This window comes from Kiloniellales bacterium, from assembly GCA_030066685.1.
In the GTDB taxonomy this organism is placed as follows: domain Bacteria; phylum Pseudomonadota; class Alphaproteobacteria; order Kiloniellales; family JAKSBE01; genus JAKSBE01.
The window spans coordinates 1-54797 of record JASJBF010000008.1; the positions used below are offsets into that span (position 1 = coordinate 1).

The 54797-nt window shown below is 67.8% G+C and carries 53 protein-coding genes (1 of these 53 running past the window's edge); 15 read left to right on the top strand and 38 right to left on the bottom strand.

From position 1 onward, the window contains the following. Positions 1-221 precede the first annotated feature (221 nt). Positions 222-1457, bottom strand: a complete 1236-nt coding sequence (locus tag QNJ30_06935; GenBank protein MDJ0943179.1) for an MFS transporter — start codon at positions 1455-1457, stop codon at positions 222-224. A gap of 172 nt (positions 1458-1629) precedes the next feature. After that, positions 1630-2844: a CaiB/BaiF CoA-transferase family protein gene (locus QNJ30_06940; protein MDJ0943180.1), complete on the bottom strand. Its 1215-nt coding sequence runs from the start codon at positions 2842-2844 to the stop codon at positions 1630-1632. A 168-nt stretch (positions 2845-3012) separates the two neighbouring features. Here QNJ30_06940 and QNJ30_06945 point away from each other — a divergent pair, with 168 nt between their 5' ends. Together QNJ30_06945 and QNJ30_06950 are read left to right on the top strand one after the other, a co-directional pair. Continuing rightward, positions 3013-3999 (top strand): zinc-dependent alcohol dehydrogenase family protein, encoded by a 987-nt coding sequence (locus tag QNJ30_06945; protein ID MDJ0943181.1) that lies wholly within the window; start codon positions 3013-3015, stop codon positions 3997-3999. A gap of 20 nt (positions 4000-4019) precedes the next feature. Then, entirely contained in the window at positions 4020-4268 is a 249-nt protein-coding gene (locus QNJ30_06950) for a ParB N-terminal domain-containing protein (protein ID MDJ0943182.1), read from the top strand. Here QNJ30_06950 and QNJ30_06955 read toward each other — a convergent pair. Together QNJ30_06955 and ruvX are read right to left on the bottom strand one after the other, a co-directional pair. Further along, positions 4243-4989 carry a DUF1194 domain-containing protein gene (locus QNJ30_06955; GenBank protein MDJ0943183.1) on the bottom strand — a complete coding sequence of 249 codons (747 nt, stop codon included), beginning with the start codon at positions 4987-4989 and terminating at the stop codon, positions 4243-4245. The genes QNJ30_06950 and QNJ30_06955 overlap by 26 nt on opposite strands. 95 nt (positions 4990-5084) lie before the next feature. After that, a complete protein-coding gene (ruvX, locus tag QNJ30_06960) occupies positions 5085-5576 on the bottom strand; it encodes a Holliday junction resolvase RuvX (protein MDJ0943184.1) in 492 nt (163 codons plus the stop codon). A gap of 176 nt (positions 5577-5752) precedes the next feature. Here ruvX and gatC point away from each other — a divergent pair, with 176 nt between their 5' ends. Both gatC and gatA read left to right on the top strand, forming a co-directional pair. After that, positions 5753-6040, top strand: coding sequence for an Asp-tRNA(Asn)/Glu-tRNA(Gln) amidotransferase subunit GatC (gene gatC, locus QNJ30_06965; GenBank protein MDJ0943185.1), 288 nt, complete (start codon positions 5753-5755; stop codon positions 6038-6040). Positions 6041-6050: 10 nt separating this feature from the next. Next, positions 6051-7523 (top strand): Asp-tRNA(Asn)/Glu-tRNA(Gln) amidotransferase subunit GatA, encoded by a 1473-nt coding sequence (gene gatA / locus QNJ30_06970; protein ID MDJ0943186.1) that lies wholly within the window; start codon positions 6051-6053, stop codon positions 7521-7523. Between the two features lie 3 nt (positions 7524-7526). Here the strand turns inward: gatA and QNJ30_06975 are convergent, their stop codons facing one another. After that, positions 7527-8510 (bottom strand): DMT family transporter, encoded by a 984-nt coding sequence (locus QNJ30_06975; protein ID MDJ0943187.1) that lies wholly within the window; start codon positions 8508-8510, stop codon positions 7527-7529. A gap of 143 nt (positions 8511-8653) precedes the next feature. Continuing rightward, positions 8654-9247: a LysE family translocator gene (locus QNJ30_06980; GenBank protein ID MDJ0943188.1), complete on the bottom strand. Its 594-nt coding sequence runs from the start codon at positions 9245-9247 to the stop codon at positions 8654-8656. A gap of 285 nt (positions 9248-9532) precedes the next feature. Between QNJ30_06980 and gatB the strand changes: the two genes are divergently transcribed. Next, positions 9533-10984: an Asp-tRNA(Asn)/Glu-tRNA(Gln) amidotransferase subunit GatB gene (gene gatB / locus QNJ30_06985; GenBank protein ID MDJ0943189.1), complete on the top strand. Its 1452-nt coding sequence runs from the start codon at positions 9533-9535 to the stop codon at positions 10982-10984. On the opposite strand, the gene QNJ30_06990 is transcribed toward gatB, so the two are convergent. The 4 genes from QNJ30_06990 to QNJ30_07005 form a co-directional block, all read right to left on the bottom strand. Further along, positions 10981-12156 carry an aminotransferase class V-fold PLP-dependent enzyme gene (locus QNJ30_06990; GenBank protein MDJ0943190.1) on the bottom strand — a complete coding sequence of 392 codons (1176 nt, stop codon included), beginning with the start codon at positions 12154-12156 and terminating at the stop codon, positions 10981-10983. The genes gatB and QNJ30_06990 overlap by 4 nt on opposite strands. Continuing rightward, positions 12153-13253, bottom strand: coding sequence for a tryptophan 2,3-dioxygenase family protein (locus QNJ30_06995; GenBank protein MDJ0943191.1), 1101 nt, complete (start codon positions 13251-13253; stop codon positions 12153-12155). Before QNJ30_06995 ends, QNJ30_06990 begins: the two co-directional genes overlap by 4 nt. 133 nt (positions 13254-13386) lie before the next feature. Further along, positions 13387-14016 carry an ABC transporter substrate-binding protein gene (locus QNJ30_07000; protein MDJ0943192.1) on the bottom strand — a complete coding sequence of 210 codons (630 nt, stop codon included), beginning with the start codon at positions 14014-14016 and terminating at the stop codon, positions 13387-13389. Positions 14017-14317: 301 nt separating this feature from the next. Further along, positions 14318-14617, bottom strand: a complete 300-nt coding sequence (locus tag QNJ30_07005) for a hypothetical protein (GenBank protein MDJ0943193.1) — start codon at positions 14615-14617, stop codon at positions 14318-14320. Between the two features lie 462 nt (positions 14618-15079). On the opposite strand from QNJ30_07005, the gene QNJ30_07010 reads away from it, so the two are divergent. From QNJ30_07010 to QNJ30_07035, 6 genes are all read left to right on the top strand, one after another. After that, a complete protein-coding gene (locus tag QNJ30_07010) occupies positions 15080-15277 on the top strand; it encodes a hypothetical protein (GenBank protein ID MDJ0943194.1) in 198 nt (65 codons plus the stop codon). Positions 15278-15470: 193 nt separating this feature from the next. Then, positions 15471-16577, top strand: a complete 1107-nt coding sequence (locus QNJ30_07015; GenBank protein MDJ0943195.1) for an extracellular solute-binding protein — start codon at positions 15471-15473, stop codon at positions 16575-16577. A gap of 82 nt (positions 16578-16659) precedes the next feature. Continuing rightward, a complete protein-coding gene (locus tag QNJ30_07020; protein ID MDJ0943196.1) occupies positions 16660-17712 on the top strand; it encodes an ABC transporter ATP-binding protein in 1053 nt (350 codons plus the stop codon). Next, complete coding sequence (locus QNJ30_07025; GenBank protein MDJ0943197.1) at positions 17709-18563, top strand: ABC transporter permease; 855 nt, start codon at positions 17709-17711, stop codon at positions 18561-18563. The genes QNJ30_07020 and QNJ30_07025 overlap by 4 nt, the downstream gene beginning before the upstream one ends. Next, positions 18560-19360, top strand: a complete 801-nt coding sequence (locus QNJ30_07030) for an ABC transporter permease (protein ID MDJ0943198.1) — start codon at positions 18560-18562, stop codon at positions 19358-19360. The genes QNJ30_07025 and QNJ30_07030 overlap by 4 nt, the downstream gene beginning before the upstream one ends. A gap of 1 nt (position 19361) precedes the next feature. Continuing rightward, on the top strand, positions 19362-20156 hold the full coding sequence (locus QNJ30_07035) for a carbon-nitrogen hydrolase family protein (GenBank protein ID MDJ0943199.1): 795 nt from the start codon (positions 19362-19364) through the stop codon (positions 20154-20156). On the opposite strand, the gene speB is transcribed toward QNJ30_07035, so the two are convergent. After that, positions 20153-21127: an agmatinase gene (gene speB / locus QNJ30_07040; GenBank protein MDJ0943200.1), complete on the bottom strand. Its 975-nt coding sequence runs from the start codon at positions 21125-21127 to the stop codon at positions 20153-20155. The two genes, QNJ30_07035 and speB, sit on opposite strands and share 4 nt — an antisense overlap. A gap of 602 nt (positions 21128-21729) precedes the next feature. Here speB and QNJ30_07045 point away from each other — a divergent pair. Beyond that, a complete protein-coding gene (locus QNJ30_07045) occupies positions 21730-22035 on the top strand; it encodes a hypothetical protein (GenBank protein MDJ0943201.1) in 306 nt (101 codons plus the stop codon). 24 nt (positions 22036-22059) lie between these two features. On the opposite strand, the gene sucD is transcribed toward QNJ30_07045, so the two are convergent. From sucD to QNJ30_07100, 11 genes are all read right to left on the bottom strand, one after another. After that, a complete protein-coding gene (gene sucD / locus QNJ30_07050) occupies positions 22060-22941 on the bottom strand; it encodes a succinate--CoA ligase subunit alpha (GenBank protein MDJ0943202.1) in 882 nt (293 codons plus the stop codon). Then, positions 22941-24113, bottom strand: coding sequence for an ADP-forming succinate--CoA ligase subunit beta (sucC, locus tag QNJ30_07055; GenBank protein ID MDJ0943203.1), 1173 nt, complete (start codon positions 24111-24113; stop codon positions 22941-22943). The genes sucD and sucC overlap by 1 nt, the downstream gene beginning before the upstream one ends. A gap of 186 nt (positions 24114-24299) precedes the next feature. After that, positions 24300-25805 carry a tripartite tricarboxylate transporter permease gene (locus QNJ30_07060; GenBank protein ID MDJ0943204.1) on the bottom strand — a complete coding sequence of 502 codons (1506 nt, stop codon included), beginning with the start codon at positions 25803-25805 and terminating at the stop codon, positions 24300-24302. Between the two features lie 89 nt (positions 25806-25894). After that, a complete protein-coding gene (locus QNJ30_07065; GenBank protein MDJ0943205.1) occupies positions 25895-26392 on the bottom strand; it encodes a tripartite tricarboxylate transporter TctB family protein in 498 nt (165 codons plus the stop codon). A gap of 48 nt (positions 26393-26440) precedes the next feature. Beyond that, positions 26441-27433, bottom strand: a complete 993-nt coding sequence (locus QNJ30_07070; GenBank protein ID MDJ0943206.1) for a tripartite tricarboxylate transporter substrate-binding protein — start codon at positions 27431-27433, stop codon at positions 26441-26443. A 366-nt stretch (positions 27434-27799) separates the two neighbouring features. Further along, complete coding sequence (locus QNJ30_07075) at positions 27800-28666, bottom strand: universal stress protein (protein ID MDJ0943207.1); 867 nt, start codon at positions 28664-28666, stop codon at positions 27800-27802. 90 nt (positions 28667-28756) lie between these two features. After that, a complete protein-coding gene (locus QNJ30_07080; GenBank protein MDJ0943208.1) occupies positions 28757-30430 on the bottom strand; it encodes a formate--tetrahydrofolate ligase in 1674 nt (557 codons plus the stop codon). An 81-nt stretch (positions 30431-30511) separates the two neighbouring features. Then, positions 30512-31426 (bottom strand): methionyl-tRNA formyltransferase, encoded by a 915-nt coding sequence (locus QNJ30_07085; GenBank protein MDJ0943209.1) that lies wholly within the window; start codon positions 31424-31426, stop codon positions 30512-30514. Positions 31427-31474: 48 nt separating this feature from the next. Continuing rightward, entirely contained in the window at positions 31475-32749 is a 1275-nt protein-coding gene (frc, locus tag QNJ30_07090; protein MDJ0943210.1) for a formyl-CoA transferase, read from the bottom strand. 43 nt (positions 32750-32792) lie between these two features. After that, a complete protein-coding gene (gene oxc / locus QNJ30_07095; GenBank protein MDJ0943211.1) occupies positions 32793-34538 on the bottom strand; it encodes an oxalyl-CoA decarboxylase in 1746 nt (581 codons plus the stop codon). A gap of 108 nt (positions 34539-34646) precedes the next feature. Continuing rightward, positions 34647-35336, bottom strand: a complete 690-nt coding sequence (locus QNJ30_07100; protein ID MDJ0943212.1) for a GntR family transcriptional regulator — start codon at positions 35334-35336, stop codon at positions 34647-34649. Positions 35337-35509: 173 nt separating this feature from the next. On the opposite strand from QNJ30_07100, the gene QNJ30_07105 reads away from it, so the two are divergent. After that, complete coding sequence (locus QNJ30_07105; protein ID MDJ0943213.1) at positions 35510-36169, top strand: tetratricopeptide repeat protein; 660 nt, start codon at positions 35510-35512, stop codon at positions 36167-36169. On the opposite strand, the gene QNJ30_07110 is transcribed toward QNJ30_07105, so the two are convergent. From QNJ30_07110 to QNJ30_07140, 7 genes are all read right to left on the bottom strand, one after another. Beyond that, complete coding sequence (locus QNJ30_07110; protein ID MDJ0943214.1) at positions 36154-36849, bottom strand: hypothetical protein; 696 nt, start codon at positions 36847-36849, stop codon at positions 36154-36156. The genes QNJ30_07105 and QNJ30_07110 overlap by 16 nt on opposite strands. After that, on the bottom strand, positions 36815-37729 hold the full coding sequence (locus tag QNJ30_07115; protein ID MDJ0943215.1) for an ABC transporter permease: 915 nt from the start codon (positions 37727-37729) through the stop codon (positions 36815-36817). Before QNJ30_07115 ends, QNJ30_07110 begins: the two co-directional genes overlap by 35 nt. A 40-nt stretch (positions 37730-37769) precedes the next feature. Then, entirely contained in the window at positions 37770-38807 is a 1038-nt protein-coding gene (locus QNJ30_07120) for an ABC transporter permease subunit (protein MDJ0943216.1), read from the bottom strand. Continuing rightward, the gene (locus QNJ30_07125) at positions 38800-39858 is read right to left on the bottom strand and encodes an ABC transporter ATP-binding protein (protein MDJ0943217.1); all 1059 of its coding nucleotides are present in this window, start codon (positions 39856-39858) and stop codon (positions 38800-38802) included. The genes QNJ30_07120 and QNJ30_07125 overlap by 8 nt, the downstream gene beginning before the upstream one ends. A 193-nt stretch (positions 39859-40051) precedes the next feature. Next, positions 40052-41191, bottom strand: a complete 1140-nt coding sequence (locus QNJ30_07130; protein MDJ0943218.1) for an extracellular solute-binding protein — start codon at positions 41189-41191, stop codon at positions 40052-40054. Between the two features lie 189 nt (positions 41192-41380). Further along, positions 41381-42871 carry an FGGY-family carbohydrate kinase gene (locus tag QNJ30_07135; protein ID MDJ0943219.1) on the bottom strand — a complete coding sequence of 497 codons (1491 nt, stop codon included), beginning with the start codon at positions 42869-42871 and terminating at the stop codon, positions 41381-41383. A gap of 37 nt (positions 42872-42908) precedes the next feature. Then, positions 42909-43679 carry a class II aldolase/adducin family protein gene (locus QNJ30_07140; protein MDJ0943220.1) on the bottom strand — a complete coding sequence of 257 codons (771 nt, stop codon included), beginning with the start codon at positions 43677-43679 and terminating at the stop codon, positions 42909-42911. Positions 43680-43750: 71 nt separating this feature from the next. Between QNJ30_07140 and QNJ30_07145 the strand changes: the two genes are divergently transcribed. Next, complete coding sequence (locus QNJ30_07145; protein ID MDJ0943221.1) at positions 43751-45148, top strand: hypothetical protein; 1398 nt, start codon at positions 43751-43753, stop codon at positions 45146-45148. Here the strand turns inward: QNJ30_07145 and QNJ30_07150 are convergent. The 9 genes from QNJ30_07150 to QNJ30_07190 all read right to left on the bottom strand — a co-directional run bounded on the left by QNJ30_07150 (position 45135) and on the right by QNJ30_07190 (position 54306). Continuing rightward, positions 45135-45581: an RbsD/FucU domain-containing protein gene (locus tag QNJ30_07150; GenBank protein MDJ0943222.1), complete on the bottom strand. Its 447-nt coding sequence runs from the start codon at positions 45579-45581 to the stop codon at positions 45135-45137. The two genes, QNJ30_07145 and QNJ30_07150, sit on opposite strands and share 14 nt — an antisense overlap. A 15-nt stretch (positions 45582-45596) precedes the next feature. Next, positions 45597-46211 (bottom strand): dihydroxyacetone kinase subunit L, encoded by a 615-nt coding sequence (locus tag QNJ30_07155; protein ID MDJ0943223.1) that lies wholly within the window; start codon positions 46209-46211, stop codon positions 45597-45599. Positions 46212-46222: 11 nt separating this feature from the next. Continuing rightward, the gene (locus tag QNJ30_07160) at positions 46223-47221 is read right to left on the bottom strand and encodes a dihydroxyacetone kinase subunit DhaK (protein ID MDJ0943224.1); all 999 of its coding nucleotides are present in this window, start codon (positions 47219-47221) and stop codon (positions 46223-46225) included. 255 nt (positions 47222-47476) lie between these two features. Then, positions 47477-49021, bottom strand: a complete 1545-nt coding sequence (locus QNJ30_07165; GenBank protein ID MDJ0943225.1) for an extracellular solute-binding protein — start codon at positions 49019-49021, stop codon at positions 47477-47479. Between the two features lie 72 nt (positions 49022-49093). Further along, positions 49094-50194, bottom strand: a complete 1101-nt coding sequence (locus QNJ30_07170) for an ABC transporter ATP-binding protein (protein MDJ0943226.1) — start codon at positions 50192-50194, stop codon at positions 49094-49096. 5 nt (positions 50195-50199) lie between these two features. Further along, positions 50200-51300 (bottom strand): ABC transporter ATP-binding protein, encoded by a 1101-nt coding sequence (locus tag QNJ30_07175; protein ID MDJ0943227.1) that lies wholly within the window; start codon positions 51298-51300, stop codon positions 50200-50202. Positions 51301-51305: 5 nt separating this feature from the next. Further along, positions 51306-52181: a carbohydrate ABC transporter permease gene (locus tag QNJ30_07180; protein ID MDJ0943228.1), complete on the bottom strand. Its 876-nt coding sequence runs from the start codon at positions 52179-52181 to the stop codon at positions 51306-51308. Positions 52182-52189: 8 nt separating this feature from the next. Beyond that, positions 52190-53179, bottom strand: a complete 990-nt coding sequence (locus QNJ30_07185) for a sugar ABC transporter permease (GenBank protein ID MDJ0943229.1) — start codon at positions 53177-53179, stop codon at positions 52190-52192. Next, a complete protein-coding gene (locus QNJ30_07190) occupies positions 53176-54306 on the bottom strand; it encodes a LacI family DNA-binding transcriptional regulator (protein MDJ0943230.1) in 1131 nt (376 codons plus the stop codon). Before QNJ30_07190 ends, QNJ30_07185 begins: the two co-directional genes overlap by 4 nt. 205 nt (positions 54307-54511) lie before the next feature. On the opposite strand from QNJ30_07190, the gene mtnK reads away from it, so the two are divergent. Then, positions 54512-54797: the 5' portion of an S-methyl-5-thioribose kinase gene (mtnK, locus tag QNJ30_07195; protein MDJ0943231.1), read on the top strand. 1010 nt of this gene lie beyond the right edge of the window; only the first 286 of its 1296 coding nucleotides appear in the window; the start codon lies at positions 54512-54514; its stop codon lies beyond the right edge, outside the window.

Here is a 54797-nt window from a genome sequence, read left to right on the forward strand (position 1 = left end):
ACGGCCAGCATTATCCCGGTCCGACCCCGCCACCGCCGGCGAGTGGCCACTCTCCGGCGGTGGCCCATCTTCGCCCGATGGGCCGAACCTGTCATAAGACAGGCATTATCCGATCAGATGGAATCGCTTTGCGATCCATCTGGCCGGATGTAATGACCTGACTTCAAGGCATTAGCGCACTACTTCCGGCCAGACGCGAACGCGTCTGATCGGGAATTGCGCTAGCCACCGGCGCCTGCCCTCGCCAGCCTTGGTGCTCTGTAGGCTAGGGCCAGGAAAAATCCGGCGGCGGCCAGCGTGTAGAGGGCCAGTGCCAGCACCTGCGCCTCCAGCCCGACGCCGAGGTCCAGCAGGCCGCCCATGAGGCCGGGCGCGAGACCGGTTGCGAAGACCATGGCGGCGACCGCCAGGGCGCGAATGGCGCCGAGGTGCCCGGTGCCGTAGATCTCCGCCCAGAGGGCGCCGATCAGGGTGGTCGCGGCGCCGGCCGTAGCGCCGCCCAGGGCCATGAAGGCGAGCGCGACCCAGGGCGCGTCGCCGAGTCCCAGCAGGAACAGGCCGGCGGCCATGGGCAGCAGATAGGCGGGCAAGAGGCGCGCGGCGTTCCAGCGGTCGACGGCCCAGCCGAAGGCGAGCGAAGTGCCGACCGCCGCCAGGGAATACCCGGGATAGGCGGCGGCGAAGAGCGCCAGGCTCCAGCCCTTGGTCTCGACCAGGTGGACCTGGTGGAAGAACACGCCGGTCAGGATGAAGGACGGCGCCAGGACCCCGGGCATCAGGGCGTAGAACAGCGGATCGCGCAGGACCTCGCCGCGGGTCCAGTCGCGCGGCAGCACTTTCCCGTTGCCGCCTTCGAGTGGCACCGGATTGCGCGGCGTGCGGCCGTGCCGCAGGAGCGCAAAGGCGAGCGGCAGGGCGACCAGGAGCAGGGCGCCGGCGGTCACGACCCAGGTCTCGCGCCAGCCGATCCAGAGCGCCAGGCCGACCGCCACGATGGGGAAGAGCGCCTCGCCGGCCGGAAAGCCCATGGCGGCGATGGCGATGGCCCGGCCGCGCTGGGCGTTGTACCAGCGGCCCATGGCAGTGAAGCAGAGGTGGCTCAGTAGGCCCTGGCCGAAAAGCCGCAGGCCGAAGAGGACCAGGACCAGCATGACCGGGGAGGCGACCGCGGCCATGGCCAGCGCGGTCAGGGCCAGGCCGAGGATTGTCGCCGCGGAGAGCCGGGCGAGCGGCTGGGTGTCGGCCAGCTTGCCGAGCCAGACCAGGGTCGCCGCGCTGGCCAGGGTGGCCAGGGTGTAGAGCCCGCCGAAGCCGCCGTGGCTCAGGTCGAAGGCTTCACGCAGATCGCCGGAGAAGAGCGAAATGAAGTAGGTCTGCCCGAAGCTCGAAGAGAGGCTCAGCAGAAACCCGGCCCCGAGCCAGCGCAGGTTGCTCCGCAGGAAGGAGAAGCTCAGCATGCGGTGCGCAACTCAGCGGCTCGACGCGGTTCGTGAAGAGGCGGCGTCATCGGCACTCAAACCCGTTGTCATGCCCGGACTCGATCCGGGCATCCATGGAAACGCCGCCACCATGGATCGCCGGATCAAGTCCGGCGATGACAGCGGTGTCGGGGATCCATGGGGAGCGACATTAGATCACGCCGCCGTCCTTGAGCCCTGCGATCTCGTCGGGGCTGAGTCCGAACTCCTGCAGGACCTCGTCGGTTTGCTGGCCGCAGGTCGGCGGGGCGTGGCGGTAGTCGACCGGCGTCTCGGAGAACTTGATCGGGTTGCCGATCAGGTCGACCTCGCCGCTTCGGCTGCCGAGGTAGGGCATCTTGAGGTGCATGCCGCGGTGGACGACCTGCGGATCGGCGAAGACCTGGTCCAGGGTGTTGACCGCGCCGCAGGGCACGTGCAGGCCGGCCAGGCCGTCGACCCATTCGGCCTGGGTCTTCTTGATCGTCACCTCGGGCAAGAGGGCGTAGAGCGCTTCGCGGTTGCGCACCCGGTCGGCATTGGTCGTGAAGCGCGGGTCGGTGGCCAGGTCGGGCGCCTCGGCGAAGGCGCAGAAGCTCTGGAACTGCCGGTCGTTGCCGACCGCCAGGATGAAGTAGCCGTCGGCGCAGGGCAGGACCTTGTAGGGCACGATGTTGGGATGCTCGTTGCCCTGGCGCTTGGAGACCTTGCCCGAGGTCAGGTAGTTCAGCCCCTCGTTGACCAGCCAGGCGACCTGGGTATCGAGCAGCGCCAGGTCGACGTGCTGGCCCTTGCCGGTCTGGTGGCGGTGGTGCAGGGCGGCCAGGATCGCGCTGACCGCGTACATGCCGCACATGACGTCGGCGATGCCGACCCCGACCTTGTAGGGCTCGCCCTCGACCGGTCCGGTCAGGCTCATGATGCCGCCCAGGCCCTGGGCCAGGTAGTCGTAGCCGGCGCGCGGCGCGTAGGGGCCGGTCTGGCCGAAGCCGGTGATCGAGCAGTAGATCAGGCCCGGGTTGGCGTCCCTCAGGTCGGCGTAGGCGAGGCCGTACTTGGCCAGGCCGCCGACCTTGAAGTTCTCCACCAGGATGTCGCAGCCGGCGATCAGCCGTCGTGCCAGTTCCTGACCTTCGGGCTTTGCGATATCAAGGGTCAAGGAGCGTTTGTTGCGGTTTGAGCTGAGGTAGTAGGCGGCCTCCGTCGAGTCCTCGCCGCCCGCGTTCTGGAGGAAGGGCGGGCCCCACTTGCGGGTGTCGTCGCCTTCGCCCGGGCGCTCGATCTTGATCACGTCGCAGCCCAGGTCGCCAAGCAGCTGCGTACAGGTCGGCCCGGCGAGGATACGGGTCAGGTCGAAGACGCGGAGGCCGGCGAGCGGTGCGGTCATGGCGGCGAGATCCTCGGATGACGAACTGCCCCGGGTGTTCCACGGCCGCCGCGGGGCGTCAAGCCGAAGCTGGCCGCCCTGCGGCGGGCCCCGGTCGGGCGCAACGTCTTTCGGAGGACGGCCGCTTCGCCTAGTCTGAGCCACCATGAGTTGCGAGGCGAGATCCAGATGAAACAGATCCAGTTGCTGCGCCATGCCCGGCCGGACGAGGCCTGCGCCTGCATGGAGGTCGAGGACGTCGGGGCGCCGGGCGCCGGCGAGGTCGTGGTCGCGATCGAGGCCGCGGCGATCAACCCGGCCGACCTCTTGAGCTTCGAGGGCCGCTACCCCGGGCCCGAGACCCTGCCGGCCCCGGTCGGGATCGAAGGCGCCGGCCGCGTTGTCGAGGCCGGGCCGGGTGTCGAGGGCCTGGCGCCGGGCGACAAGGTGATGAGCCTGTCGCGGGCCAACTGGTCCGAGCGGCTGCGCCTGCCGGCGGCCCAGGTGGTCAAGCTGCCCGAGGCCCTGGACATCCGGCAGGCCGCGATGCTCAAGGCTAACCCACCCTCGGCGCACCTCATGCTCAAGGACTACGTCGAGCTGCAAGAGGGCGACTGGGTGATCCAGAACGCCGCCAACTCGGCGGTCGGCCGCCATGTGATCCGCCTCGCCCGGGCCCGCGGCGTCAAGACGGTCAACGTCGTGCGCCGGGACTCCCTGATCCCCGAGCTCACCGGCTTCGGCGCCGATCTCGTGGTGGTGGAAGGCGCCGACCTTGCCGAGCGCGTGCGCGCCGAGACCGGCGCCGAGGCGCCGATCCGCCTGGCGATCGACGCGGTCGGCGGCAGCGCCTGCGAGCATCTGGCGGACTGCCTCTCCGAGGGCGGGATGGTGGTCAACTACGGCTTCCTCTCCGGCGAGGCCTGCCGGATCACGCCCGCGCACCTGATCATCAAGGGCCTCACATTAACCGGCTTCTGGCTGTATGGCTTCATGCGCGCCGCCGACCGTTCGGAGATCCAGGCGCTCTACGACGAGATGTCCCAGCGCTTCATCGACGGCACCCTGGACGTGCCGATCGAAGCCCAGTACGGCCTGGACGAGATCGCCAAGGCCCTGGCCCACGCCCACAGCGAAGGCCGCGGCGGCAAGATCCTCCTGCGCCCCAGCGGCTGATCCGGCCGGAGAGGCGGTCCATGCTGAAGGAGGTCCCCGTGCCGATCGCCGAGATCTACGTCCCCGCCCGGCTGCGCGGGACCCTGGATGCGGCCAAGGTCGAGACCCTGGCCGAGGACATTTTGGAGCACGGCCAGCAGACCGCGATCTCGGTGCGCAAGGGGGATAACCGCTACGTCCTGGTGTCCGGTCTGCACCGCCTCGAGGCTTGCAAGGCCCTCGGCGAGGCCACGATCAAGGCGATCATCGTCCGCGCCCGGCAGTTCTGACCTTTGGGGTCGGGCCGCCGGGCCCTGCGACCTCCAGCAGCAGCTTCTTGCGCACGGCCTCGGCGAAGCTCTCGCGGTTGTCGGCGGTAACCACGAAAGCGCCGGGGCCGCCGATGATCAGCCGCTCGAAGGCTTCCTCCAAGTCGTAGCTGATCGGCCGGCCGCTGCTGCAGTGGCGGCAGAGGATCGCCAGGCCGTTGATCACGATGCCGGCAGCGACCGCTGAGTCCCGCGCCACGGTGATCGGGATGCCGCCCCAGTTGTTGGCGCTGTCGCCGGAGAAGTCGATGACCCTGCGGAAGCCCTTTATGTCGTTGCCGTCGATCAGGGCCTGGCCGGCGGCGAGGGCATTGCCGATGGCGTTGCGCCCGAAGGCCAGGCGCGGCGTCGCCATCAGCTTCTCCGCGAAGGCCGCCGCGCTCTCGGCGCCGTCGATAATGGCCCAGGGCACCACGACCTCCTGCGAGTCCACGGCACCCCACTCGACATAGGTCACCGCGATCCGCTGCTCGTAGCCCTGGGCGATCGCGGCGATTACCTGGGGATGAGTGATGGCGTCGGCGTAGCCCTGGCGCTGGAAGAGGATCTCGGCGTCGTCGATCGAGCCCGAGGCGTCCGCCAGGAGAACCAGCTCGACGTCCACCGCCTCGGCCCCCACCGCCGGCCGGACGAGGAAGGTGCCGAGCAGCACCAACGCAAAGAGTTTTCTGAACAGCTCCATCGGCCCGCTACCTTCGCCTCTTTCCTGTGTGAAAGCGCAGACTAGCCGATCGGTAGCGGCCGGATAAGCGAGGATCTGCGACCTGGCACCCCGCCTCAACCGTCCGGCTGCTGCCGGTTCTCGGCGAGCGCGTCCAGAGCGCCCTGCAGGATGTAGGCCGCGGCCAGCTTGTCGACCACCTCGGCCCGGCGTGCCCGGGTCATGTCGGCCTCCTCGACCAGCAAGCGTTCGACCGCCGCGGTCGAGAGCCGTTCGTCCCAGAGCGCAACCGGCAGGGTCATCCCGGCCTCCGCCTCCAGGTTGCGTGCGAACTGCCGGGTCGACTGGCAGCGCGGGCCCTCGCTGCCGTCCATGTTGACCGGCAGGCCGAGCACCAGACCCGCGACCTCCCGCTCGGCGACGATCGCAGCCAGGGCAGCGGCGTCCACGCGGAACTTGCCGCGGCGCAGGGTCTTCAGGGGTGAGGCCAGGCTGCGGTCGCGGTCCGAGATCGCCAGCCCGATGGTCTTCTCGCCGAGGTCGAGGCCGAGCAGCCGGCCCCGGGCGGGCAGGGCGTCCGCGAAGTCGGCAAGGGCGAGGATGGTCACGGCGGTCTGGCCTCCGGCTGGACTTATAGGCTTGCGCGCGCCCGGGCGGCAAGTCGGCGGGCGGACGGCTTGCCCCCGGCCCGGCGCGGGTGATAGGTTCCGCGCGCTTCGGGCCGCCGGAGGTCGCCTTGGCTGGGGCGCCCGGTGGCCGCCTTCGCCGCTCTGGAGTCAAGGCCATGTCCGTCGACAGGGACACCGTCGCGCAGATCGCCAAGCTCGCCCGGATCCGCATCGAGGCCGAGCAGATGGAGCCCCTGGCGGCCGAGCTCTCCAACATCCTGGGCTGGATCGAACAGCTGAACGAGCTCGACACCGAAGGCGTCGCGCCCATGACCTCGGTGGTCGAGGTCGAGGCGCCGCTGCGCAAAGACGCGGTCACCGACGGCGATTGCCGCGACCAGGTCCTGGCCAACGCGCCGGAGGCGGCCGAGGGCTTCTTCCTGGTGCCCAAGGTCGTGGAATAGGGCAGCCGGCATGAGCGAGCTCACCAAGCTGACCATCGCCGAGGCCCGCGACGCGGTCGCCAGCGGCGAGCTGACCGCCGCCGAGCTGACCGAAGCGCACATCGCGGCGGTCGAGAAGGTGCGGCCCCTCAACGCCTTCCTGGTAGAGACCCCGGACAAGGCCCTGGAGATGGCCAAGGCCGCCGATGCCAGGCGCGGCAGCGCCGAGGCCGGCGTGCTCAACGGCATCCCCCTGGCGATCAAGGACCTCTTCTGCACCGAGGGAATCCAGACAACCGCCGGCTCGCGCATCCTCGAGGGCTTCACGCCGACCTACGAATCGACCGTCTCCGCCAAGCTCTGGCGGGAAGGTGCGGTGATGCTCGGCAAGGCCAACATGGACGAGTTCGCCATGGGCTCTTCCAACATGACCAGCGCCTTCGGTCCGGTCGAAAGCCCCTGGCGCCGGCCCGGCGACAACCGGGCGCTCGTTCCGGGGGGGTCCTCCGGCGGCTCGGCGGCGGCGGTGGCGGCGCGCTGCGCCCTGGGCGCGACCGGCACCGACACCGGCGGCTCGATCCGCCAGCCGGCCGCCTTCGTCGGGATCGTCGGCTTCAAGCCGACCTATGGCCGCTGCTCGCGCTGGGGCCTGGTCGCCTTCGCGTCCTCGCTCGATCAGGCCGGGCCGATGACCCGGACGGTGCGGGACTCGGCGATCATGCTGCGCGCCATGGCCGGCCATGACCCCAAGGACTCGACCAGCGTGGACCGCCCCGTGCCCGACTACGAGGCGGCGCTGACCGGGGACGTGCGCGGCCTCAAGGTCGGCGTCCCCAAGGAGTACCGGATGGAGGGCATGCCGGAGGAGATCGAGACCCTGTGGCGCCAGGGCATCGACTGGCTGAAGGCGGCCGGGGCCGAGACCGTCGACATCTCCCTGCCGCACACCAAGTACGCCCTGCCGACCTACTACATCGTCGCGCCCGCCGAAGCCTCGTCCAACCTGGCGCGCTACGACGGCGTGCGCTACGGCCTGCGCGAGCCGGGCGAGAGCCTGGACGAGATGTACGAGGCGACCCGCGGCACCGGCTTCGGCGCCGAGGTCAAGCGCCGGGTCCTGATCGGGACCTACGTGCTCTCGGCCGGCTACTACGACGCCTACTACAACAAGGCCCGGCGGGTGCGGACCTTGATCCTCAACGACTTCCGGCAAGCCTATGAAAAGGTGGACGTCATTCTGACGCCGACCGCCCCGAGCGAGGCCTTCGCCGTGGGCGAGAAGATGGACGATCCCATCGCCATGTACCTCAACGACGTCTTCACCGTGCCCTCCAGCCTGGCCGGCCTGCCGGCCGTCTCGGTGCCCGCCGGCCTGGGCGCCGAGGGCCTGCCGCTGGGCCTGCAGCTGATCGGCCGCGCCTTCGACGAGGAGACCGTGCTGCGGGTCGCCGACGTGCTGGAACAAGCCGCCGGCTTCGACGCCGAGCCGGCCTTCCTAGCTTAAACCCTATCGGTTCGGGGGCAGGGGGCGGCGGGCGGCGAGGAGGCGGCCGAGCGAGGCCTCGCGGGCGAAGACCATCAGGCCGGCGCCGACGATCAGCGCGATGCCGAGGACGGCGGTGAGGTCCGGCCAGTCACCCCAAAGGACGATCCCCCAGGTCGCGGAGAGCGGGACGGCGACGTACTCGAAGGGGGCCACGACGGTGGCCTCGGCGATCCTATAGGCCTGTGAGAGCAGGTAGGCGGCGGCGGCGATCAGGACGCCGCAGAGCAGGATCAGCAGGGCGTCCTCCCGACCCGGCCAGACCCAGGCCCGGAACAGGAACTCGAGGCTCGGCTCGCCCGAGCCGGCGAAGCGGCCGTCACCGATCGCCAGGCCGGTCGCGCCGCTGACCACCACGAAGGTCAGCTGGACGTAGAAGGCCATGGCCGAGGCCCTGTCGGTCGCGCCGAGCCGCCGGGTCAGGATCTGCATGCTGGCGTAGCAGAAGGCGGCCAGCACCGGCAGCAGCGCGACCGGATTGATGGCGCCCTCGCCGGGACGCAGCATGACCATCACGCCGCAGAGCCCCGCCAGGACCGCGAGCCAACGGCGCGGGCCGACCCGCTCGCCGAGAAAGGGCACCGAGAGTGCGGTGATGAAGAGGGGGGCCACGAAGAAGATCGCGATGGTCTCGGCCAGCGGCATGGCCGCGAGCGCCAGGAAGTAGGAGAGGTTGGCCACGACCAGTAAGAGCGCGCGCGCCAGGTGCAGGCCCGGCCGTCGGCTGCGCAGCAGGCCCCAGCCGCCCTCCAGCCGGACCATGATCAGTGTCAGCACGACAGCGACGACGGCCCGACCCAGGATCACCTGGTGCAGCGAATAGTCGCCGCTCAGCCATTTGATGATGGCGTCCTGGGCGGAGAGCAGGGCCATGCCGGCGAGCACGCAGGCGATGCCTCTTGCCTGCGATTGCGATATCGTTGTCGCCGTCACGAGGTTGCCCTGCATGCCGTTGAAACCCTAGGGCGCAAGCCTTAGCACAGCCGCGACCCGTTCTCGTGCCGGAAAGCGGCCCGGCTCCGTCGTCGCTTGGACAGGCTCGAGGTCGGCGCGCGCTCCGTCGCCGGGAGGGAACTGGTCCTCGACGGGACCTAGACGAAGATCAGGACCACGGAAACGGCGGTGAGGGCGCCGAGGCAGAGGTTGAAGACGCGCAGGGTCCGGTCGGACTTGAGCAGGCCGCCTATGGCGGTGCCGAAGCCGGCCCAGACCGCGGAGCAGGGGAAGGCCACGGCGCCGAAGACCAGGGCAATCATCACGGCGTTGGCCAGGGGCGAGAGCTCCAGGCTGGAGAAGGCGCTGACCGCGCCGATGGCGATTACCCAGGCCTTGGGGTTGACCCACTGGAAGGCGGCGGCCTGGAGGAAGGTCAGGGGCCGGCCGCCGGCCCGGCCCTCGCGCGGCCGCTCGGCGGTCGCGATCCGCCAGGCGAGGTAGAGCAGGTAGGCGGAGCCCACGACCTTCAGGCCATCGTGCAGGACCGGCAGCGCCTGGAAGGCCGCGCCCAGCCCCAGGCCGACGGCGACCACCAAGACCGGAAAGCCCAGGGTGATGCCCAGCAGGTGCGGCAAGGTTCGGCGGAAGCCGAAGGTCGCGCCCGAGGCGGTGACCATCACCACGTTCGGCCCCGGCGTGATCGAGGTCGAGACGCAGAAGGTCAGCAGCGGCCCCAGAAGCTCGGGCATCATTCGTCTCGCTGTCCGGACGGGATTCAGAGCAAAAAGCATGGCTCATCTCTAAATGGCTGAAAACAAGCAACTTGTCATGGAGACAATTCCGGTCCCCTGGGGCGGCCTGGTACCCGCGCGGTACCCGAAGGCCGTCGCGGCCGGGGCTGGCGCAGGCCGTCTCCCGGTGATACCTAATGGCCCCGGCTCGGATGGCTCTAGCTCTCGAGTTCCGAAGGTTCACACTTTCCGGCCATGACAGGGAGAGCCAAGGAGTCAGTCGGGGAGACAAGGAGTGGCGGCATGGCGATGATCGAAGGGCGGACGGGCAGCTGGGAGATGGTGATCGGGCTGGAGGTCCATGCCCAGGTGATCTCGGAGGCCAAGCTCTTCTCCGGCGCGGCAACCGCCTTCGGGGCCGAGCCCAACACCCAGGTCTCCCTGGTCGACGCCGGCATGCCGGGCATGCTGCCGGTGCTCAATCGGGGCTGCGTCGAGCAGGCGATCAAGACCGGGCTCGGGCTCAGGGCCCGGATCAACCTGCATTCGGTCTTCGAGCGCAAGAACTACTTCTATGCCGACATGCCAACCGGCTATCAGATCTCCCAGTACCTGGAGCCGATCGTCGGCGAGGGGACAGTGATTCTCGACATGGAGGACGGTTCGACCCGCGAGATCGGGATCGAGCGCCTGCACCTGGAGCAGGACGCCGGCAAGTCGCTGCACGACCAGCACCCGACCAAGTCCTACATCGACCTCAACCGCTCCGGGGTCGCGCTGATGGAGATCGTCTCCAAGCCCGACCTGCGCTCGCCCGAAGAGGTCGGCGCCTACCTGTACAAGCTGCGCTCGATCCTGCGCTACCTCGGGACCTGCGACGGCAACATGGAGGAAGGCTCCCTGCGCTGCGACGTCAACGTCTCGATGCGCAAGCCGGGCGACCCCCTCGGCACCCGCTGCGAGATCAAGAACGTCAACTCCATCCGCTTCATCCAGCAGGCCATCGCATTCGAGGCCAAGCGCCAGGTCGGGCTTCTGGAAGAGGGCGAGGCGATCGTCCAGGAGACCCGGCTCTTCGACTCCAACACGGGCCGGACCCGCTCCATGCGCGGCAAGGAGGAGGCGCACGACTACCGCTACTTCCCCGACCCGGATCTGCTGCCGCTGGAGCTCGATCCGGCCTGGGTCTCGGAGATCGAGGCCGACCTCCCCGAGCTGCCCGACGACAAGAAGCAGCGCTTTATCGACGACTTCGGGCTCTCGGCCTACGACGCCGGCGTCCTGGTTGCCGACCGCGAGACGGCGGCCTACTTCGAGGCGGTGGCGCAGGGTCGGGACCCCAAGGTCGCGGCCAACTGGGTCATGGGCGAGCTCTTCGGTGCGCTGAATCGCAACGACCTGGAGCTCAGCCGATCGCCGGTCGATGCCGCTGCGCTGGGCCGCCTGATCGACCTGATCGCCGACGGCACGCTGTCCGGTCGGCTGGCAAAAGACGTCTTCGATGAGATGTGGAAGACCGGCAAGCAAGCCTCTGAGGTCGTTGAGCAAAAGGGCCTGAAGCAGATTAGCGATTCGGGCGAGATCGAAGCAATCGTCGCCAAGATCGTGTCCGAGAACCCGGGTCAGGTCGAGCAGTTCCGCTCCGGCAACGAGAAGGTCATCGGCTGGTTCGTCGGCCAGGTCATGAAGGCGACGCAAGGCAAGGCCAACCCCAAGCTGGTCAACGAGGTTCTGCGCCGGGCGCTCGCCGGTTAGCCCGAACTGCGCAGCCCCTTCAGCCGCTCCACCAGAGCCGCCACATCCTCCCCGTCCTGGTAGATCCCGAAGCCGAAGCGCAGGCGGTCGCCGCGGTGGTCGGTGACGATGTCTCTCGCCAGCAAGGCTTCGTAGAGCGCGCCGGCCGCCGGCGTGCGGAAGGTGAGGAAGTTGCCGCGGTTTGGCTCGTCGAGCGGCACCACCAGGTTCTCCGCCGAGAGGCCGGGGATGGCCAGACCGGGCAGGGCGGCGACGAAGGCTTCCTGCAGGGCGACGGCGTGGTCGTGGATGGCGGCGGTGGTGAGGCCCTCGGCCTCCAGCCAGTCGAGGACCGCGTTCTGGCGGTAGATCCCGACCGGGTCGAAGGTCGCACCCAGGAAGCGGGAGCCGTCCGCGCCGTAAGGCACCTTGCCTTCGGCCCGCGCGGTCAGGGCGCCGAAGGCGGCGAACCAGCCGGTGTCCAGCGGCCGCGTGGCCTGGCCGGGCGGACAGTGAAGGAAGCAGACGCCTTCGCCGGCCATGGCGTACTTGTAGCCGCCGCTCATGTAGAAGGCGCGATCCTCGATGGCGGAAAGGTCGGTGGGGCGAGCGAGGAAGCCGTGGTAGCCGTCGATCACCACCAGGGCCTCCGGCTCCGGCACGGCGGCGACGATGCCTGGCAGTTCGGGCACGGCGTAGCCGGAGTTGTAGAAGACCTGGCTTAGATAGATCAGATCGCGGCCGCCTTCGGCCGCCGTCTTGGTGAAGCGTTCCGTGAAGCCGTCGAAGGGCTCGGTCGGGACCCGGGTCACCTCGGCGCGGCCGGCCTCCTCCAGGCGCCGCATCTGGCGCTCGAAGCTGTGGAACTCGCCGTCGCTGGTCAGGACCCGGATGGCCCGGTCCTGGGGCAGGCAGGACAACAAGCGGAGAAGGAAGCCGTGGGTGTTGGGCCCGAACGCGAGGCTTGAGGGATCGCCTAGCTTCAGGATCTTCGCGATGCCGGCTTGGGCTCGCGGAATCACCTCGCCGAAGATCGTCTCCCACTTGCGGTCGGCCAGGCGGGCGGCGTCCTCCCAGCAGCGCTGCTGGGCGGCAAAGGCGACGTCGGGCCAGTAGTGGTGGCTGTGGGCGGCGAAGTGCAGGCGCTGCGGGTCGGCCTCGCGGAAGCGCCGGAACCCGGCCTTCCAGCTCACGGACTCTGCTCGGTGTAGCTGTAGCCCATGGCCCGGCGTAGGGCCTCCGGCAGCGGTGGCAGCTGGGAGCGGGGCAGGAAGTAGGTCGAGAGCGCGAAGAGGTCGCCGAAGATCCGGTGCCGCTCCGCGGTCCGGCGCAGGTAGTCGAAGCCCGAGGAGCCGCCGGTACCGACCTTGCGGCCGATCATGCGCTGGGCCATCAGGGCGTGGCGGTAGCGCCAGGTGGTCAGGTTCTCGTCGATGTCCATCAGGACGCTCAAGAGCCGGAAGGGCAGCTGCAGCACCGGCTCGTCGCGGTAAAGGTTGATGAAGAGGGCGGCTTGCAGGGCCTTGGCGCTGAGCCGCCAGGCACCTTCGGCGGCCAGCTTGGCGTGGGCCGCCTCGTCGAAGATCGATTCGAAGCGGGTCAGGGCCGCGTCGAGGGCGGCGAGCTCGGCCTCCAGGGCCGTCTTCACCAGGGAGGGGTTGCGGCGCATGGCCTCCTGGTCGCTGCCCAGGGCGCGCAGCACGGCCTCGCGGTAGGCGGCGCTGAACTCGTAGCCGGCCTGGCTGACGAAGGGCGTCCGCTCCAGCCAGGCCTCGACCTGGTCGACGAGGGAAGGCGCCGCCTCGGCCTCGGCGATGCGCGCGCGCTCCGGCTCCGAGAGCATGGCGTCGTAGGGCTTGTCGGCGTAGGTCAGGCGCTCGGCCCGGGTCAGGCCCAGGCGGGTTTCCAGCAGGCGGAACTGGAGGCTCTGGAAGCCCGAGGCTGGGAACAGCAGGTCGCGGAAGTCCAGGAAGTCGAGCGGCGTCATGCTCTCCAGCACGTCGAGCTGCTCGATCAGCAGCTTCTGGATCAGGGCGATTCGCGACAGACCGTGGACCGCCTGGCCGATCTCACGGTCGTCGGCGACCGGGCCGGCGAAGATCTCTTGGATCCGGTCGAGCTCGAAGAGGATCAGCTTGAACCAGAGCTCGTAGGCCTGGTGCACGATGATGAAGAGCATCTCGTCGTGGGCCGGCTGGCCCTTGAGGGCGCTCTGGCGCTCCTGGCTGGAGAGCAGTCGGTCGAGCCGCAGATGCTGGGCGTAGGTGAGAGTCCGGTCGGGATCGGTCATGGTCGCGGGGCCGCCTCGTCGGGCCTAACGGCAAGAGCCGGCGCGGCTCCCCTCGGAGCCGCGGCGGCGCTCTCAGGCTATCACAGGCCTCCCCGATTCGCCTCCGTCCCGGCAGGAGACGGAGGGTCGCGCTCTAAGCGGAGGATCTCTTCAGTTCCTTGATCAGGCCTTCCACCGTCCCGCCCGATCTCTCGATGACCGCGCTGTACTCCTGCCGCAAGGTCAAGGCCATGCTGATGCCTTCGGCAACGATATCGACGATCTTGTAGCCTTCCCCGGCCTTCCGGATCCGCCACTTGACATCGGCGATGGCCCCGTTGGACCGCTTGACGTTAGTCGTGATCGCGATCAGCTTGGGGTTGGTGCGGTCGGGCGCCACCTTGGTGATGTCGAAGGTCTCGCCCGTGTACCGGCCGAATATGGTCAGGGACTGCTGGACCATCGCGTCTTCGAAGACGCCGACGAACTCCTTGCGCTGGCCCTTGTCCATCTTCCGCCAGTGCTTGCCCAGCACCACGCGGGCGAGGACATTGAGGTCGAAACCTTCGCGCAGTAGCGCGCGAATCCGCGTTTCGCGGTCGTCCTGGGGGGCGGTCTTGTCCCGGGCCACGTGGATCGCTCGCTCTCCGAGCGAGGCCAGGAAAGTACGCGCTTTCCCGTTCGCCGGCTCTTCGCTGGCGGCCTGCGTTGCAGGCAGCGGCGCAGCGGCGAGCGTCAGCGCAAACAGGACGATGGTCCAAGGGGCGCTCGACTTCCTTACCATAGGTCCTTCCCCTGCTGTTCCCAATAACTCCTACCCTCGTGCCTCGAGCCTAGAAGATCAATATGGTTAACAAATGCCTAAATTCGTTCGAAATTGTGGCGAGCGGATAGCACCGCTCGGCACCAGGGGCAACGCCCGTTTGAGTGATACGCAGGTGTTCGCCGAGACATCCGTGCTCGGCGCACCTTAGCCCTCGTCTGAGTGGTCCCACCTATTTTGCCGGAGAGGCCTGAGCCGTGCCAGGGTTATTACGACCCGGTCCCGGGAGCCGTCAGCGGGCTCCTGTGGGGCTCGGCCTGCCTCAGCCGTCGAGGTCGCTCAGCAGACTCTGCATCATCTCGATCCAGGGCCTGCGGTCGAGCTCCCGTTCCTCACGCCCGAGACAACAGCGGATCTTGACTGCCAAGCCCCGGCGGCTGTCGGCGGGGGTCATGGCGATGTCGCGCTCGATCTCGTCCAGGAGGGCTTGCGCCTGCCGCCTGGAGGTTTCGTCGCGCGTGTGCTCGAAGGTCGAGAAGTGCCGGATCCACAGGCGCTCGAGCCGTAACAGGCGGTTGTCGCCTAAGAGCACGCTGGACGGCGTAGCGAGGCCATTGTGCATGCGGCCGCTCCGTTAACCCTGATGCGATCCCCGACAGGAAGCCGTGTCGGCGGGGACAGGCTCTTGATAGATCCGATGGGATTCTATTCTACTATGGGTGAGTCGGGCCAGGAAGATTATCGCTTGCGGTCGCCGGAGGTGCGGGGCAATACCTCGAAACGGGCCTCGATGCGCTCACGCTATAGTTTCAAGGGCTAATACTGCAATTCAACGTAAACTTCGTCGATAAATATTGACTGTCTAGCCGCACAGATTAGTATTATTTGAGCGTATATGCCCATTATTTTGGTATTTACAGATAATATAGTTAACGGGGAAGGGATGGAGGGAACGGCGAGTCGAGCCGGAATAGAGGCAACGGCCAATGGGCGTTCTCCGTTTCCGGCCGAGCCGCGATCACACTAAGGCTCAAGCCGAAGGGTTGCGACGCCGGCTTCTCTCCTGTTGATCGGGATGCGAGGTTTGCTGAGGGAGTTCTGGACCAGCGAGCGCGGCTCAGTAGCCGACGAATACGCTTTGATGGTCACCATGATCATCCTGATCGGTGCCGTCGGTCTCCACGCGGCCGGCCTGCCGCTGTCGGCGCTCGGCGACTTCATCGGCAGTACCTTCCATGGTGTCGCCGGCCTGCTGGGCCGGCCGCCCGAGGAACAGAACTGACCCGATCCCATTCAGCCGCCGACCAGCCACCCGCCGGGGTCTCGGCGGCTTTCCGCTTGTCTGTTCTCTGGGCCTAGCCGTGATGCTAGGCTGTATGCGGCCTTGGCGCCACGAGACAATGGACCGGAGGGGCGGTCCGCCTGTTGGTCGCCCGACCTCGGGGCCGAGAGAATAACAGGGAGAAAAAAAGGGGATGCCGAAACTCGATCGAGTCAGGGTGTCGCAGCCAGCCAGCCGCAGGCGTTTCCTGACCGGCGCTTCCGCGCTCGCCGGCGTGGCGGCGCTCGGCTTTCCGGCGGTCGTCGGCCGGGCCGCGGAGCCGCTGAAGGTCGGGACCTACGGCGGCTACTTCAAGGATTCCTTCGACAAGCACATCTACCCGGAGTTCACCAAAGAGACCGGCATCGAGATCGAGTCCATCGCCGAACCCACCGGCGAGGCCTGGCTGGTCCAGCTCGAGACCGCCGCTCGCGCGGGTCAGGCTCCGGCCGACGTCTCGATGATGGCCCAGGTCGCCATGCTCAAGGGCCAGTCGTCCCGGCTCTGGACGCCGCTCGAGCTCGGCAGGATTCCCAACGCCAAGAACCTGCTGCCGCAGTACCTGCACCGCTATCCCGACGGCAAGGTCGACGGGATCGGCGCCGTCGCCTGGTACATCACCCTGGTCAGCAACACCGACGCCTACGCCGAGCCACCGAGCTCCTGGGCCGAGTTCTGGGATCCGAAGAACGAGGGCAAGCTCGGGCTGCTCGCCCTGGTCAGCAACTCCTTCCTTCTGGAGATCACCGCGAAGACTTTCTTCGGCGGGACCGAGTTCCTCAACACCGAGGAGAACATCCTCAAGGTCCTGGACAAGCTGGCCGAACTCAAGCCCAACGTGGCGCTGTGGTACCGCGACGAGGGCCAGTTCCAGCAGGCCCTGCAGTCGGGCGAAATCCCGATGGGCCAGTACTATCACGACGTGGCCGGGCTGGCCGCGGCCGACGGCCATCCGGTGCGCTCGACCTTTCCCAAGGAAGGCGGGGTCAACGACTCCGGCTGCTGGGCGCTGTCGCGCGCATCCAAGCGCGAAACGGAAGCGCTGGTCTTCATGGACTACATGTGCCGGCCGGAGATCCAGGCGAAGCTGGCGCGCAAGGTCGGGACCGCGCCCACGGTGCGCCGCGAGCTGACTGACCTGACCGATGCGGAGTTCGCCGCTGTCTCCAGCGACATAGAGCCGATCATTCCGCGCTACGACCTCTACCAGGCCAAGTCCGACTGGCTGAACCAGAAGTGGACCGAGCTGGTCACCGGCTGATTTCACCTCGGCCCGGGGCACAAGCCGCGCCTCGGGCCACCGCCGTCTTTCCCTGATGCCGCGAATCTGCTGACCTGCCGTCATGTCCGGTTTGCTTCTCGACAGGATCGACAAGCGCTTCGGGTCGGTCGTCGCTTTGAGCGACGTTCGGCTGGAGATCGCCCACGGCCAGTTCGTCTGCCTGCTCGGCCCCTCGGGCTGCGGCAAGACGACCTTGCTGCGGATCATCGCCGGCCTGGAGGCGCCCGGCGCCGGTCGCGTCCTGCTGGACGGCGAGGACATCACCGAGCAGCCGGTCCACCAGCGCGGCTTCGGTATGGTCTTTCAGTCCCTGGCGCTGTTTCCACACCTGACGGTCGGGGAGAACATCGCCTACGGCCTGAGGGTTCGCGGCCTGGCGAGGCCTGAGCAGGAGTTTCGGGTCGACGAGCTCCTGGAGCTGGTGCGCCTGCCCGGCCTCGCCGAGCGGCACGTCGTCCAGCTGTCGGGCGGTCAGCGGCAGCGGGTCGCGATCGCCAGGGCCCTGGCCCTGAAGCCCAAGCTCTTCCTGCTCGACGAGCCGCTCTCGGCCCTGGACGCCAAGCTACGCGAGGAGATGCAGATCGAGCTGCGCCTGCTGCAGCAGCAGCTCGGCATCACCACCATCGTCGTGACCCACGACCAGCGCGAAGCCATGACCATGGCCGACCTGGTGGTGGTGATGGGCGACAACCGGGTCCAACAGTCCGGCGCGCCGCTCGACATCTACCGGCGCCCGGTCAACCGCTTCGTGGCCGATTTCATCGGCACCAGCAACCTCCTTCCGGGTCGCCTGCGCGATGGCGCGGTGGAGGTCGCGGGCGCCCGTCTCGCCGTCGCCGAGGTGGGGCCCGGGCTGGACGAAGGCGGCGAGGCCAGCCTCTGCATCCGGCCCGAGGAGGTCCGTCTGCTTGCGCCGGGGGAGGCGGGCGCCAACCGCCTGCCCGGACGGATCAGCTTCGTGCGGGACCTCGGCGCCACGGTGCAGATCTCCCTGGACTGCGCCGGGACCCAGGTGCTCTGTCTGACCATGCCGGAGCAGCACGGCGAGTTCCGACAGGGCGGGGCGGTCACGGTCGAGCTGCCGGCCGCCGCCTGCCTGGCGCTGGCGCCGTGATCCGCGCCGCGCCCAAGGGACGAGAGCTCGCACTCGGCGCCTACCCGCTGGCCATGCTGGCGGTCTTCTTCCTGATGCCCTTCGGGATCATGCTGGCGGTCAGCGTCTTCCACCGAGTCCAGGGCGGCTTCTACGAGCCCGGCTTCGAGCTGGCCTCCTACGCCCGCTTCTTCACGCCCTTCTTCGGCGGCATCCTGGGTTTCTCGCTGGGCCTCGCCGGGCTCACCTCCTTGCTCTGCGTCGCCCTTGGCTTTCCCTTCACCTATTTTTTGACCCGCATGGCACGCCGCCGCCAGGTGCCCTTCCTGGTCTTCATCCTGTCCGTGCTCTCCCTGTCCGAGGTGATCATCGGCTTCTGTTGGTCGATTCTGCTGTCGCGCACGGCCGGTCTGTCCAACCTCTTCGTCGCCCTGGGGCTGCTCGAGGCGCCGGCCGCCTGGACACCCGGGTTCGGCGCCCTGCTGGCAGGCCTCTGCTACTTGGCGCTGCCCTACGCGGTCCTGGTGCTCTATCCCGCGCTGAGCCGCCTCGATCCGGAGCTGGTCGAGGCCGCGCGCAGCCTCGGGGCCTCGCCGCTGCGCAGCTTCTTCACCGTCGTGGTCCCGGTCCTGCGCCCGGCCATCGTCGCCGCCCTGGTCATGGTCTTCGTGTTTACCCTGGGTGCCTACCTGCTGCCGCAGCTTCTCGGGCAGCCGCAGCACTGGACTCTGTCGGTGCTGATCACCGACCAGGCGATCTACCAGTCGAACCTGCCCTTTGCCGCGGCCATGGCGATCTTCCTGCTGGCGGTCAGCCTGCCCCTGGTCGGCCTGACCCAATGGCTGGGCCGCCGGCGGAGCCCGGCGCTATGAGCCGGGCCCTGCGCCGCGCCTATATTGCGGTTCTGGTGCTGTTCCTCTGCGCGCCGCTGATCGTGGTCGTCGGCGTCTCGCTCAACGCCAAGAAGCAGCTCCTTTTTCCCCCGGCGGGGACCTCGCTGCGCTGGTATGCCGAGCTTTTCGAAGACGATGCCTGGCTGGGCGCCGTGGCCAACTCGCTTCTGATCGCCATGACCTCGGCCCTGGTGGCGCTGTCGATCGCCCTGCCGCTGGCCTATTTCCTGTGGCGCTACCGGGTCCGCTACGCCCGCGCGTTCTTCGCCCTCGGCGTTGCGCCCTTCCTTCTGCCGCCGGTGATCACCGCCCTCGGCTTCCTGATCTTCTGGGCGACCCTGGGGTTCTACGGCCAGCTGCCGGCGGTGGTGATCTCCCACGGCATCTTCTTCGTCACCCTGCCGCTGGTCACCCTGTCGCTGGGCTTCGAAGCCATCGATCCGGCCCTGGTCGAGGCGGCCGAGACCCTGGGCGCCGACCGGCGGCGGGTCTTCCGGACCGTGATCCTGCCCCTGGTCCGGCCCTATCTGGTGTCCGGCTATGCCTTTGCCTTTGTGCTCAGCCTCAACGAGTATATCGTGGCTTACATGGTGGCGGGTTTCACGGTAGAGACCCTGCCGATCAAGATCTTCAACAGCCTGCGATATGGCTACACCCCGGTGATGGCGGTGGTCGCCGTCCTCTTTGCCCTGCTGGCCGCCCTGATCTTCGCTCTGGTCGGCCGCTTCGGCAATCTGCCGCGCCTGCTCGGCGCCCTGGGGCCGGGGGAGAAATGACATGCGCGTAGCCCTGCTTCAGGATTCCGGCGTTCCAGGCGAGCCGACCGACAACCTCGAACGCCTGGCCATGGCGGCCCGCCGGGCGGCCTCCGAGACGATCGACCTGCTGATCGCGCCCGAGCTCTACCTCACCGGCTACAACCTCGGCGATCGGCTGCGCGACCTGGCGGAGCCGGCCGACGGCCCTTCCGCGAAGCGGGTCGCCGAGATCGCGGCGGAGACCGGCGTGGCGCTGCTCTACGGCTATCCGGAAGCGGCGGGCAAGAAGTTCTACAACGCGGCGCTGCTGGTCGACGGCGCCGGGGCTGTCCGCGCCAACTACCGCAAGACGCACCTCTTCGGGCCGGAGGAGAAGCGCATCTTCTCGCCCGGCACGGAGCTGATGCTGGTCGAACTCGGCTCGATGACGCTGGGTCTTCTGATCTGCTACGACGTCGAGTTCCCGGAAGCCGTGCGTGCCCTGGTCCTGGCCGGTGCCGATCTGATCGCGGTTCCGACCGCCCTGATGCGACCCTACGAGAACGTCCCTGAGCAGATGGTGCCGGCACGGGCCTTCGAGAACCAGGTCTTCATCGCCTATGCCAACCGCTGTGGCCAGGAAGGCGAGCTGACCTACTGCGGGATGAGCTGTGTCATCGCGCCGGACGGCAAGCCTCTGATCCAGTCCGGCCGCGGCGAAGCCTTTCTGGTCGCCGAGGTCGACCCGGCGGCCTATGCGGAGTCGCGCGCGACCAACCCCTATCTCGATGACCGGCGCCCGGCCCTCTACGAGCGCGCGCCGAAGCGGCTTTAGCCGGCCTTGCGGGCCGCCAGGGAATCGGCGACCACGCAGAGGATCTCGTAGAGGATGGTGGCCCCGACCAGAGCGGTGTTGCCGCTGGGGTCGAAGGGGGGCGCAACCTCGACGACATCGCCGCCGATCAGGTTGAGGCTGCGCAGGCCGCGAATCATGATCTGTGCCTCGATCACCGAAAAGCCGCCGCACTCCGGTGTCCCGGTGCCGGGTGCGAAGACCGGGTCCAGGCCGTCGACGTCGAAGCTGATGTAGGTGGGGCCGTCGCCGACGATGCCGCGGGCCTCTTGGATCACGTCCTTGGGGCCGCGCTCGTAGAGTTCCTCCATGTAGACCACGCGCATGCCCGACTCGTGGCTGAAGCTCCAGATGTCCGGGTCGTTGATCGCCCCGCGGATGCCGATCTGCACGGTGCGCTTGGGATCGAGCAGGCCTTCCTCGACCGCCCGCTTGAAAGGGGCGCCGTGGTGGAACTTGGAGCCCAGGTAATCGTCGCCGGTGTCGCAGTGGGCGTCGAAGTGGATCATGCCGACCGGGCGCTCGGCCGCGATGCCGCGGAACACCGGCAGGGTGACCGAGTGATCGCCGCCGGCCGAGACCGGGACCGTATCGGCGCCGTGGAGCCGCCGGTAGAAGGCGGCGATCTCCTCCAGCGCGCCCTCGAGCTCGAAGGGTCGCTCCACCCAGGCGTCGCCGGCGTCGGCGATCCGGCAGAGCGCGAAGGGATCGATTCCGGTCGCCTGGTTGATCCGGCGCATCAGGCTGGACTGGTTCCGGATCTCCCGTGGCCCGTGCCGGGCGCCGGGGCGGTTGGTGACGCCGCCGTCGAACGGGATGCCGACCAGGGCGATGTCAAGCGCTGCGGGGTCTTCCTCATAGGGCGCGCGCATGAAGGTCGGGAGCCCGGTATAGCGGGGCCGCACCATGGGATCGGCGAACTCCGGATACTTGTAGCTTCTCTCGTCGGCCATCTCTGTCTGTTTGTCCCTTTTGAGCCTGTCCCTGCCGGGGCGGTCGCCGCCGCGACGCCGATCACGGCTGGCAGCTTACTCTCTGGCGCGCTCGGCAGGCAAAGGCGGTGTGCGGGTTTTCGGCCTCCCGGGCGTCACGACGAGCCGCGCCGCGGCGCGCTGGGCTTATCGCCTAGGCGGATACGGAATCTCCCCGGGTTCAATACTTATGCCTTTTGGGCTAATAACGGGGCAACGAATTTGCTGCACACCATGCTCTGGCGAAAGTCGAAGCTTCGCCACGCCCTCCGCTCAGGAAGATGCGCGGGCAAACCTGGCCACGGCTGTGACAAATTTAGGCCCCGTATCGCCCCAGGGATCTTTCAGCCGCGGTAGCAATCCTTGGTTGCTGTACTTCGGTCGGCACACCATACTTGGATTAACCCACCCCTGACCATGAACGAGGAGCTCAGGCCTTCAATGGCGGCACGTATCGCCTGCAGGCCTTGAGGTTTTGGCCGCACTTCGCGGCGGCGCGCCGGTCTCCGACGGGCGCCTTTCGAAGCCTCGAGTCCGCTGTCGGCGACGCCTCGGGCCGGTAATAGGTCAGACGGGAGTCAGGCATGCAAGCTGTGATCCAACTTCGGTCGGACGTCGCCGCGCTGCTGTACGGGGGATCGGTGGAATGCGCCGATCGCGAAGAGCTGAGGAAGATCAAGCAGGACCTGGAAGAGGCCCTCAGCCGCTGGGGCCTGACCTTGAGCCCCGCGCACCCGGCCCGCCAGGACGCCGAGCTGAAGCGCTATTTCCTGCTGACCGGGCCGGCCGAACAGAGAGCCGAGGATGTGCTCCTGTCGCTGCGCCGCCTGGAAGCGGTGACCGCCGCCTATTCGAATCCGCAGCCGCAGACGGTGGGCGCCTGCGGCTGATCGCGGCGCCGCGCCCCGCGCCGATCAGGACGCGCCGTCCAGGGCCTGGCGCATGGCGTGGCCGATCAGGTTGGCGCTCTCGACCACGATGACTCCCGCCTTCTCCAGGGCCCGGATCTTGTCCATGGCATCGCCCTGCCCCAGCAGGTCGACGGTCCCGGCATGGCCCATGCGGCGCTCCGGCGGTGCGTTCATCCCGGCGACGTAGGCGACCACCGGCTTTTTCGGGCGGCGGTCCTCCAGGAAGGCAGCGGCGTCCTGCTCCGCACGGCCGCCGATCTCGCCGATCAGGACGATCCCCGCCGTCTTGGGGTCGGCCAGGAAAAGCGCCAGGCAGTCGACGAAGTCCAGGCCGTGGACCGGGTCGCCGCCGATGCCCAGGGAGGTCGACTGGCCCAGGCGGAAGCGGGTGGTCTGGGCCACCGCCTCATAGGCCAGGGTGGCGGAGCGCGAGGCGATGCCGATGCGCCCCGGCTTGTGCGGGCGATCCGGCATGACGCCGATCCGGCAGGCCTCCGGCGTGATGATGCCGTAGGAGTTGGGCCCGATGACCCGGGTCTTGGATCCGGCCAGGGCCTGCTTGACCCGCACCATGTCGAGCACCGGCACGCGCTCGGTAACGCAGACCACCAGAGGGATCTCGGCCTCGATGGCCTCGATCATCGCCGCGGCGGCCTGGGCCGGCGGCACGAAGACCCCGGTGGCGTCCGGCCGGGTCTCCGCCACCGCCTGCGCGACGCTGTCGAAGACCGGCAGGCTCAGGTGCGTGGAGCCGCCCTTGCCGGGCGTGACGCCGCCGACTACCCGGGTGCCCGAGGCGATGGCCCGCTCGGCCATGCGGGTCGCGGTGGCGCCGGTCAGGCCTTGAAAGACGACCCGCGTGTCTTGGTCGACCAGGATGCCCATCACGCGCCTCCCGCCTGGGCCAGCCGCAGCGCTTCGTCGACGGCCTCGCCCAAGTCGTCGAAGACGGCGGCGGGGACGCCCTGGTTGCGCAGGGTCATCTCGCCCAGCTCCTTGGCGGTGCCGGCGCCCCGGAAGACGATCGGCAGCTTCCGCGCCGAGGTCCGATAGGCCTCCGCCACGCCTTCGGCAAGGGTGTCGCAGCGCAGGATGCCACCGCCCATGGCGTTGACCAGGATGACCCGGACCCGCGGCGACCGCAGCAGGATGCCTAGGCCCTCGGCGATCTGGGCGCCGCTGGCCACCGGGCGCACGTCCATGAAGTTGGCCGGTTCGCCGCCGCGCCGCTTGATCATGTCGATGGTCGCCAGGCAGAGCCCGGCACCGGTCACCATCAGGCCGATGTCGCCGTCCAGCCGGACGTAGTTCATCTCGAAGCGATGAGCCTCGCGCTCCTGCGGGTCGCTTTCGTCTTCGTCGCGCAGGGCTTCCAGCTCCGGGTGCCGGAAGAGCGCGTTGTCGTCGAGCACCATCTTGACATCGAGGACCGCCAGCTCCCCGGATTTCGTGACCGCCAGAGGATTAAGCTCGATCAGGCTGGCGTCGAAGGCGAGAAAGGCCTTCCAGACCGCGGCGAAGACCCCGGCCGCCGCTTTGGCGGCTTCGCCGGCGAGCCCGAGCCCTGCGGCCATGGCGGCAAAGTCCGTGTGTTCGGGGTCCATCCCGGCATCGGAGGAAAGGCGGACCAGGCCCTCCGCAGCGGCCAGGCCGGCCTCGACGTCCTCCCCGCCGGTCGGGCTGGCGATCAGGGTCAGGCAGCCTGCCGCGCGGTCGACCAGGGCGGCCAGGTAGATTTCCCGCTCGATCTCGACGGCCTTCTCGACGTAAACCGACGTGACCAGCAGCCCTTCGCGGCCGGTCTGACCGGTGACCAGCGGTCGGCCCAGGAGCTCGCGCGCGGCCTCGGCCACCGTCTCGCGCGATTCGGCGAAGCGGACGCCGCCGGCCTGCTTCCGCCGGCCGGCGTGGATCTGGGCCTTGACCGCCCAGCTCCGGCCGCCCAGGACCTGGGCCAGGGCCGAGGCCTCCTCGGGCGTCGTCGCCACGCCGCCCTGCGGGCTCGGCAGGCCGTAGTCGCGCAGCAGGCTCTTGGCTTGGTGTTCGTGGAGGTTCATGGCCGTCCTCCCGGCTTGCGTTCCGAAGCGCGCCATCCCCGGCCCGAACACGGAAGTTCGCACTCGGCGGCCCCTTCGTCGCACTCTGGTATGTGGTATACCACGATTTCGGCGCCAAAGCAACCTCTTCGAACCCTCGGCCTCGGCCCGCCGGTGTTCGGGTCGGAACAGGACTTCGCCCGTGGTTCAGCCCGCCTTCCGAAGGCGCCGCGCGAGCGTCTTGAACAGCGGCAGGAAGATCAGGATCAGGGCGATGATCGTGATCGGCCCGGCGATCGGGCGGTTGATGAAGATCATGGGGTCGCCGTTGGAGATCAGCAGGGACTGCCGCAGCGCGGGCTCCGCGATCGGCCCCAGCACGATCGCCAGCACCGCCGGCGCCAAGGGATAGTCGAGCTTGCGCAGCAGGTAGCCGCCGGCACCGAAGATCAGCATCAGCCAGACGTCGTGCATCTTCTGGGTCGGCGCGTAGCCGCCGACTAGGCTGAGCACGAAGATGATCGGTGCCAGGATGGTGAAGGGCATCTTCAGCATCCAGAGAAAGGCCGGAATGAAGACGATGTTGATCAGCACCGCGAAGAGGTTGGCGGCGTAGAGGCTGGCGATCAGGCCCCAGACGAACTCGGTCTGGTCGACGAAGAGAAGGGGGCCGGGGACCAATCCCCAGATCACCATGCCGCCCAAAAGGATCGCCGTGGTCGGCGAGCCCGGAATCCCCAGGGTCAGCATCGGCAGCATGGCGCCGGTCGAGGCGGCGTTGTTGGCGGCCTCCGGCGCGACCACGCCCGAGACCTCGCCCTTGCCGTAGTTCTCCGGCGTCTTGGAGATCATCTTGGCGACGCCGTAGGACATCAGGGAGCCCGGCGTGGCGCCCGCTGCGGGCAAGATGCCGACGAAGAATCCGAGAAGGGAACTGGACATGGCGACCTTCCAGGTGCCCAGCAGTTCCTTCAGGTTGTTGAGGATGCGATCGACCGTGATCACCGCCTTCGACATCATGGAATCGCCTTCGGTCTTCTCGATGGTCCAAAGCATCTCGCCGATGCCGTAGATGCCGATCGCCAGGACCAGGAAGTTGATTCCGCTCATGAAGCCGATGATGTCGAAGAAGATCAGCCGCGGCTCGCCGCTCATGATGTCGAGGCCGACCGCGCTGAAGACCAGCCCGATGCAGATCGAGAAGATGGTCTTGGGGATGTCGTCGCTGCCCAGGCCGACGAAGGTGGCGAAGGCCAGGAGCATCAGGGCGAAGATCTCCGGATCGCCGAAGTCGAGGGCGATGCTGGCCAAGGCGGGGGCGAAGCCGGTGAAGAGTACGATCGAGATCGTGCCGCCGAAGAAGGAGGCGAGGGCGGCCGCGACCAGAGCCTTGTCGGCCTCGCCTCTCAACGCCAAGGGACGGCCATCGAAGGTCGTCGCGACCGCCGTCGAAGCGCCGGGAATGCCGAGCATGATCGAGCTGATGGCGCCGCCGTACATGGCGCCGTAGTAGATGGCCGCCAGGAAGATCATCGCCGAGGTCGGGGGGACCAGGAAGGTCATCGGCAGCAGGATCGCCACGCCGTTGACGGACCCGAGGCCCGGCATGGCCCCGATGAAGAGCCCGACCACAACGCCCAGGATGACGAGCCCCATGTTCAGGGGATCGAAGGCGATGAGGAAGCCGTCCGTCAGGTGCTGCAAGATTTCCATGCGTCTCTTCCCGGACCTTTGAGCGATCCTCTCCTCTTGACGCAGCGTCCCAAGGCCTGCGCCGCCTCGCTACCTGCAGGTGCCCGACCCTATAAGAAGATGTCGTAGAGCGGCAGAAACAGGGGCTCGAGATAGCCCTTGGGCAGAACGATCCTCATCGCGACGTCGAAGAAGAAGAAGGTGACGATCGGCGCGGAGACCGAGATCAGCATCGTCGTCGGCCAGGCATGCCGGCCGAGGAAGCGGATGTAGTAGATCAGGAACACCAGGATCGCGCCGTACATCCCGACGAAATGAACCAGGGCGATCATGACGGTGACGCCGCCGCCCACTAGAAGGAATTTCTTCTTGGCGGCCGAGTCCATGTATTGCTGGTCCGACACAGACTGCGGGCTTTTGCGCCGGAACCAGTTGATGGCGATCCAAAGGCAGCACAGCAGCATGACTGCGGCCAGCCAGAAGGAGAAGGCGCCGCCCCCCGGGCCCTCGTCTTCGATCCAGCCGATGGGGAGCTCTGCGCTCTTGACCATCAGATAGATCGAAAAGAGCGCCATCAGCGCTGCGGTGATGATCTCCGCCCTACGCATGATGGCGCCCTTTCGAGTCTCGACGTGTCGTGCCGTCCACGTTGGAGGTTACAGGGCCCCCATCTTGGCCAGCATCTGCTTGTGGATCTCGCGCTCCTTCAGCCAGTAGTCCTTGAGCGCCGCGCCGGTCAGGAACTCACCCTGAAGGCTCTTCTTCTTCCGATAGTCCTGCCACTCGGAGGACTCGAAGACCTTCTGGAAAAGCGCCTGGTAGTAGGCGGCCGCCTCGTCGCTCATGCCCGGGGCACCGACGACGCTGCGCTGCATGAAGTAGACGAACTCGTTACCCAGCTCGCCAAAGGTCGGCGCGTCGGGAAACATCTCCAACCGCTTTGGCGTGAAGGCGGCCAGGGGCACCGTCGTGCCGGCGGCATAGAAGCCTTCCTGCTCGGAGGGGTTGTTGACCGTGGAGTTGGCGTGCTTGCCGGCCAGCTGCTTGGCCACCTTGCCGCCGCCCTTGTAGGGCACGTACTTCATCTTCAGGCCATAGGCCGCATTGAGGAAATCGGTCAGCAGCTGGTCTTCCTGCAACTTGCCGGTGCCGGCCATGATCCAGCCGTCGCCGGCCGCCTTGGCCGCCTTGACGAAGTCATCGACGTTCTTGATGCCGGAGTCCTTGTGGACCCAAAGGAGGAAAGTGTCCTCGGCCATGCGCGCGACCGGCGTGAAGGCCTCGATGTCGACCTCCAGCTTCGGCTGCCGCAGTGGCGTGGTGTAGAAACTGTTGAGGGTCACCATGATGGTGTGATTGGGATCCGACTTGGCCTTGTCCTTGAGGTAGACCAAGGCCTCGGCGCCCGAGCCGCCAGGCTTGTTGATCGGCGTGAGCGGCTTGGCGGCCCAGCCGTTCTTCTCGATGACCGTCTGCATCAGCCGCGCCATCTTGTCGGCACCGCCGCCCTTGCCGGCCATGATCACGAACTCTACGGGCTTCTTGGGCTCCCAGGCGGCGGTCGCCGCGCCGGGCAGCGTAAAGGACGCAACCGAGCCAAGAGCAACGGCAGCAGCCAGCCCCAGAAGGTGTCTTCTCGTCTTCGCCATGATTTGTCCTCCCAGACATCTTGCGCGTTCGTCGGTGCAGGCTTTCGCAACCGAGGAACGAGGTCGAGTATAGCGCCTCCTGCAGCTTTCAAAAGCGAGGATCGTCCTCTCGATTGCCCTCACCCGCACTCGGTCTCTTTTTGGCGTATGGTATACCAGCGTCTGATTGTAACAGATCGGCAGTGCAGTTCAATGGCCTTGCCCGCAGAAATCCTCCGGTTCCGACAGAGCTTGCGCTCCGCTCGGCGAGCCCGGCCGAAGAGGGCTGGGTTTCGAGGCCGAAGGGCCCGCCCGAAAAAACATTCGAGCTAAATCCAAGAATTGCCACCGGCTGCCATCGTGATCCTGTTTCCGAAACCCTCCGGCTCAGTGGCAGAGCAGGACCGGGAGGTCGGATTCGTCAATTACATGTTGGGTCACCCCGCCCATGATCAGCTCCCGGCGCCGGCTCTGCCCGTAAGCACCCATGAGCAGCAGGTCCGCGCCGGCCTCCCTGGTTGCCAGAAGCAGGGCCTGGCCGACCTCGCTGCCGCGGGCGGTCTGGCTGCGGACCTCGGCGACGATCCCGTGGTCGGACAGGTAGTCCCTGACCGCCGCCGGGGCCAGGGCCTCCTTGGTGCCCGTGGACACCGCAAGGAGCGTGACCTTGTCCGCCGCGGCCAGGACCGGCAGGGTGGCGGCGATGGCGCGGGCCGCCTCGGTGCTGCCGTTCCAGGCGACTGCGACGTGCGCGCCGAGCGGACCGGCGAGCGGCTTCGGAGGACAGAGCAGCACCGGGCGTCCGGACTCCAGCAAGGCGGCCTCCAGCGTGTTCAGGCCGAGGTTGCGGCTGTGGTCTGGCTGGGCGACGACGACGACGTCTGCGAGGCGGCCGAGCACCCCGACGATCGCGGCCTGTTTGCCGGTTTCCTCGCGCCAGGACACCGACATGCGGTCCCTCGGCCAGGGCCGCGCCGTGACGACCGTGAGCTGGTGGCGCCGGCAGTAGTCCTCGAAGAGCGTCTTGACGCGCTGCTCCTCCTCGTTGGCGAGGCTGCCGGCGGAGGCCGTGATCTCCTGCTTTAGGGCGGCCGGAACGAAGACTCCGAAGGGTAGGAGGTCCTCGGGGTTCGGACGGCAGTGGACGATGTCCAGGTGGGCGTCGAAGCGCCGTCCAAGCGCCAGGGCATGGTTCAGCACCCCTTCGCCGAGGCCGTCGCCGCGCACCGGAACCAGGATCGTGTGTAGCGTCATCTCGGCCTCCCCAGACCGTGGCCCGGCCAAGCGCTGGGCCTGGTTATTCTTCTCCTCCCGACGGGGCCGAAGACCTTGCTTCGGCCGGGTCTAAAAGAGCCCCTCGATCTCACCCGCCTCGTTAAGGTGGATCGCCTCCGCCGCCGGCACCCGCGGCAGGCCCGGCATGGTCATGATGTCGCCGGTGATGGCGACGACGAACTCGGCGCCGGCCGACAGCCTGACCTCCCGTACGTTGACCTCGTGGCCCTCGGGCGCGCCCTTCAGGTTCGGATCGGTCGAGAAGCTGTACTGGGTCTTGGCCATGCAGACCGGAAAGTGGCCGTAACCGGCCTTCTCCCAGTCCGCGAGCTGGTTCCTGACCTTGCCGTCGGCGTTCACTGCCACGGCCCCGTAGAGCTTGGTCGCTACGGCCTCGATCTTCTCGAAGAGCGGCAGGTCGTCGGGGTAGAGCGGCTGGAAGTCCGCCTGGCCCGATTCCGCGAGCTCGACCACGTGCCGGGCCAGGGCCTCGGTGCCGGCCGAGCCGTCGGCCCAGTGCGAGGCCAGGATCGCATTGGCACCGAAGGAGCCGGCGGTCTCGCGCACGGCTTCCAGCTCGGCCTCGGTGTCGGAGATGAACTGGTTGATCGCGACCACCGCCGGCACGCCGAAGGAGGTGACGTTCCGGATGTGCCGGGCCAGGTTCTCGCAGCCGGCCTTGACCGCCGCGACGTTCTCCTTGCCCAGGTCCGTCTTGCCGACGCCGCCGTGCATCTTCAGCGCCCGCACGGTGGCGACGATGACCGCGGCCGCCGGCTTGAGCCCGGCCTTGCGGCACTTGATGTCGAAGAACTTCTCGGCCCCCAGGTCGGCGCCGAAGCCGGCCTCGGTCACCACGTAGTCGGCCAGCTTGAGCGCCGCCTTGGTCGCGGTCACCGAGTTGCAGCCGTGGGCGATGTTGGCGAAGGGCCCGCCGTGCACGAAGGCGGGGTTGTTTTCCAGGGTCTGCACCAGGTTCGGCATCAGGGCGTCCTTCAGCAGGACCGCCATGGGGCCGGGCGCCTTGAGCGCCGAGGCGCGGATCGGCTGCCGCTCGCGGGTGTAGCCGACGACGATGTTGCCGATGCGCTGGGTCAGGTCGTCCAGGTCGTTGGCCAGGCAGAAGATCGCCATGATCTCGGAGGCCACGGTGATGTCGTAGCCGTCCTCGCGCGGGAAGCCGTTGGCGACGCCGCCCAGGTTGCAGACGATGGACCTGAGCGCGCGGTCGTTCATGTCGACCACCCGGCGCCAGGCGACGCGGCGGGAATCGAAGCCCAGGGCGTTGCCCCAGTAGATGTGGTTGTCGATCATCGCCGACAGCAGGTTGTGTGCCGTCGAGATGGCGTGGAAGTCGCCGGTGAAATGGAGGTTGATGTCCTCCATCGGCACGACCTGGGCGTAGCCGCCGCCCGCCGCGCCGCCCTTCATGCCGAAGCAGGGGCCGAGCGAGGGCTCCCGGATGCAGATCGCCGCCTTCTTGCCGATCTTGTTAAGGCCGTCGCCGAGGCCCACCGTGGTCGTGGTCTTGCCTTCGCCGGCCGGGGTCGGGGTGATCGCCGTGACCAGGATCAGCCTGCCGTCCTCGCGGCCCTGCAGCGACTTGATAAAGTCGTAGGAAACCTTGGCCTTGTGCGGACCGTACTGCAGCAGGTGCTCGGCGGGGATGTCGATCTTGGCGCCGACCTCGGCAACCGGCTGCATCGACGCTTCGCGGGCGATCTCGATGTCGCTCTTTGGCATGGCCTTCCCCTCGTCCTTTTCTGTCTGCGGCGGGTATGCAGGCGATGCCGATTTCCGCCGTTCCTGATGGTTCGGCGCCCCTCAGCCGCCAAAGCGGCTTCCGACCTCGACGCCGGCCGCAGCCGCGAACTCGCTGGCCGCGATCTTGCCAGCACCCGCCGGCCGCACTTTCTTGACCAGAATGGCGCCCTCGGCTGCGGCCACGGCGACACCTTCCTCGGAGACCGCGACAACGTCACCGGGGCTGCCCGAGGCCGCGACCTTGGCGGAGTCGAAGATCTTGACCTCCTGGCCGTTCAAGGTGGTCCAGGCGCCGGGCTGGGGATTGGTGCCGCGGATCAGGTTGTAGACCTCGTCGACCGGCTTGGACCAGTCGATCTCGGCGTCGGCCTTGCGGCACCAGCTCTCGTAGGTCGCCTTGCCGTGGTCCTGCACCCTGCGCGGCGCCTTGCCATCGCGCACCAGGTCCAGGGACTCCAGCATGGCCGCGACGCCCATCGGGAAGAGATGATTGAAGTAGAGGCTGCCCAGGGTGTCGTCGGGGCCGATCTCGACCTCTTTCTGCAGCAGCACCGGGCCTTCGTCCAAGCCCTCGTCCGGCCAGAAGATGGTCAGGCCGGTCTTGGTCTCTCCCATGATGATCGGCCAGTTGATCGAGCTCGGGCCGCGGTGCAGGGGCAGCAGGGAGGGGTGATACTGGAAGGTCCCCAGGCGCGGGATGTCGAGCACGTTCTGCGGCACGAAGAGGGTCACGTAGGCCATGATGCAGACGTCGGCGTCGAAGCCCTGCATCAGCTCCGCCGCCTCCTCGGTCTTCCAGGACGCGGGCTGGTGCAGGGGCAGGCCCTTCTCCAGCGCGAAGGTCTTCAAGGGATCCTCCGGCCGGCCTTCCTTGTCCGGCGCGCAGAACACGCCGACCACGTTCTCCCCGCGCTCGATCAGGGCTTCGAGGACGGCCTTGCCGAAGGCTTGTTGGCCGTGGACGACGATGCGCATGGTGCTTCCTTCCCCTGTCGGATCTCTGGCTCTTGGCGGTTTGCCTCGTCACTCGGCCGCTTGCGCCGTAGGTGCGCCGATGGCACCCGATTCACGGATGCTCTCGACCTCTTCGTCGCTGTAGCCGAGGACTTCGCTCAGGATCTCCTCGGTATGCTCGCCGAGCAGGGGCGAGCGGACCACCTCGGCCGGCGAGTCGGAGAGCTTGATCGGGTTGCCGACGGTCAGATACTTGCCGCGGGTCGGGTGGTCGACCTCGACGATGGTCCCGGTCGCGCGCAGGCTCGGCTCCTCGGCCAGCTCCTTCATCGACAGGATCGGCCCGCAAGGGATGTTCAGCGGGTTGCAGGCCTCCATGACCTCGAACTTGGTCTTGGTCTTGGTCCACTCCTCGATGGTGTCGAAGATCTGCGGAATCTTGTCGAGCCGGGCCTCGGGCTTGGCGTAGTCCGGGTCGTCCTTCCACTCGGGCTTGCCGATCAGATCGCAGATGTTGCCCCAGACCGCGGCCTGGGTGATGAAGTAGACATAGGCGTTGGGGTCGCTCTCCCAGCCCTTGCACTTGACGATCCAGCCCGGCTGGCCGCCGCCGGAATCGTTGCCGGCCCGCGGCGTGGCGTCTCCGAAGGGGATCCCCTGGCCATACTGGCTGTACTCCTTCAGCGGCCCGTGCTGCAGGCGTTGCTGGTCGCGCAGCTTCACCCGACAGAGGTTGAGGACGCCGTCCTGCATGGCCGCCAGGACCTTCTGGCCGCGGCCCGACTTCTCGCGCTGGAAGAGGGCGGTGACGATGCCGAGGGCCAGGTGCAGACCGGTGCCGGAGTCGCCGATCTGGGCGCCGCTGACCGTGGGCGGACCGTCGAGGAAGCCGGTGGTCGAGGCGCCGCCGCCGGTGCACTGGGCGACGTTCTCGTAGACCTTGCAGTCCTCGTAGGGCCCTGGCCCGAAGCCCTTGACCGAGGCGTAGATCATCCGCGGGTTCAGTTCCTGGATCCGCTCCCACCCGAAGCCCATGCGATCGAGCGCGCCAGGGGCGAAGTTCTCGACAAGGACGTCGCAGGACTTGACCAAGCGCTCCAGGACCTCCTTGCCTGTTACGTTCTTGGTGTTGAGCGTGAGCGAACGCTTGTTGTGGTTCAGCATCGTGAAGTAGAGGCTGTCGACATCCGGGATGTCGCGGAGCTGACCGCGGGTTGCGTCGCCGACGCCGGGGCGCTCCACCTTGATCACGTCGGCGCCGAACCACGCCAGCAGCTGCGTGCAGGTCGGCCCGGACTGGACGTGCGTGAAATCCAGGATACGAACACCTTCAAGAGCTTTCATCGCATGCTCCTGTGATTGACTGGGTTGACCCGGCGGAGCCGGCCTACTTCTTGGACACCACGCTCTGGGGGTTGAGATTGCCGATGCGGCCGCTTTCGGTGCCGGCGTTCTCGTCGATGACGGCGTTGACCAGCGAGGGCTTCCCGGAGTCCATGGCCTCGTTCACGGCACGGCGCAGCTCGTCCGGAGAGGTGGCGTAGTAGCCCTTGCCGCCGAAGGCCTCTATCATCTTGTCGTAGCGGGCGTCCTTGACGAAGACCGTGGTCGCGACATCCGGGCCGCCGGCGGGATTGACGTCCGAGCCGCGGTAGATGCCGCCGTTGTTGAAGACCACCACGCAGATCGGCAGGTCGTAGCGGCAGATGGTCTCGACCTCCATGCCGGAGAAGCCAAAGGCGCTATCGCCCTCGACCGCCAGCACGGGGTGCCCGGTCTCCACGGCGGCGGCGATGGCCTGTCCCATACCGATGCCCATGACGCCCCAGGTGCCGACGTCCAGGCGCTTCCTCGGCTTGTGCATGTCTATGATGCTGCGGGCGAAGTCGAGGGTGTTGGCGCCCTCGTTGACCAGGATCGCGTCGGGGCGCTCGGCGATGACGCCGCGCAGGACGCCCAACGCGCCGTGAAAGTCCATCGGCACGTTGTTGTTCTGCAGCTTCGGCGCCATGCGCTCGATGTTGGCCTGCTTCTTAGCCTCGACGGCGCCGGTCCAATCGGCCGGCGGCGGGGCCCAGCCCGCCTCCATGCCCTCGAGCAGGGCGGAGACGCAGGAGCCGACGTCGCCGACCAGGGGCGCGGCGATCTCGACGTTGCTGTCCATCTCCTTTGGCTCGATGTCGATCTGGACGAAGCGCTTGGGCTGGCCGCCCCAGGTCTTGCCCTTGCCGTGCGAAAGCAGCCAGTTGAGCCGGGTGCCGATCATCAGGACGACGTCGGACTCCTTCAGCACCAGGGAGCGCGCCGGCCCTGCCGACTGCGGGTGCGTGTCGGGCAGAAGGCCCTTGGCCATGCTCATCGGCAGGAAGGGAAAGCCGCTCTTCTCCACGAGCGCGCGAATCTCCGCGTCGGCCTGGGCATAGGCGGCGCCCTTGCCGAGGATGATGAGCGGCCGCTCGGCGCGCTTCAGGACCTCGAGCGCGCGCTGGACCGCGTCCGGCGCCGGCAGCTGCCGCGGCGCCGGGTCGTTCACCTTGACCAGGGATTGGCGTCCGGCCTCGGCGTCCATGACCTGGCCAAGCAGATTGGCGGGGAGGTCGAGATAGACGCCCCCCGGCCGGCCGGACAGGGCGGAGCGAATGGCCCGCGCGATGCCGATGCCGATGTCCTGGGCGTGGAGGACGCGGTAGGCCGCCTTGCAGAGGGGCTTGGCGATGGCCAGCTGGTCCATCTCCTCGTAGTCGCCCTGTTGCAGGTCGACGATCTCGCGCTCGGAGGAGCCGCTGATCAGGATCATCGGATAGCAGTTGGTGGTGGCATGGGCGAGCGCGGTCAGACCGTTGAGAAATCCGGGCGCCGACACGGTCATGCAGACGCCGGGCTTCTTCGTCAGGAAGCCGGCGATGGCGGCCGCATAGCCGGCGTGCTGTTCATGCCGGAAGGACAAGACACGCATGCCGGCGGCCTGCATGTAGCGGCCCAGATCGGTGATCGGGATTCCGGGCACATTGTAGATCGTTTTGATGTCGTTGAGCTGGAGCGCATCGATGACGAGGTGGAACCCGTCCGTCAGCGAGCCCGGTTCGGCGGCTTCCTTGGTCTCGGCCTCAACGCTTTGTGCGATTGCCGACATTTCAATCTTCTCCCCAATACCCTGGCGGCAGCACATCGGCTGGCCGTCTTGTTGTCTGCCGTGGCCCCGAGACGGAGCGCCGCGCGTTGCGGCGACCCCCGGCACGACTCAGTCCAGATAGTCCACGTTCTCTTCGATGTGCTTCGCGAGGTTCATGGTGTGCTCGCGGACCAGCCGTTCGGCCAGCTCCGCGTCGCGGGCTTCCAGCGCCTCGATGATGTGCATGTGATCGATGATCGAGCGCTTGGCGCGGTCCTTTTCGCCGATGGTCCGGGCCCGGATGCCCTTCATGTGCAGGAACAGGCCTTCGGCCGTCTCCTTGAGCAGCGCGCAGCCGCTCATCTCGAGGATCGCCTGGTGGAAGTCGATGTTGCGGTCGGAGTACTCGTCCATCCGGGCCTGGATCTGACCGTTCTCGAAGGTGGCGAAGAGCTTGCGCAGCGAGGCGATCCTTTCGTCCGACGCGGTCTCGGTAATCAGCCGTGCGGCCATGCTTTCCAGCGCCGCCCAGACCGTGATCATCTCGAGGATCTCTTTCTTGGTCTTGCGCACGATGAAGACCCCGCGCCGGGGGATCACGGTGACCAGGCCCTCCTGCTCGAGCCGGGCGAGCGCCTCGCGGATCGGCGTCCGGCTGATGCCGAGCTGCTCGGATAGCTGGCGCTCGTCCAGCTTGAGCTGGGCATCGTCGGCATAGATGTTCATCGAGGTGATGCCCTCCTTGAGCACGTCATAGATGTGCTCCTTCAGGCTGAATCGGGCCTCGATGGGTTGAACCACAAGCTGTCGCGGCATCATGCTGCTATCACCCTAGGACCGAGGTATCCAGGGCATCCTGCCCGGACCCGCCATTCGCTCGATTGCTGTGGTATACCATAGCCCAAGTACCACAGCACGGCAACCGTATTCGCCGCCGCGGCGCGGACCCGCGGCTTGCCAGATCGTGCCGCCTTCGTCCAAGCTGGCCTGCCATGGCAGCGCAGAAGACATCGCCGCAGGGCCTCGCAGCGGCCGATCTGGACCGTCTGGCGGCGGAAGCCCGGGCGGCCCTCTCGAAGGGCCGCTGGACCAAGGCCGAGACGGCCTTGCGGGACCTGATCGCGAGGCTGCCGGCGCCCCAGGCCTCGCTGCTCTACAACCTCGGCCTGGTGCTGAAACGCCAGGGCCGGCTGGAAGAGGCCCTGGCCGCCCTCGACGAGGCCTTGGCGCTGGACCCAGGGCATGCCAAGGCCCGTTTCGAGCGGGCCGCCGCCCTTGTGGACCTGGAGGACTTCGCCGCCGCCTACGGCGGCTTCGCGACCTACCTCGAGGCCGCGCCGGAAGACCCGGACGCCCTGCTCAACGCCGCGCGCTTGGCGTTGAGGCTCGGAAGGGGCAAGGCCGCTTCGGTTCACGCCGAAGCCCTGGAACGGCAGAGCCCGGAGGATCCCGCGACGCTCTTGCTGCTGGCCGAGGTCGCCGCCGAGCGCGGCGAACAGGAGACCGCTGCACGGCATTTTGGGAGAGTCCTGCATAAGGGTTCGCCTGAGCTGCGTGCCGCGGCCTTGGCTGCCATGACCCAGCGTCCGAAAGGCCGGATCCCACTCGCCCTCGACCGGCTCATGTATCCGGGAGATCAGTCGGCCCGGTAGCGCTTGCGATAGGCGCCGGGATCGGCCTTCAGGGCCTCCTGCACCTCCAGGTGCTGCGCCAGCTCGGCCTCGTCGAAGCTTGCGAAGTCGAGCTCCAGCGCTTCGCGCGGCACCGGGAAGGCCTGGGCGACCGGGGTGCCCTTGGGCAGGCGCCCCTCGAAACCGGGGTCGGTCCAAAGCGCCGGGAAGTGCACGAAGCCGCCGGCGAAGTGGTCGCAGTCGACCCGGCCGGTCAGGGTCCGGAAGGGCAGGTCCTCGCGGTTGAACGGATGGGTGAAGAGCATGGCCCAGCCCTCGGGCAGGGTGACCGACCAGAAGTTGGTGAACTTGACCACGAAGTGCCCGGGGTCGCCGAAGGGCGCGCCGGCGAGCTGCTCGGGCAAGTGAACCCCCAGGGGCGAGCGGCTGAGGCGGCTGTGCTCCAGCAGCGGCAGCTCGCTGTCCCAGGCGAAGACGCCGTCCGCGATGCGCAGCTCGGCGGCCAGCGGCATCAGCACGCCGTGGCGCAGGGCGTCGAGGAAAGGCGGGCACTGCTTGACGCTGCGGACCTTGGCGCCGAGCAGAGCGCTCTCGGCTTCGGCCGGCATCCGCTTCAGCCAGTCCGGCAGCCCCTCCGCGGCCGGCTTCGGCCGCGGCAGGTGGGGCTCAAGCTCGGGCAGGCAGCGGAACCGGAGTCTCATCACCCTCTAAACCACGGCGCTTGGCCGCAAGCCGGGCCTGGCGGTCCATCGCCCGCAGCTCGAGCTCGATCGCCAGGGTACGCTTGCGCTCCCGCTCGCGATAGTAGGCATAGAGCGTGGCGGCGACCACCGTCAGGACCACGAAGATCACCCCGATCACGTTGATCACCGGCGACAGGCCGAAACGGAAGCGCGAGCCGATCTCGGTCACCAGGGTCCAGTCGCCGCCGATGGCGAAGACCGTGGTGTTGTAGTTCTCGATCGATTGCAGAAAGGCGATCACCGCGGCGGTCGCGATGGTCGGATAGAGGAAGGGCAGGGTGATCCGCCGGAACACGAGCAGGTTCGACCCGCCCAGGTCCAGGGCGGCCTCCTCCAGGACCCGGTCCTGGCGCTGCAGGCGCGCCATGAACAGCAGCATGGAATAGGAGGCGATGAAGGAGGACTGGGCCAGCACGGTCAGTAAGAGGCCGCCCGGGACGTCGAAGTTGCGCCAGAAGATCAGGGTCGAGATGCCCAGGATGATTCCCGGGGTCAGGATCGGCGAGACCAGGGCGGCGTAGAGCAGCCCGGTCCAGCGCGACTGCAGCCGGGTCAGGATGAAGGCCCCGGCCAGGCCCAGGGGCAGGGAGATGACGATCACGCCCAGCGCCACCACGACGGTGTTCTGCAGGCCGATCAGGATCCGGTCGTCCTCGGCCAGGGCGCCGAACCACTTGAGGGTCCAGCCTCGCCACTGGGTCACCGAGGGATAGTCGTAGGCGTTGAAGGCGGCCAGGGACATCACGATCAGCGGCGCGAACATGTAGAGGAAGAAGACCGCGAGGTAGCCGTTCAGGATCGCCTGGGCGACCCGGCTCTCGCTGCTCTCTGCGCTCATGTTGCAGCTCCCAAGCGGCCCGGTGTGAATTGGTCCGGAATCACTTGGCGATGTCCCGGATCCCCACCTTGAAGATCGCCATCATCAGGAAGATGAAGATGATGCAGGCGATCAGCAGGGTGAAGGAGTAGGCGGCGCCGACGTTCCAGTTGAAGCTCTCGAAGAACTGCCGATAGATCAGCTGCGAGAACCAGTCGCCCGACTTGCCCCGGGTCATGATCTGCGGCACCGCGTAGGAGCCGGCGGAGAGCATGAAGGTCATGATGCAGCCGACCGCGATGCCCGGCTTGGCGTGGGGAATCACCACCCGCCGGTGGGTCAGCCAGATCGAGCCGCCGAGGTCCTTGGCCGCCTCGATCTGGTTGCGGTCCAGGGTCTCCAGGGTGTTGTAGATCGGGAAGACCATGAACAGGATGTAGGCGTAGATCATGGCCACGAAGACCGAGCCCGAGTACTCCAGGAAGGGCACCCAGCTCTTGGCCTCGAAGGAGACGAAGCCGAGCCAGGCGAGGAAGGAGTTGATGACCCCCTGGTAGTCCAGGATCATCAGCCAGGCGTAGACCCGCAGCAGCTCGTTGATGGCGTAGGGGATGGTCAACCCCAGCAGCAGCAGCGCCGCCTTGCCCGGTGTCGAGAGATGCGCCACCGCGTAGGCGATGGGGTAGCAGACCACCAGCGCCAGCAGGGTCACCAGGGCCGCATAGGCGATGGTCTTGACGAAGATGTTGAAGTGCAGCCCCGACATCTTGGTGTAGTTCTGCAGGCCGTAGACCTTGGGCGGGTCCTGCTCCTGCGCCTCGAGCTCGACGATCTCGGCCTCCAGACGGCCGATGGTCGCCTCCAGCTCGGCCCTCTTCTCCGGGGCCAGGTCGTTGGCGAGGTCGAACTTGGCGGTCTCCAGCTCGGTGTAGGCGCGGTCGATGCGCAGGGAGATCTCGTTGCCGCGTTCCTTCGACCAGAGCGACTGCTCCAGCATCATGGCCTGCGGCACGATGACCAGGACCGCGAGCCAGACGACGGTCAGGCCGACGAAGAGGCCGGTCAGGCCGCGACCGTAGCTGCGCAGCAGGTCATTCATCGGCCAGGTCTCCGGCCCGCAGGACCAGCGCGTCCTCGGCGCGGAAGCCGACCTTCTGGCGCCCGGCGAACTGGGCCGGCATCTCGGCGGAGTTGGTCACGTGCATGGTCAGCGGCAGGCCCTGGGCGTTGAGGAACATGTTGACGAAGGGCCCTTCCAGCTCGCGGCCCTCGACCTCGGCCTCGAGCTGGTTGCCGAGCCTGCCCTCGCGCTCCTGGCGGACCAGGCCGAGGCGCTCCGGCCGGACGAAGATCATCGCGCTGTCGCCGACGCCGAGACCGTCGCCGTTGAGACCTAGGAAGCGGCCCAGCGGGGTCTCGACCTGGGCCATGCCGTCGTCGAGCCCCGCGACCTTGCCGCGGAAGACGTTCTGCTGGCCGACGAAGGTGGCGACAAAGGGCGTCCTGGGGTTTAGGTAGATCTCGTCGGCGGTCCCGATCTGCTCGACTCGGCCGTGGTTCATCACCGCGACCCGGTCCGACATGGTCAGGGCCTCGCCCTGGTCGTGGGTGATGAAGACGAAGGTGACGCCGGTCTTGCGCTGGATCTCCCGAAGCTCGCTGCGCATGTGCTGGCGCAGCTTGAGGTCGAGCGCCGACAGGGGCTCGTCAAGCAGCAGCACCGAGGGCTCGACCGCCAGAGCCCGGGCGACGGCGACCCGCTGGCGCTGGCCGCCGGACAGCTCGGTCGGCTTCTTGCCGCCCTGCCCGGCGAGGTCGACCAGCGCAAGCAGCTCCTCGGCGCGCTTGCGCCGCGCCGCCTTGTCGACGCCGCGGGCCTCCAGGCCGAAGGCCACGTTCTCCCAGACCGTCATCAGGGGGAAGAGCGCCAGGTTCTGGAAGATCAGGGCGGTCGGACGGTTATTGGGGCCGCGACCGCGCATGTCCGCGCCGCCGATCAGGATCTGGCCCTCGGAGGGCTCGATGAAGCCCGAGATCATCCTGAGGATGGTGGTCTTGCCGCAGCCCGAGGGCCCGAGGATTGAGAAGAACTCCCCGGCTTCGATCTCGAGCTGGCTGCGGTGGACAGCCGTGAAATCGCCGAAGCGCATCACGGTGTCGCGGAGCTCGACGTCTTTCCCGTGCATGATCGCCCTCGTCTCCCGATGCGCCGCCCCGGAACCGAGGCTCAGCGGCCTGAAATCCCCCTGGCGCCGACCGACGGCCGACGGAAAGGGCTGGGGCCGCCGATTCAGGCCCGGTGGCGGGTAGGGCCCGGCAGCGTGACGCCGCCGGGCCGTCCGCTCAGGCGTTGGTGATCTTCTCGACGTATTCCTGGCGTACGGGGGCGAACCAGGGCGTATCCGACTGCCACCACCAGAGGTTGGCCAGGTTGTCCTCGTTGTAGATCTGGTTGAACTGCGCCTTGAACTCCTCGCCGGCGTGGTTCTCGGCGCCCTTGACGCAGGAGTTGTAGCCGGTGTTGGCGGCGAACATGCCCGCCATCTGCGGGTCGAGCATGGCATTGATGAAGGCGTGCGCCTGGTCCAGGTTCTCGGCGCCGACCGGGATGCCCATGGAATCCATCCAGGTGATGCCGCCCTCCTTGGGCATGCGGTACTTGTACTTGGCGTCCTGGCGGTTCAGCAGGATCCCGGTGGTGTCCCAGGTCTGGCCGACCGTGCAGCCGGCGTCGGTGAAGGCCGCGGTCGCCTCGGTCGCGTTGTTCCAGAAGGCGCCGATCTTCTCCTTGTTCTCGATCACGAACTTGGCGCAGGCGTCCCAGACCCGGCGGGCGTCCTCCTCGGTCTTGTAGACGTCGAGCATGCGGTCGGTCTTGATCTGGCCGATCGACTCGAGGTAGAGCCCGACGCCCATGATCACCGATTTTTGGCGGAAGGCGACCTGCTTGTTGAGCCCTTCGGCCCAAAGGGTGCCGTAGGAGACCTCTGCGTCGGAGAGGTCGTGGACCTCGGAGTTGAAGGTAATGGCCTCGGTGCCCCAATCGAAGGGCAGCAGGTAGCGCTTGCCGCGCTTGACCGCGCCGAGCTTGATCGAGTCGCGCAGCATCGAGGGGATGACCTGGTCGACCTTCAGCTTGCTCTCGTCCAGCGGCGCCAGCCAGGAGCCGCCCGGGGCGTTGCTGTCGTCGTAGTTCGAGCGGTTGGTGACCGAGGGGAAGATGACGTCGAAGCCCTTGCCGCCGGCGGCGCGCAGCTTGTTCTCGGCCTCGTCGTTAGAGCCGAAGGTCGAAAGGTTGATCTTGATTCCGCTGTCCTTTTCGAAACGCTCGATCATGTTCTTCTGGACGTAATCGCCCCAGGCGAAGACGTTGACCTGGCCCGAAGACGCGAGCGCGTCTTGGGCCCTGAGCACGAAGGGTGCGGCGATGGCGGCGCCGGTGGCGGCGGCGCCCTTCAAGATGGTGCGACGGGTAACCCGCATGTTGTCCTCCCCGAGAGTTGTTTAGGAACCGCTTGTCTGTCTTGCGCGGATAGACGGCGATAATAACAGCTTGATGAGTCCTTGATGACAGAATTGTTTCATCCCGCTGCCAAGTTGTAGATTTCACTTTATAGTTGTGACGCTGGCCCTGCGCGCGGTGGCAGGGCGCCTGGACTCCCAGATGGGTGTCTAGCCCGCCTCGCGGGCCGCCTTCAACGCGCCGTAGAGTGCCTGGTATTGCGGGTAGATCGCTCGGTAGCGGTCGCTTTGCTTGGGATCCGGCTCGATCGTGCGACTCGTCCTGACCATGGCCTTGGCGCCCTCCTCGATCGAGGCGAAACGGCCCGCACCATAGGCGGCGAGCACGGCGCAGCCCAGGGCCGGCGCGTCGGGTACCTCGGTCAATTCCAACGGGGCGCCAATGGTGTTGGCATGGATCTGCAGCCACAGCGGCGAGTTGGTTGCGCCGCCGGCGACCACGATCCGCTTGGCCGCAAAGGCTTCGCCGAAGTTGTCGACGATCAGCCGCGTGCCCAAGCAGATGCCTTCCAGGATCGCGCGAAAGACGTGGGCGGCGGTGTGCTTCAGGGTGAGCCCGGTGATCGCACCGCGGGACAGCGGGTCGGTGTAGGGCGTCCGGTTGCCCTGGAAGTGGTCCAGGACCCGCAGGCCCTCGGCGCCCGGGGCGATCTCCCGCGCCGCCCGGTTGAGGTCTTCGAAGCTGGTCTCGGCCGCGAAGTGGCGCTTGAACCAGGCGATGACCGAACCGGTCGAGGTCTGTCCCCCCTCGATGATCGGTTTGCCCGGATAGACCGCGTCCATGTAGGTGCCCCAGACCCCGGGCTTGTGCACCGGTTCGCTACAAACGCCGAGCTGAAGGTGCGAGGAGCCGGTGATCAGTGCCATCTCGCCGGGCTCCGTCACGCCTAGGCCGATCATACCGATGAAGGCATCGGCGCCACCCTGCACGACCGGCGTCCCGGGGTTGAGGCCCAGGTGCGCCGCCGCCTCCTGGGTCAGGCCGTCGATCACGTCGCCGGGCCGAATCGCCGGTTGCGGCCATTTCTCCTGCAGCGCCTCCAGCCCGAGGCTGGCGAGCAGCGAAGCCGGCGCACCCTGGTTGTTCTGATAGTGCCAACGCACGGACATGTTGTTCAGCGAGCCGGCCCAGCGCCCAGTCAAGCGCAGGTTGAGATAGTCCTGATACTCGCCGATCCGCGCCGCCCGATCGAAGAGTTCCGGCTGGTTGCGCCGAATCCATAGCGCCTTGGGCAGCATCCACTCGGCGGAGACTGGGCCGGCACCCGCCCCGTTCACCCGCAGCGCGGGATCGCCGCTGGCGGCCACCGCCTCGGCCTCCTTGGCGGCGCGCACGTCCATCCAGATCATCGCCGGTCGCAGCGGCTTGCCCTCGGCGTCGAGCGCAACGACGGAACAGCAGGTCGTGTCGACACAGATCGCCAGCACCTCGGTTGCGCCGATTCCTGCAGCGGACAGTGCGCCGCGCACGGAGGCGCCCAGCGCCCGCCACCAGTCCTCGGGGTTCTGCTCGGCCCACGCCGGTTGTGGAAACCTCGTCTCGTAGGCCGTTGCGTGGGAGGCCTTGGGTCGGCCCTCCAAATCGAAAACGAAGGCCCGCAGGCTCTCCGTGCCACCGTCGACACCGATCACGTAGGCCATATCCCCACTCCTTCTGCTTCTCGGCGCGTCCTTGCCTTCAGGCGCGTCTGGCTTTGTTCCCCTTTCGGCCCCCCTTGGCGGGCGGGTTCCGCCGGATCGGCGCCTCGACGGCCGGGGCGTCGCCCTCTTTCAGCTCGTCGCTCTGCTTGCCGTAGGTCTTGAAGCGGGCCAGCACCCGCTTCATCTCGGCGCCGCTCAGAATCTTCGGCGTCCCGGCCTGGCAGGCGATGAAGTACTGCGCGCAAAGGGTCTCGACCTCGCCGGCCAGCCACAGGGCCTTCTCGAGGCTGGGTCCGAAGCAGATCATGCCGTGGTTGGCCAGCAGGCAGGCCGTACGGTCCTGCAGCGCCTTCAGCATGGTCTTGGACAGGGCCTCGGTGCCGAAGGTGGCGTAGTCCGAGCAGCGCAGGCTCGGGCCTCCGGTCACCCCAATCATGTAGTGGAAGGCCGGCACCTCGATCCGCAACGACGCCAGCGCCGTGGCGTGGATGGAATGTGTGTGGACCACGGCCTGCGCCTCCGGCCGCGCCTTGTAGATGTCGAGGTGCATGCGCCATTCCGACGACGGCAGCCAGTCGCCGCGGTAGCCGCCGTCCAGGTCCATGGCAACGATCTGCTTCGGCCTGGTTTGCTCGTAGGGGATCCCGGAAGGCGTGATCAGAAAGCCCTCGGGCGTGCGGGCGCTGACATTGCCTGAGGTGCCCTGGTTGATGCCCAGGGCGTTCATCTCGAGGCAGGTGTCGATGATGGCGCGGCGCAGCTTCGAATGCTCGGGGCTGGACGTAGCCTTGGAGCCTTTGCCGGGCATGGGCTTCACCTCGGGGCGCAAGCGGTTATGCTGCCGGCTTTCTGGCACCGCAGGCGGGAGGGGGCAAGGTCGTGATCCAGAGCGAAGCCCGCGGCATCGCCGTCCTCGACGTCGGCTCGACCAATACCCGGCTCATGCTCTTCGGCAGCCAGGGGCAAGTGGTGGCCGAGGCGCGCCGTGCCAGCCCTCATCTTCCCGGGCCGCCCTATGCCGCGCTCGATCCCGAGCCGCTGCTCGACTTGGCGGCCGAGGCCCTGCCGGCCTTCGACCGCCGGCTGCCGGTCGACGCCGTGGTGCCCTGCGCCCACGGCTCGGCGCTGGCCTGTCTCGACGCCGAGGGTGAACTCGCCCTGCCGGTGATGGACTACGAAGCCGAGCCGCCGCCGGAGGTCCTCGAGGCCTATGCCCGGGTCGCACCGGCCTTCGCCGAGGTCTTCGCGCCGACCAACCCCATGGCGCTGACCCTCGGACTTCAGCTCTTCTGGCAGGAAATGGTCTTGGCCGAGGCCTTCGCCCGGGTCGCGAGCATCCTGCCTTGGGGCCAGTACTTCGCCCTGCGCCTCGGCGGCCGGGCGGTCAGCGAGGTCACGGCCCTGGGCGCCCAGACCCATCTCTGGGACGTCCGGGGACGGCGCTTCTCCAGCCTGGCCCGGGCGCGGGGTTGGGACCGGCGCTTCGCCCCACCAACCAGGGCCTGGGAGACGGTCGGACTCCTGGACCCGCGGTTCCGCGGCGACGGCTTCCGCGGGCAGGGCCGAGTGCTGGCCGGGATCCATGACTCCAATGCCAACTACCTGCGTTACCTGGCCGCCGGGCTGGCGCCCTTCACCCTGCTCTCGAGCGGGACCTGGATCATCGGCTTCGACACCGAGACCGACATCGCCGGGCTCGACCCGCAGCGCGACACCGCGACCAACTCCGACGTGTTCGGCCGGCCAGTCGCCTGCTGCCGCTTCATGGGTGGTCGGGAGTGGGAAGTCCTGGCCGAGGGCGCTCCCGCCGTGGCGGCGACGCCGGCCGCGGTGCAGGATCTCGTCGCCCGCGGCAGCACGGCGCTGCCGTCCTTCACCGATAGCGGCGGGCCCATGCCGGGCAGCGGCGGCCGCGGCCGGCTCGAGGGGCCGCCGCCTCAGGGGCCGGCGGAGCGGGCCGCGCTGGCTGCGCTCTACTGCGCCTTGATGACGGCGGAATCCCTCGATGCCGTCGGCTCGCGGAGCCGCATCCTGGTCGATGGGCCCTTCGCCGAGAACGCAGCCTTTCTCGGCTTGCTCGCCGCCCTGCGGCCGGGGCAAGGCCTCTTCGCGTCGCGGGCGGGCGAGGGGACTGCGGCCGGTGCGGCGCTGCTCGCCTTGATGACGTCGGACGGGGGCCTCCCGGAGATCGGTATCGAGCTGAGCGAAGTCCGGCCCTTGGACGTCGCCGGCCTGGGAGACTACCGGGACGCCTGGCGCCGGCTCAGTCAAAGATGACGCCCTTCTTCAGGAGGAAACAGCCGTAGGGCCGGGCCTCGGTGGTCTGGACCACGGCGTAGCCCTCGCGCGCCTCGGCGTAGAAGGCGTGGCGCTCGAGCGAGCCCATGGCGATCTCGCGGCCTTCCGCCTCCCGGGCCACCGCCAGGACCTCCTGGTGCACCTCGAGCTGGGTCTCCGGCTCGCCGACCACCTCCATGCGCCGGATCGGCGCCTCGACGAAGCTGTCGAGGGGATAGAGCGCGAGAATGGCGCGCGCGGCCTGGGTGCAGTCGGCCCCGTCGAGCCGGATCAGCTTGCCGGAGGCCGTGTGCCGGGCCACGGAGGCGGCCGGGAAGTTGCGGTCGACCAGGACCAAGTCGTCGCCGTGGCCCATGGACTCCAGGACCCACAGCAGCTCCGCGCCGACGATCGGCGATATGCCTTTCAGCATGGCGGATCTCCCCTTCTAATCGTCCGGCCGGGTCAGGCCATCCAAGAGGCGCCGGAAGGCCAGCATGCCCGGGTCGTCGAGGCCGATCGATTTCTCGCCGAACATGCGTGCCCGGCCCAGCTTGTTCGGCCGATCCCGGAAGCTGTCGAGGGCCTCGCCGGTGGCGCGGTCAGCGGCGGCCAGGATTTCGGTCGGACTGTCCAGGCCTTGCGTCGCCGCTGCGACCGCGTCGACGGCATCGAGCAGGCTCTTGTCGCCCAGGCTGCCGCGCCCGCGGGCGATCATGGCGTCACGGGCGCTGGCGAGCAGGCCCGAGACCTCGTGCCATTCGGCTTCGCGCCGGCCCTTGGTGGCCTTGGCCGCGCTCATCAAGGCCGTGGCCACCAGGGTGCCAAAGGACGAAGAGGAGACCCGCTGAAAGGCCTTGGCGCAGGCGAGGAAAGCCTGGCCCAGGTCCTCGGGCAACTCCGCCGCATCATTCGCCACCTCGCGCCAGCCCTTGGAGACGGTGATCCCGAGGTCGCCGTCGCCCAGCTTGGCGTCCTGGCCGTTCAGCTCTTCGGCCGCGGCCTCGGCCTTGTCCGCGATGGCCGCCGCGGCGCGGCGCAAATGCTCGCAGGTAAAGCCCATGATTCCGACCGTCAGGTGACGGTCCAGAAGCCGCAGTGGCAGGGCGCCTTGAGCAACCGCTCCAGCTCGTCGTCGAGCCGGCAGAGCGTCAGGGTCGCGCCGGTCATCTCCATGGAGGTGGCGTAGCGCCCGACCAGCGGCATGACGATCGCGGCGCCAACGTCGGTGAGACGCGACCTGGCCCGGCGATACATGATGTAAAGCTCCTCCGGCGGCGTGGCGCCCAGCGAGTTGACCAGGATCGAGACCTTGTCCCCGGCGACCAATGGCCGGTCGGCCAGCAGACGGTCCATCATCTCGTCGACGATGGCATCGGCCGGCTTGAGGGCGTCGCGCCAGATCCCGGGCTCGCCGTGGATGCCCATGCCCATTTCCATCTCGCCGGGTCCAAGCTCGAAGGTCGGCTTGCCGGCCTGGGGCACGGTGCAGGGGGTCAGCGCCATGCCGATGGAGCGGCAGGCGTCGGCGGTCTTCTGCGCGACCCGGGTGACCTCTTCCAGGCTGGCCATCTCCTCGGCCAGGGCGCCGGCGGTCTTGAAGGCGTAGACCATGCCGGCCACGCCGCGGCGCTTCTCCGCCTCCTCGGGCGGCGCCGAGACGATGTCGTCGGCCAGTAGGACGGTCGTCGCCTCGATGTCGTCCTCCAGCTCGACCATCTCGCCGGCCATGTCGAAGTTCATGACGTCGCCGCCGTAGTTGCCGTAGAGCCGCAGGATGCCGACGCCGCCGTGGGCCAGGCGCATCGCGGCGGCCATCTGCTCGGCCGAGGGCGAGGCGAAGACGTCACCGATGGCCGCGGCATCGAGCAGGCCGGTCCCGACGTAGCCGGTGAAGACGGGCAGGTGGCCCGAGCCGCCGCCGGTGACGATGCCGACCTTGCCGGCCTTAGCTCCCCCGGCACGCGCGATTACCCGCGGCTCCGGCTGTGCGTAGATCTCAGGATGCGCCGCGACCAGGCCATCCAGCATTTCGTCGACGTAGTCGGCTGGATCGTTGAGGATCTTCTTCATTCCTTGCCTCTCCTTTAGGGCCGAGAACCCAACCGCCAAAGTGACTGCTCTCACTCACTGCTGTCATTGCCGGGCTTGACCCGGCAATCCAAGGCCTCCTCGGTGTCCGTCGTCTCTGGACCCTCGGGTCAAGCCCGAGGGTGACAGCGAGAAGGGGCGACGGTTGGTGCGATGCTGTCCAGCTCGGGCCTGACCCTTTACGTCTGATGCAAAAGCAAACGGCGCCGCGAGGCCTACCCCGCGGCGCCGTAGGCGTCAGATCTTGTAGCCGAGGGCGCGGGCGCCATCGATGAAGTTCTTGTACTGGGCCTTCTGCTTGTCGATGCCCAGCTTCTGGACGATCTTGACCCATTCCTCGGCCGCCTCGTCGAGCGCCTGCTGCGAGGTCAGCTCGCCCGAGATCGCCTTGGAGATGTTGCGGCCCAGGGCGTCGGCGTACTCCGGCGCGCCCTCCCAGAAGAACTGGGGATAGCCCACCTCGACGTTGGCCAGGCCGGCATCCAGGTGGTTCTTCGCGGTGTCGAAGTTCTTGAAGATGCCGTCGTTGGTCGGCCAGAGGTCCGAGGTGCCGCGCTGCGGGTTGGCCTCCAGGTAGAGCTTGGCCGCGGCGTCGCCGTAGTGGCTCTTGCCGAAGGGATCGGAGCCGCAGAAGGGGTCGGCGACGATGTTGTTCGAATAGTCGGGATGCGACATGCGGTAGATGAAGTAGAAGGCCGCATCCTTGACGTCCTGGGGCAGGTTCTTGGGGATCGAGGCCGTGCGGCACCACAGCGAAATGGCCCGGTTGGTGATCGAGCCGTCGTCGTTCTTCCAGCCCGGCACGATGGCGCCGCGCTGGTCCTCGGCCTTCTCGACGCCCTGCTGCTGGACCGTGAACTCGGCGAGATCGATCCACCAGACGCTCATGACATCGGAGCCCGACTGCCAGCGCTGGATGGTCGTGCCGATGTCCATGGCCTCGGCCCCCGGCGGGCCGAACTTGATGATCTCGCGGTAGATGTCGAGGGATTCGGCCGCCTTGCCCTGGTTGATGGTCGGGTTCATGTTGGCGTCAAAGTAATTGACGCCGGCCGAAGCCGCGATGTCCATCCAGAAGCCCCAGCCGAAGTTCGGCGGGTTGACCACCATCGAGGTGCCGTAGACGCCCTGGCCCTTGAGCTCCTCGGTGAAGAACTGAGTGGTCTTGAGGAAGTCCTCCCAGGTCTTGGGCACTTCCAGGTTCTGCTGGAAGCGCTGGGAGAACTTCTTCTGCAGCTCGGCGTTCTCGAAGTAGCTCTTGCGGTAGTGCAGGATGTGGATGTCGCCGTCCAGCATCACGCCGTAGGTCTTGCCGCTCCACTTGGTGTAGAACTCGCGGTAGGCCGGCATGACCCAGTCCAGATAGTCCTGGCTGCCCTCGTATTGGGCCAGATAGTCGTCCAGCGGCTCCAGCTGGCCGGTCTCGGCGAAGGCCCCGAAGAACAGCGAGGGATACTGCACGAAGTCGAAGCGCGGCTTGCGCGACAGCAACTGCGGCAGGATCTTGGCCACGGCATCGCCGCCGTCATAGTTCTCGCGCGACTCGATGCCGACACCGGCCTCCTCCATCAGCAGGTCGGAAAGCCACATCGGCGCGTGCAGCCAGTTCGAATCCTGGAAGTACTTCAGCTTGACGTCCTTGAAGAGCTTCTTTCCCGGCGGCACCGCCTGCGCGCCGTAGGCCATCCGGCCTGGAAGGGCGCCGCCCAGGGCCGCGGCGCCGGCACCCGCCGCCACGCCCTTCAGGAACCTGCGTCGTGTCCAACCACTCAGAAAACCCATGTCCACCTCCCGTTGGGACTCCGTCCTCAATCTCGCCGGCCGAAGCCGGTCGTCTTGGGCGCTATCGCCATCTCAGCCGAGCAGCGCCTCGGTCTCCGCATCGAAGATCATGACATCGCGCGGGTCGTAGCCGAGCTCTACCGGGTCGCCGCGTTTCAGTCCGGTGTCCGGCGGCACCAGGGCGCGGAACTGGGTCGCGCCGTTCCGCAGTGTCAGGATGGCGCGCTCTCCCAGGTACTCGTTGATCAGGACCTCGGCCGCCAGCGGTTTCTCGGCCGCCGAGAGAGTCAGATTCTGCGGACGCAGGCCGACGATGAAGCGGCCGCCCGCGTTCCCGTTCAAGGCGGCGGCGCGCTTCGGCGGCAGGGCGAGAACAAGCTCGCTGCCCTCGACCTGCAGCGCCAGCCCTTCGCCATCGGCCCGGGCCTCGGCCCGGAAGAAGTTGGTGGGCGGCTCGCCGATGAAGTCGGCGACGAACACGTTGGCCGGCCGGTTGTAGAGCGTGTTGCGGTCGCCGACCTGCTGCAGGCGGGCGTTCGACATCACCGCCACCCGGTCGGCCAGGGCCAGGGCCTCGACCTGGTCGTGGGTCACGTAGACCATGGTCCGGCCGAGCTCCTGGTGCAGGCGCTTGAGGTCGAAGAGCATTTGGAACTTCAGATGCGCGTCGAGATGGCTCATGACCTCGTCGAGGATGAAGACCGAGGGTTCCCGAATCAGCGCCCGGCCGAGGGAGACTCGCTGCTGCTGGCCGCCGGACAGCGCGCCGGGCAGCTCCTCCAGGATCGCGGTGATCCGCAGCAGCTCGGCGATCTGTGCCGCCTTGCGCTTGCGCTCGGCCTCGGGAACGCCGCGCACCTCCAGGGGGAAGGTCAGGTTCCGCTCGACCGTGAAGTTCGGGTAGAGGGCGTAGGTCTCGAAGGCCATGGCGACATTGCGTTCCTGCGGATCGAGGTCGGAGACGCGCCGCTCGCCGAAGTAGATCTCGCCCGAGGTGATGGCCTCCAATCCGACGATCATCCGCAAAGTCGAGGTCTTGCCGCAGCCCGAGGGCCCGAGCAGGGCGACGAACTCGCCGTTCTCGATCTCCAGGTCGAGATCCTGGACCGCGTGCACCGCGCCGGCGCCCGAGCCGTAGATCTTGTTCACCTTGCGGAGCGAGACGTTGGCCACGGCGCTCACTCCATCAGGTTGCGGCCCGAGGCCGGATCGAAGTAGTGGAAGGCCCGGTCATCGACCGAGAGCGCGACCGCCTCGCCGTGGGCAAAGTGCCGCTCCGGGCTGGTCAGGGCGGTCAGCTTCACACCGCCGGACTCGGCGAGCATGATGCCGGTCGAGCCCAGGGCCTCGAAGATGTCAACCCGGGCGTCGATGGTGACGCCGTTGGCCAGCTCGTCCGCTGGGCGGATGTGCTGCGGCCTGAGCCCCAGGGTGACTTCGGCGGTGTTGCGCGCCTCCAGCTTGGCGCGCTGCGGCTCGGGCACGCGGAAGCGGAGGTTGCCATCCTCGGCCTGCAGGACCAGCGCCTGGTCCTCGCTGGTGAGGCGCGCCGGGATGACGTTGATCGTCGGCTGGCCCAGGTGCTCGGCGACGAAAAGGTTGGCCGGGCGTTCGAAGAGATCGTGGGGCGCGCCGGTCTGGACCAGGCGCCCGCCGTTGCCCATGACCCCGATGCGGTCGCCCAGGGACAGCGCCTCGGCGTAGTCGTGGGTGACGTAGACCGTCGCGACCCTGCGCAGATCCTCCAGGGTGTGGAACTGGGTCCGGAGCTCGTGGCGGATCTTGGCGTCGAGGTGACTGATCGGTTCGTCCAGGAGGAAAACCTCGGGATCGGCCACGAGCGTCCGGCCCAGCGCCGTGCGCTGCTTCTGCCCGCCCGAAACCTCGCCCGGCCGGCGGTTCAGCAGCTGGTCGATGCGCAGCAGCTTGGCGATGTCGGTCACGCGCTGCTCGATGACGGCCTTGCTCTCGCGCCGGGCCTTCAAGGGGCTGGCGATGTTCTCGTAGACCGTCTTGTGGGGATAGAGTGCGTAGGACTCGAAGGTCATGGCGACCCGCCGGCGGTAGGGCGGCAGCCGCGTGATGTCCCGCTCGCCGGCCAGGATCCGGCCGCGGTCTGGGGTCTCCAGCCCGGCGATCAGGCGCAGCAAGGTCGTCTTGCCGATGCCCGAAGGGCCGATGATGACGAAGAACTCGCCCTCCTCGACGGTGAAGCTCAGGTCGTCGATGACCGGGAAGTCCCAGCCCTTGCAGAGTCCCTCGACCTGAAGCCGTGCCATGATGCCTAGCCCTTCACGACGCCGAGGGAAAGGCCGCGCACCATGTAGCGGCGCAGCAGGATGAACAGGGTCACCGGCGGGATCATGGCGATCAGCGAGAAGGCCATCTGCAGGTTCCACAGGGTCTGCGAGCCGTGGGTGAAGGTCGGAATCACGATGGTGTAGGTGCGCACCTCGGAGCCGACGAAGAGGTTGGCGAAGAGGTATTCGTTCCAGGCGAAGATCCAGCACAGCATGGCGACCGAGATCATGCCCGGCAGGACCAGCGGCAGGGTGATGCGCGCGAAGGCCTGGAAGGGCGTCCAGCCGTCGAGGTAGGCGGCCTCTTCCAGCTCGCGCGGCGCATCGCGGAAGAAGACCATCATCAGCCAGGTCGCCAGCGGCAGGTTGAAGACCAGGTAGAGGATGATCAGTGAGACTGCGCTGTCGGTGCCCCAGGGCGTATTGTCGAAGAGGAAGAACATCGGCACCAGCACGGCGACTGGCGGGAACATGCGGTTGGACAGGATCCAGAAGGCCAGGTTCTCGCCGCCGGCCTGGCGCGGGAAGCGCGCGAAGGCGTAGCCGGCCAGGGTGCCGAGGAAGAGCGCCAGCAGGGTGTTGCCGGTCGCGATCACGAAGCTGTCGACCAGGGCGTCGAAGTTGGTCGGCTCGGCGAAGACCCCGGCGAAGTTGCTCGGAAACCACTCCTGCGGCCAGAAGGTCGGCACCGTCAGGTTGGTTTCGGCCGCCGACTTGAGAGCCGTGATGGCCATGAAATAGAAGGGAAAGAGCGTGAACAGCAGCCACAGCCCCAGGAAGGCGAGGAACAACAGGCGCACGAAGCGCCAGCGTCGATCGGGGGCGCTGGCCTGGGCGGGTGCTGCGTCGAGGCTCGCCATGCCGCGCCTCAGGCGATGCCCTGGGCCTTCATCACCCGCTTCATGTACTTCAGGAAGAGGATGATGAGGACCGCCGAGATGGCGAAGATGATGATGGCGTAGGCCGCCGCTTCGCCGATGGCGAACTCCCGGATGCCACGCTGGAAGGCGATGTAAGTCGGCAGCTCCGAGGACTGTGCCGGCCCGCCCGAGGTCATGACGTAGACCAGGTCGACGAACTTGAAGGCGTCGGTGAAGCGCAGGATGAAGGCGATGGCGATGACCTCCTTCAGCATCGGCAGGGTGATGTGGCGCAGAACCTTCCACTGGCCGGCGCCGTCGACCCGCGCCGCCTCGTAGACCGCCGGCGGCAAGGAGACCCGGCCGGAGTAGACGATCAGCAGCGGCAGGGCGGTCCAGTTCCAGATGTCGGCCAGGATGATCGACCACAGCGAGACGCCGGCGTTGAACCACTCGATGTGTTCCGAGATCAGGCCCAGGTTCAGCAGTGCCTGGTTGATCGCGCCGTTGGAGGGCGTCAGCAGGAAGCGCCAGAGGACGCCGACGATGGAGGGCGGCAGCATCATCGGCAGAATCAGCAGGATCAGGATCACCGTGCGCCAGAGGTTCGACTTGACGCACTCGTAGAGCGTCAAGGCCAGGACCACGCCGAGCAGGACCTGCAGGCAGGCGCCGAAGCCGAGGTACTGAACGAGGTGGACCAGGGAATCCTGGAAGCGCTCGGAGTTCACCACCGTGGCGTAGTTCTCCATGCCGATGTAGGCGTGGTTGCCGGAGAAGAGGCTCGAGATGTTGGTGTCCCGCAGCGAGTGGTAGAACATCCAGACCGTCGGATAGACGACGATGGCGAAGAGGGCGAGCACCGGGATGCCGACCAGGATGATCGGCACCCAACGGGACACGATCAGGGGTCGGGCTCGGCGCCGCGCGTCGAACCAGCCCGGATAGGTCGCGGGATCGCCGCGCAGGATGGCCGAGGTTTCCGCGGGCGGGGTCATGCGCGCTTCCTCCGCTCGAGCCGCGCCGCCACACCGACCGACTCGCGCTCGATCAGGACCGGAGGCAGGGCGACGCTGTCCACAGCGGCGCCGCTTTCGATCTGTGCGATCAGAAGTTCTGCCGCACGGTGGCCGATCTCCGCCGCCGGCTGCCGCACCGTGGTCAGGGGCGGCACGGTGTAGGCCGCCAGCTCGATGTCGTCGTAGCCGATGATCGAGATGTCGTCGGGCACGCTGAGGCCGCGCTTGTCCAGGGCGCAGAGCCCGCCGACCGCCAGCAGGTCGTTCAGGCAGAAGACCGCCTCGGGCGGATCGTCCCGGGTGCGGTCCAGCAGGGCTCCCATCGCCGCGAAGCCGCCGCCGACGGTCAGGTCGGAGGGCAAGACCAGAGCCGGGTCCAGGGTCAGGCCGGCCTCGGCCAGCGCAGCGCGAAAGCCGGCCAGGCGCTCGCGGCTGCGCGGATGGTCCTCCATCCCGGCGATGACCGCCAGGCGGCGGAAGCCGCGCTGCACGAGGTAGCGTCCGGCCAGCCGCCCGCCGGCCTCGGAGTCGTCGTTGACGATGGTCGTGTCCGGCACGTTCAGGGTGTCGATGGCGACCACCGGCAAGGGGCGCCGGGCGCCCAGGCGATGGAAGAAGCGCCGGTCCAGGTTGGTGGTCATGACCGCCAGGCCGTCGATGCGCTTGGCGACCAGGGTCGCCAGGTAGGATTCCAGGCGCTCGCTGACGTCGCCGGTGTTGCAGAGGATCAAGCTGTAGCCGCGGGCGAAGCAGCCTTCCTCGACGCCGCGGATCACCTCGGCGAAGAAGGGGTTGGTGGAGGAGGTGACCAGCATGCCGATGCTGCGGGTCCGGTCGGCCTTCAGGGCCCGGGCCACGGCGGAAGGGCGGAAGCCGAGTTCGGCGATAACGCTGCGCACCCTTGCGCTGGTCCGCGGCGCGACGTGGCGGGTGGCGTTCAGGACGTGGGAGACGGTCGTCACCGAAACGCCGGCGGCCTGCGCGACATCCTTGATCGTGATCGTGGCCTGTCCTGCGCGGCGACTGCGGCTGCGCTTCATGTCGCCAGCGGCCGTCGTCGCACCCGAAGGGCTGCGCGGCCGCGCCGGAGACTTCGGCCTCGGCACCAGGTCCTCCCTCGTGTCCGGCCTTGTTGTGTCTGCGCGGCCGGCAGGGTGAGGATAGGGTTCGCGCAAACGATTGCGCAAACGTTTTCGTTGTTGCGTTGCAGCGACCGACGTCCTGGACAGCGGCCGCCGCGCCGAAGATAAAGCGGGGAAGCGACAAGGAAGCGCATGACCCGCGTGTTGCGGGCCGAGAGGGAGGGGTTCCATGAAGGCCGAGCTGGAGGTGCCCGAGGGCTACAGGCCGCACGACGCGGAGAGCTTGCGCGCTTACCTGGCGGGGATCGACGGGCTGCGCGGGTCTTTGGGCGGCGATCCGGCGGGCTGGACGGTCGAGGAGGTCGGCGACGGCAACCTCAACCTGGTCTTCAAGGTGCGCGGTCCCGCCGGCGGCCTGGCGGTCAAGCAGGCGCTGCCCTACGTGCGCCTGGTCGGCGAGAGCTGGCCCTTGCCGCTGTCGCGCGCGCACTACGAGCATCTGGCCCTGAGCCACG

What these genes read in the sequence shown, in the direction of transcription:
- QNJ30_06955 (MDJ0943183.1), bottom strand. Translation starts at nt 4,989, where the DNA reads ATGGAGCTGTTCAGAAAACTCTTTGCGTTGGTGCTGCTCGGCACCTTC.
- QNJ30_07100 (MDJ0943212.1), bottom strand. Translation starts at nt 35,336, where the DNA reads ATGATGCCGCGACAGCTTGTGGTTCAACCCATCGAGGCCCGATTCAGC.
- QNJ30_07155 (MDJ0943223.1), bottom strand. Translation starts at nt 46,211, where the DNA reads ATGGGCTTTACCTGCGAGCATTTGCGCCGCGCCGCGGCGGCCATCGCG.
- QNJ30_07045 (MDJ0943201.1), top strand. Translation starts at nt 21,730, where the DNA reads ATGCAAGCTGTGATCCAACTTCGGTCGGACGTCGCCGCGCTGCTGTAC.
- QNJ30_07135 (MDJ0943219.1), bottom strand. Translation starts at nt 42,871, where the DNA reads ATGGCCTACGTGATCGGTGTCGACGGTGGCACGGAGAGCCTGCGGGCC.
- QNJ30_07070 (MDJ0943206.1), bottom strand. Translation starts at nt 27,433, where the DNA reads ATGGCGAAGACGAGAAGACACCTTCTGGGGCTGGCTGCTGCCGTTGCT.
- QNJ30_07160 (MDJ0943224.1), bottom strand. Translation starts at nt 47,221, where the DNA reads ATGAAGAAGATCCTCAACGATCCAGCCGACTACGTCGACGAAATGCTG.
- QNJ30_07140 (MDJ0943220.1), bottom strand. Translation starts at nt 43,679, where the DNA reads ATGCCCGGCAAAGGCTCCAAGGCTACGTCCAGCCCCGAGCATTCGAAG.
- frc (MDJ0943210.1), bottom strand. Translation starts at nt 32,749, where the DNA reads ATGAAAGCTCTTGAAGGTGTTCGTATCCTGGATTTCACGCACGTCCAG.
- QNJ30_07030 (MDJ0943198.1), top strand. Translation starts at nt 18,560, where the DNA reads ATGAGCCGGGCCCTGCGCCGCGCCTATATTGCGGTTCTGGTGCTGTTC.
- QNJ30_07080 (MDJ0943208.1), bottom strand. Translation starts at nt 30,430, where the DNA reads ATGCCAAAGAGCGACATCGAGATCGCCCGCGAAGCGTCGATGCAGCCG.
- QNJ30_07075 (MDJ0943207.1), bottom strand. Translation starts at nt 28,666, where the DNA reads ATGACGCTACACACGATCCTGGTTCCGGTGCGCGGCGACGGCCTCGGC.
- speB (MDJ0943200.1), bottom strand. Translation starts at nt 21,127, where the DNA reads ATGGCCGACGAGAGAAGCTACAAGTATCCGGAGTTCGCCGATCCCATG.
- QNJ30_07180 (MDJ0943228.1), bottom strand. Translation starts at nt 52,181, where the DNA reads ATGGCGAGCCTCGACGCAGCACCCGCCCAGGCCAGCGCCCCCGATCGA.
- gatB (MDJ0943189.1), top strand. Translation starts at nt 9,533, where the DNA reads ATGGCGATGATCGAAGGGCGGACGGGCAGCTGGGAGATGGTGATCGGG.
- QNJ30_06950 (MDJ0943182.1), top strand. Translation starts at nt 4,020, where the DNA reads ATGCTGAAGGAGGTCCCCGTGCCGATCGCCGAGATCTACGTCCCCGCC.
- QNJ30_06940 (MDJ0943180.1), bottom strand. Translation starts at nt 2,844, where the DNA reads ATGACCGCACCGCTCGCCGGCCTCCGCGTCTTCGACCTGACCCGTATC.
- QNJ30_07020 (MDJ0943196.1), top strand. Translation starts at nt 16,660, where the DNA reads ATGTCCGGTTTGCTTCTCGACAGGATCGACAAGCGCTTCGGGTCGGTC.
- QNJ30_07060 (MDJ0943204.1), bottom strand. Translation starts at nt 25,805, where the DNA reads ATGGAAATCTTGCAGCACCTGACGGACGGCTTCCTCATCGCCTTCGAT.
- QNJ30_07110 (MDJ0943214.1), bottom strand. Translation starts at nt 36,849, where the DNA reads ATGAGACTCCGGTTCCGCTGCCTGCCCGAGCTTGAGCCCCACCTGCCG.
- QNJ30_07185 (MDJ0943229.1), bottom strand. Translation starts at nt 53,179, where the DNA reads ATGACCCCGCCCGCGGAAACCTCGGCCATCCTGCGCGGCGATCCCGCG.
- QNJ30_07005 (MDJ0943193.1), bottom strand. Translation starts at nt 14,617, where the DNA reads ATGCACAATGGCCTCGCTACGCCGTCCAGCGTGCTCTTAGGCGACAAC.
- QNJ30_07015 (MDJ0943195.1), top strand. Translation starts at nt 15,471, where the DNA reads ATGCCGAAACTCGATCGAGTCAGGGTGTCGCAGCCAGCCAGCCGCAGG.
- QNJ30_07125 (MDJ0943217.1), bottom strand. Translation starts at nt 39,858, where the DNA reads ATGCGCTTCGGCGATTTCACGGCTGTCCACCGCAGCCAGCTCGAGATC.
- QNJ30_07105 (MDJ0943213.1), top strand. Translation starts at nt 35,510, where the DNA reads ATGGCAGCGCAGAAGACATCGCCGCAGGGCCTCGCAGCGGCCGATCTG.
- gatC (MDJ0943185.1), top strand. Translation starts at nt 5,753, where the DNA reads ATGTCCGTCGACAGGGACACCGTCGCGCAGATCGCCAAGCTCGCCCGG.
- QNJ30_07085 (MDJ0943209.1), bottom strand. Translation starts at nt 31,426, where the DNA reads ATGCGCATCGTCGTCCACGGCCAACAAGCCTTCGGCAAGGCCGTCCTC.
- QNJ30_06975 (MDJ0943187.1), bottom strand. Translation starts at nt 8,510, where the DNA reads ATGCAGGGCAACCTCGTGACGGCGACAACGATATCGCAATCGCAGGCA.
- QNJ30_06945 (MDJ0943181.1), top strand. Translation starts at nt 3,013, where the DNA reads ATGAAACAGATCCAGTTGCTGCGCCATGCCCGGCCGGACGAGGCCTGC.
- QNJ30_07000 (MDJ0943192.1), bottom strand. Translation starts at nt 14,016, where the DNA reads ATGGTAAGGAAGTCGAGCGCCCCTTGGACCATCGTCCTGTTTGCGCTG.
- QNJ30_06980 (MDJ0943188.1), bottom strand. Translation starts at nt 9,247, where the DNA reads ATGCCCGAGCTTCTGGGGCCGCTGCTGACCTTCTGCGTCTCGACCTCG.
- gatA (MDJ0943186.1), top strand. Translation starts at nt 6,051, where the DNA reads ATGAGCGAGCTCACCAAGCTGACCATCGCCGAGGCCCGCGACGCGGTC.
- QNJ30_06995 (MDJ0943191.1), bottom strand. Translation starts at nt 13,253, where the DNA reads ATGACCGATCCCGACCGGACTCTCACCTACGCCCAGCATCTGCGGCTC.
- QNJ30_07130 (MDJ0943218.1), bottom strand. Translation starts at nt 41,191, where the DNA reads ATGCGGGTTACCCGTCGCACCATCTTGAAGGGCGCCGCCGCCACCGGC.
- sucD (MDJ0943202.1), bottom strand. Translation starts at nt 22,941, where the DNA reads ATGGGCATCCTGGTCGACCAAGACACGCGGGTCGTCTTTCAAGGCCTG.
- QNJ30_07065 (MDJ0943205.1), bottom strand. Translation starts at nt 26,392, where the DNA reads ATGCGTAGGGCGGAGATCATCACCGCAGCGCTGATGGCGCTCTTTTCG.
- QNJ30_07150 (MDJ0943222.1), bottom strand. Translation starts at nt 45,581, where the DNA reads ATGCTGAAAGGCATATCGCCGATCGTCGGCGCGGAGCTGCTGTGGGTC.
- sucC (MDJ0943203.1), bottom strand. Translation starts at nt 24,113, where the DNA reads ATGAACCTCCACGAACACCAAGCCAAGAGCCTGCTGCGCGACTACGGC.
- QNJ30_07035 (MDJ0943199.1), top strand. Translation starts at nt 19,362, where the DNA reads ATGCGCGTAGCCCTGCTTCAGGATTCCGGCGTTCCAGGCGAGCCGACC.
- QNJ30_07115 (MDJ0943215.1), bottom strand. Translation starts at nt 37,729, where the DNA reads ATGAGCGCAGAGAGCAGCGAGAGCCGGGTCGCCCAGGCGATCCTGAAC.
- QNJ30_07165 (MDJ0943225.1), bottom strand. Translation starts at nt 49,021, where the DNA reads ATGGGTTTTCTGAGTGGTTGGACACGACGCAGGTTCCTGAAGGGCGTG.
- QNJ30_06935 (MDJ0943179.1), bottom strand. Translation starts at nt 1,457, where the DNA reads ATGCTGAGCTTCTCCTTCCTGCGGAGCAACCTGCGCTGGCTCGGGGCC.
- QNJ30_07120 (MDJ0943216.1), bottom strand. Translation starts at nt 38,807, where the DNA reads ATGAATGACCTGCTGCGCAGCTACGGTCGCGGCCTGACCGGCCTCTTC.
- QNJ30_07175 (MDJ0943227.1), bottom strand. Translation starts at nt 51,300, where the DNA reads ATGGCACGGCTTCAGGTCGAGGGACTCTGCAAGGGCTGGGACTTCCCG.
- oxc (MDJ0943211.1), bottom strand. Translation starts at nt 34,538, where the DNA reads ATGTCGGCAATCGCACAAAGCGTTGAGGCCGAGACCAAGGAAGCCGCC.